At 74.4% G+C, this 57,671-nt stretch carries 45 protein-coding genes and 2 pseudogenes (2 of these 47 running past the window's edge); 32 read left to right on the plus strand and 15 right to left on the minus strand.

Annotated features, from left to right (window positions below; translation table 11 throughout):
• From O2W20_RS11510 to O2W20_RS11535, 6 genes are all read left to right on the plus strand, one after another.
• Window positions 1-589, plus strand: the 3' portion of a protein-coding gene (locus O2W20_RS11510) for a carbohydrate ABC transporter permease (RefSeq protein ID WP_269172486.1). The gene continues 398 nt to the left of window position 1, outside the view; only the last 589 of its 987 coding nucleotides appear in the window; its start codon lies off the left edge, out of view; the stop codon is at window positions 587-589.
• Entirely contained in the window at window positions 586-1,494 is a 909-nt protein-coding gene (locus tag O2W20_RS11515) for a carbohydrate ABC transporter permease (protein WP_269172485.1), read from the plus strand. The genes O2W20_RS11510 and O2W20_RS11515 overlap by 4 nt, the downstream gene beginning before the upstream one ends.
• On the plus strand, window positions 1,491-2,498 hold the full coding sequence (locus O2W20_RS11520) for an ROK family protein (protein ID WP_269172484.1): 1,008 nt from the start codon (window positions 1,491-1,493) through the stop codon (window positions 2,496-2,498). Before O2W20_RS11515 ends, O2W20_RS11520 begins: the two co-directional genes overlap by 4 nt.
• 44 nt (window positions 2,499-2,542) lie before the next feature.
• The gene (locus tag O2W20_RS11525; RefSeq protein WP_269172483.1) at window positions 2,543-4,030 is read left to right on the plus strand and encodes a glycoside hydrolase family 3 protein; all 1,488 of its coding nucleotides are present in this window, start codon (window positions 2,543-2,545) and stop codon (window positions 4,028-4,030) included.
• Window positions 4,031-4,207: 177 nt separating this feature from the next.
• A complete protein-coding gene (locus tag O2W20_RS11530; protein ID WP_269172482.1) occupies window positions 4,208-8,452 on the plus strand; it encodes an ExeM/NucH family extracellular endonuclease in 4,245 nt (1,414 codons plus the stop codon).
• A gap of 205 nt (window positions 8,453-8,657) precedes the next feature.
• A complete protein-coding gene (locus tag O2W20_RS11535) occupies window positions 8,658-9,683 on the plus strand; it encodes a GGDEF domain-containing protein (protein WP_269172481.1) in 1,026 nt (341 codons plus the stop codon).
• Here the strand turns inward: O2W20_RS11535 and O2W20_RS11540 are convergent.
• Window positions 9,676-10,998: a Wzz/FepE/Etk N-terminal domain-containing protein gene (locus tag O2W20_RS11540; protein ID WP_269172480.1), complete on the minus strand. Its 1,323-nt coding sequence runs from the start codon at window positions 10,996-10,998 to the stop codon at window positions 9,676-9,678. The two genes, O2W20_RS11535 and O2W20_RS11540, sit on opposite strands and share 8 nt — an antisense overlap.
• A gap of 143 nt (window positions 10,999-11,141) precedes the next feature.
• On the opposite strand from O2W20_RS11540, the gene O2W20_RS11545 reads away from it, so the two are divergent.
• From O2W20_RS11545 to O2W20_RS11570, 6 genes are all read left to right on the plus strand, one after another.
• A complete protein-coding gene (locus O2W20_RS11545; RefSeq protein WP_269172479.1) occupies window positions 11,142-12,050 on the plus strand; it encodes a glycosyltransferase family 2 protein in 909 nt (302 codons plus the stop codon).
• Window positions 12,047-13,330 (plus strand): O-antigen ligase family protein, encoded by a 1,284-nt coding sequence (locus tag O2W20_RS11550; RefSeq protein ID WP_269172478.1) that lies wholly within the window; start codon window positions 12,047-12,049, stop codon window positions 13,328-13,330. Before O2W20_RS11545 ends, O2W20_RS11550 begins: the two co-directional genes overlap by 4 nt.
• Entirely contained in the window at window positions 13,320-14,579 is a 1,260-nt protein-coding gene (locus tag O2W20_RS11555; RefSeq protein WP_269172477.1) for a hypothetical protein, read from the plus strand. Before O2W20_RS11550 ends, O2W20_RS11555 begins: the two co-directional genes overlap by 11 nt.
• A gap of 267 nt (window positions 14,580-14,846) precedes the next feature.
• Window positions 14,847-20,621, plus strand: coding sequence for a pectinesterase family protein (locus tag O2W20_RS11560; protein WP_269172476.1), 5,775 nt, complete (start codon window positions 14,847-14,849; stop codon window positions 20,619-20,621).
• A gap of 149 nt (window positions 20,622-20,770) precedes the next feature.
• Window positions 20,771-21,640, plus strand: a complete 870-nt coding sequence (locus O2W20_RS11565; protein WP_269172475.1) for a WecB/TagA/CpsF family glycosyltransferase — start codon at window positions 20,771-20,773, stop codon at window positions 21,638-21,640.
• 107 nt (window positions 21,641-21,747) lie between these two features.
• Window positions 21,748-22,506 (plus strand): sulfite exporter TauE/SafE family protein, encoded by a 759-nt coding sequence (locus O2W20_RS11570; protein ID WP_269172474.1) that lies wholly within the window; start codon window positions 21,748-21,750, stop codon window positions 22,504-22,506.
• Between the two features lie 9 nt (window positions 22,507-22,515).
• Here O2W20_RS11570 and O2W20_RS11575 read toward each other — a convergent pair whose 3' ends face one another.
• From O2W20_RS11575 to O2W20_RS11605, 7 genes are all read right to left on the minus strand, one after another.
• The gene (locus tag O2W20_RS11575) at window positions 22,516-23,631 is read right to left on the minus strand and encodes an NAD(P)/FAD-dependent oxidoreductase (RefSeq protein WP_269172473.1); all 1,116 of its coding nucleotides are present in this window, start codon (window positions 23,629-23,631) and stop codon (window positions 22,516-22,518) included.
• Between the two features lie 10 nt (window positions 23,632-23,641).
• Window positions 23,642-24,214 carry a TIGR00730 family Rossman fold protein gene (locus O2W20_RS11580; protein WP_269172472.1) on the minus strand — a complete coding sequence of 191 codons (573 nt, stop codon included), beginning with the start codon at window positions 24,212-24,214 and terminating at the stop codon, window positions 23,642-23,644.
• Window positions 24,215-24,315: 101 nt separating this feature from the next.
• Window positions 24,316-24,774 (minus strand): MaoC family dehydratase, encoded by a 459-nt coding sequence (locus O2W20_RS11585; RefSeq protein WP_269172471.1) that lies wholly within the window; start codon window positions 24,772-24,774, stop codon window positions 24,316-24,318.
• Window positions 24,771-26,315: an acyl-CoA synthetase gene (locus O2W20_RS11590; RefSeq protein ID WP_269172470.1), complete on the minus strand. Its 1,545-nt coding sequence runs from the start codon at window positions 26,313-26,315 to the stop codon at window positions 24,771-24,773. The genes O2W20_RS11585 and O2W20_RS11590 overlap by 4 nt, the downstream gene beginning before the upstream one ends.
• The gene (locus O2W20_RS11595; protein ID WP_269172641.1) at window positions 26,312-27,175 is read right to left on the minus strand and encodes an amidohydrolase family protein; all 864 of its coding nucleotides are present in this window, start codon (window positions 27,173-27,175) and stop codon (window positions 26,312-26,314) included. Before O2W20_RS11595 ends, O2W20_RS11590 begins: the two co-directional genes overlap by 4 nt.
• Before the next feature lie 5 nt (window positions 27,176-27,180).
• Entirely contained in the window at window positions 27,181-28,089 is a 909-nt protein-coding gene (locus tag O2W20_RS11600) for an SDR family NAD(P)-dependent oxidoreductase (RefSeq protein WP_269172469.1), read from the minus strand.
• A gap of 61 nt (window positions 28,090-28,150) precedes the next feature.
• A complete protein-coding gene (locus O2W20_RS11605) occupies window positions 28,151-29,011 on the minus strand; it encodes a PaaX family transcriptional regulator (protein WP_269172468.1) in 861 nt (286 codons plus the stop codon).
• Window positions 29,012-29,237: 226 nt separating this feature from the next.
• Between O2W20_RS11605 and O2W20_RS22790 the strand changes: the two genes are divergently transcribed.
• The 12 genes and pseudogenes from O2W20_RS22790 to O2W20_RS11665 all read left to right on the plus strand — a co-directional run bounded on the left by O2W20_RS22790 (window position 29,238) and on the right by O2W20_RS11665 (window position 42,270).
• On the plus strand, window positions 29,238-30,800 hold the full coding sequence (locus O2W20_RS22790) for an ATP-binding cassette domain-containing protein (RefSeq protein WP_269172467.1): 1,563 nt from the start codon (window positions 29,238-29,240) through the stop codon (window positions 30,798-30,800).
• Between the two features lie 25 nt (window positions 30,801-30,825).
• The gene (locus O2W20_RS11615) at window positions 30,826-31,719 is read left to right on the plus strand and encodes a branched-chain amino acid ABC transporter permease (protein ID WP_269172466.1); all 894 of its coding nucleotides are present in this window, start codon (window positions 30,826-30,828) and stop codon (window positions 31,717-31,719) included.
• Window positions 31,712-32,923 carry a branched-chain amino acid ABC transporter permease gene (locus O2W20_RS11620; protein WP_269172465.1) on the plus strand — a complete coding sequence of 404 codons (1,212 nt, stop codon included), beginning with the start codon at window positions 31,712-31,714 and terminating at the stop codon, window positions 32,921-32,923. Before O2W20_RS11615 ends, O2W20_RS11620 begins: the two co-directional genes overlap by 8 nt.
• A complete protein-coding gene (locus tag O2W20_RS11625) occupies window positions 32,920-34,185 on the plus strand; it encodes an ABC transporter substrate-binding protein (protein ID WP_269172464.1) in 1,266 nt (421 codons plus the stop codon). The genes O2W20_RS11620 and O2W20_RS11625 overlap by 4 nt, the downstream gene beginning before the upstream one ends.
• A gap of 18 nt (window positions 34,186-34,203) precedes the next feature.
• On the plus strand, window positions 34,204-35,739 hold the full coding sequence (locus tag O2W20_RS11630) for a class I adenylate-forming enzyme family protein (protein ID WP_269172463.1): 1,536 nt from the start codon (window positions 34,204-34,206) through the stop codon (window positions 35,737-35,739).
• Window positions 35,736-36,506: a TIGR03084 family metal-binding protein gene (locus tag O2W20_RS11635; RefSeq protein ID WP_269172462.1), complete on the plus strand. Its 771-nt coding sequence runs from the start codon at window positions 35,736-35,738 to the stop codon at window positions 36,504-36,506. Before O2W20_RS11630 ends, O2W20_RS11635 begins: the two co-directional genes overlap by 4 nt.
• A 78-nt stretch (window positions 36,507-36,584) precedes the next feature.
• Window positions 36,585-37,676 carry an aromatic ring-hydroxylating dioxygenase subunit alpha gene (locus O2W20_RS11640; RefSeq protein ID WP_269172461.1) on the plus strand — a complete coding sequence of 364 codons (1,092 nt, stop codon included), beginning with the start codon at window positions 36,585-36,587 and terminating at the stop codon, window positions 37,674-37,676.
• Window positions 37,673-37,996: a hypothetical protein gene (locus O2W20_RS11645; RefSeq protein WP_269172460.1), complete on the plus strand. Its 324-nt coding sequence runs from the start codon at window positions 37,673-37,675 to the stop codon at window positions 37,994-37,996. The genes O2W20_RS11640 and O2W20_RS11645 overlap by 4 nt, the downstream gene beginning before the upstream one ends.
• 60 nt (window positions 37,997-38,056) lie before the next feature.
• A pseudogene (locus O2W20_RS11650) lies at window positions 38,057-39,091 on the plus strand (PDR/VanB family oxidoreductase); the annotation flags it as partial.
• Window positions 39,092-39,108: 17 nt separating this feature from the next.
• Entirely contained in the window at window positions 39,109-39,858 is a 750-nt protein-coding gene (locus O2W20_RS11655) for an IclR family transcriptional regulator (RefSeq protein ID WP_269172458.1), read from the plus strand.
• 124 nt (window positions 39,859-39,982) lie between these two features.
• Window positions 39,983-41,674 (plus strand): PHP domain-containing protein, encoded by a 1,692-nt coding sequence (locus O2W20_RS11660; protein WP_269172457.1) that lies wholly within the window; start codon window positions 39,983-39,985, stop codon window positions 41,672-41,674.
• A complete protein-coding gene (locus tag O2W20_RS11665; protein ID WP_269172456.1) occupies window positions 41,674-42,270 on the plus strand; it encodes a hypothetical protein in 597 nt (198 codons plus the stop codon). Before O2W20_RS11660 ends, O2W20_RS11665 begins: the two co-directional genes overlap by 1 nt.
• A 42-nt stretch (window positions 42,271-42,312) precedes the next feature.
• On the opposite strand, the gene O2W20_RS11670 is transcribed toward O2W20_RS11665, so the two are convergent.
• Window positions 42,313-42,609: a hypothetical protein gene (locus tag O2W20_RS11670; RefSeq protein WP_269172455.1), complete on the minus strand. Its 297-nt coding sequence runs from the start codon at window positions 42,607-42,609 to the stop codon at window positions 42,313-42,315.
• Between the two features lie 100 nt (window positions 42,610-42,709).
• On the opposite strand from O2W20_RS11670, the gene O2W20_RS11675 reads away from it, so the two are divergent.
• A complete protein-coding gene (locus O2W20_RS11675) occupies window positions 42,710-43,183 on the plus strand; it encodes an NUDIX domain-containing protein (RefSeq protein ID WP_269172454.1) in 474 nt (157 codons plus the stop codon).
• Window positions 43,180-43,854 carry a Pr6Pr family membrane protein gene (locus O2W20_RS11680; protein WP_269172453.1) on the plus strand — a complete coding sequence of 225 codons (675 nt, stop codon included), beginning with the start codon at window positions 43,180-43,182 and terminating at the stop codon, window positions 43,852-43,854. Before O2W20_RS11675 ends, O2W20_RS11680 begins: the two co-directional genes overlap by 4 nt.
• Window positions 43,855-43,892: 38 nt before the next feature.
• Here O2W20_RS11680 and O2W20_RS11685 read toward each other — a convergent pair whose 3' ends face one another.
• Window positions 43,893-44,687 carry an endonuclease/exonuclease/phosphatase family protein gene (locus O2W20_RS11685; protein WP_269172452.1) on the minus strand — a complete coding sequence of 265 codons (795 nt, stop codon included), beginning with the start codon at window positions 44,685-44,687 and terminating at the stop codon, window positions 43,893-43,895.
• Window positions 44,688-44,810: 123 nt separating this feature from the next.
• On the opposite strand from O2W20_RS11685, the gene O2W20_RS11690 reads away from it, so the two are divergent.
• The 3 genes from O2W20_RS11690 (at window position 44,811) to O2W20_RS11700 (ending at window position 46,758) form a co-directional block, all read left to right on the plus strand.
• Window positions 44,811-45,701: a 1,4-dihydroxy-2-naphthoyl-CoA synthase gene (locus O2W20_RS11690; RefSeq protein ID WP_269159499.1), complete on the plus strand. Its 891-nt coding sequence runs from the start codon at window positions 44,811-44,813 to the stop codon at window positions 45,699-45,701.
• Window positions 45,702-45,716: 15 nt separating this feature from the next.
• Window positions 45,717-46,049 carry a hypothetical protein gene (locus tag O2W20_RS11695; protein ID WP_269172451.1) on the plus strand — a complete coding sequence of 111 codons (333 nt, stop codon included), beginning with the start codon at window positions 45,717-45,719 and terminating at the stop codon, window positions 46,047-46,049.
• 82 nt (window positions 46,050-46,131) lie between these two features.
• A complete protein-coding gene (locus O2W20_RS11700; protein WP_269172450.1) occupies window positions 46,132-46,758 on the plus strand; it encodes a TetR-like C-terminal domain-containing protein in 627 nt (208 codons plus the stop codon).
• A gap of 4 nt (window positions 46,759-46,762) precedes the next feature.
• Here the strand turns inward: O2W20_RS11700 and O2W20_RS11705 are convergent, their stop codons facing one another.
• Window positions 46,763-47,434 (minus strand): TetR/AcrR family transcriptional regulator, encoded by a 672-nt coding sequence (locus O2W20_RS11705; protein WP_269172449.1) that lies wholly within the window; start codon window positions 47,432-47,434, stop codon window positions 46,763-46,765.
• A gap of 152 nt (window positions 47,435-47,586) precedes the next feature.
• Between O2W20_RS11705 and O2W20_RS11710 the strand changes: the two genes are divergently transcribed.
• On the plus strand, window positions 47,587-48,693 hold the full coding sequence (locus O2W20_RS11710; protein ID WP_269172448.1) for an NDMA-dependent alcohol dehydrogenase: 1,107 nt from the start codon (window positions 47,587-47,589) through the stop codon (window positions 48,691-48,693).
• A gap of 78 nt (window positions 48,694-48,771) precedes the next feature.
• Entirely contained in the window at window positions 48,772-49,437 is a 666-nt protein-coding gene (locus O2W20_RS11715) for an HAD family hydrolase (RefSeq protein ID WP_269172447.1), read from the plus strand.
• A gap of 67 nt (window positions 49,438-49,504) precedes the next feature.
• Here the strand turns inward: O2W20_RS11715 and O2W20_RS11720 are convergent, their stop codons facing one another.
• The 4 genes from O2W20_RS11720 to O2W20_RS11735 form a co-directional block, all read right to left on the minus strand.
• Window positions 49,505-50,497, minus strand: a complete 993-nt coding sequence (locus tag O2W20_RS11720; protein WP_269172446.1) for a glucosyl-3-phosphoglycerate synthase — start codon at window positions 50,495-50,497, stop codon at window positions 49,505-49,507.
• A gap of 133 nt (window positions 50,498-50,630) precedes the next feature.
• A complete protein-coding gene (locus O2W20_RS11725) occupies window positions 50,631-51,479 on the minus strand; it encodes an MBL fold metallo-hydrolase (RefSeq protein WP_269172445.1) in 849 nt (282 codons plus the stop codon).
• A gap of 34 nt (window positions 51,480-51,513) precedes the next feature.
• Window positions 51,514-54,141, minus strand: coding sequence for a diguanylate cyclase domain-containing protein (locus O2W20_RS11730; RefSeq protein WP_269172444.1), 2,628 nt, complete (start codon window positions 54,139-54,141; stop codon window positions 51,514-51,516).
• Window positions 54,138-56,786: a putative bifunctional diguanylate cyclase/phosphodiesterase gene (locus tag O2W20_RS11735; RefSeq protein WP_269172443.1), complete on the minus strand. Its 2,649-nt coding sequence runs from the start codon at window positions 56,784-56,786 to the stop codon at window positions 54,138-54,140. Before O2W20_RS11735 ends, O2W20_RS11730 begins: the two co-directional genes overlap by 4 nt.
• A gap of 522 nt (window positions 56,787-57,308) precedes the next feature.
• On the opposite strand from O2W20_RS11735, the pseudogene fdh reads away from it, so the two are divergent.
• A pseudogene (fdh, locus tag O2W20_RS11740) lies at window positions 57,309-57,671 on the plus strand (formate dehydrogenase); it runs 2,997 nt beyond the window's last position.

A 57,671-nucleotide genomic window follows, 5' to 3' on the forward strand; every position in this document is an offset into this window, starting at 1 on the left:
GGGCGCCCGGATCACCCTGCAGGTCGGCATGCTGCTGGCCTGGGGCACCCCGGTGCTGGCCACGATGACCGTCTGGCAGTGGCTGTTCGACTCCCAGTACGGCGTCGTCAACTGGGTGCTGGCCGGGCCGCTGGGGATGGAGGGGCAGCGCGGCCACTCGTGGCTGATCGAGCCGCTGTCCTTCTACGCGGTCGCCACGGTGATCGTGGTCTGGATGAGCGTGCCGTTCGTCGTCTTCACCGTCTACGCCGGGCTGCTGCAGGTGCCCGAGGAGTGCATGGAGGCCGCCCAGCTCGACGGGGCGAGCAGCTGGCAGCGGCTGTGGGGGCTGGCGCTGCCGATGATCAAGCCGGTGCTGTTCGTGGTGGCCCTGTTGCAGGTGATCTGGGACCTGCGGGTGTTCACCCAGATCCACGTGCTGCAGCGGGCCGGCGCGCCGACCCGGGAGACCCACCTGCTGGGCACCTACATCTACTCGCTGTCCAAGGAGTTCTCGATGGCCGGGGCGATGGCCACGATCATGCTGGTGATCACGCTGGTGCTGACCACCGCCTACATCCGCCGGATGCTGCGCGAGGAGGAGGCGTGACCTCCGTCGTCCCGCCGCCGGCCACCGCGGTGCCGGCCAGGGCCCGGGAGGTGCCCGCCCGGCGTCGTCCGCGTCGCCGGGGCACCACGACCCGCCGGCTGCTCGGCGTGCTGGCGGTCCTGACCGCGCTGGTCTGGGTCTTCCCGGTCTACTGGATGATCAACAGCGCGTTCCTGCCGACCAACCGGCTGCGCACCCCGGAGCCGTCGTTCCTGCCCTTCGGCGGCACCCTGTCGAACTTCCGCCGGGTGCTCACCGACCCGTCGTTCTACGACGCCTTCAGGGTCTCCCTGGCCGTCACCGGGCTGACCCTGGCCGCCGCGATCCTCTTCGCGTTCGTCGCGGCGCTGGCGATCAGCCGGTTCCGGTTCCGCGGCCGCAAGAGCTTCATCGTGACGGTGCTGGTCGTGCAGATGATCCCGGCCGAGGGGCTGTTCATCTCCCAGTACCAGATGCTGGACACCTGGCAGCTGGTCAACTCGGTGGTGGGCCTGTCGATCGTCTACGTCGCCGCCGTCCTGCCGTTCACGATCTGGATGCTGCGCGGCTTCGTCAGCGGCGTGCCGATCGAGCTGGAGGAGGCCGCGATGATGGACGGGCTGTCGCGGACCGGGGCCTTCTTCCGGATCACCTTCCCGCTGTTGGCCCCGGGGCTGGTCGCCTCCGGCGTCTACGGGTTCCTGCAGGCGTGGAACGAGTACACCCTCGCGCTGGTGGTGATGACCGACCCGGCCGAGCGGACCCTGCCGCTGTGGCTGCAGGGCCTGGTCGAGGCCAACCGGGCCACCGACTGGGGGGTGGTCATGGCCGGAGCGGCGGTGATCACCGTGCCGGTCATCCTGTTCTTCCTGTTCGTCCAGCGACGGATGAGCTCCGGTCTGGTGGCCGGGGCGGTGAAGGGGTGACCGCGCTGCGGGCAGGCGAGGAGGTGGCTCCCCTCCGGACAGGTGCGAGCGGGTGGAGCGTCGGGCTGGACATCGGCGGCACCAAGGTGCTCGGGGTGCTGCTGGACGACGCCGCGACGGTGCGGGCCAGCGTGCGGGTGCCCAGCCGACCGGGCACCGAGGGCGTGGTCGGTGCCGCGGCCGAGGTGGTGGGGCAGCTGTGCCACACCGCCGGGATCGCGCCGGCCGGGCTGGCCGGAGTCGGCGCCGGGGTGCCCGGCCTGGTCGCCCCGCTGACCGGCGAGGTCTCCCATGCGGTCAACCTCGGGATCTCAGAGCAGCCGGTCGCGCTGGCCCTGCTGCTGGCCGACCGGCTGGGGGGCGTGCCGGTGACCGTGGAGAACGACCTGAACGTCGCCGCGGTCGGCGCGGCCCGGGTGCTCGGCCTGGGCGGCGACCTCGCCTTCCTCTCCCTGGGCACCGGGGTGGCCGCCGGGCTGCTGCTCGGCGGGGAGCTGCGCCGCGGCCATCGCGGCGGCGCCGGGGAGATCGGGCACATCCCGCACGACCCGGCGGGCCCGCGCTGCCCGTGCGGCCAGCGTGGGTGCCTGGAGCTCTACGCCTCCGGGGCGGCGCTGGGCGCGGCCTGGCCGAGCCGCACCGGCCGGCCCGCCGCGGTGGAGCTGTTCGAGGCGGCCGCCGCCGGGGACCCGGCCGCCGTGCAGGTCCGGGACGCCTTCGCCGGGGCGGTCGCCGCTGCCGTCCGGCTGTTGGTGCTCACCTGCGACGTCGAGCACGTGGTGCTCGGTGGCGGGGTCGCCGAGGTGGGCGTCCCGCTGCTGGCTGCGGTGGCGCACCAGTCCCGGCGGCAGGCCTCGGGCTCGCCGTTCCTGGACAGCCTGCGGATCGCCGACCGGGTCCAGTTGGTGCCCGACGGGGTGCCGGTGGCCCCGATCGGGGCCGCGCTCGCCGTGCGGGACCGCGTCGCGGCGAACGGGCACCGCCGGGTGCCCACCCCGTCGTGACCGACACGGCCGCACACCTTTCCCCCGACGAGGAGCTCCGCAGGATGGCCACCGAGCCCCGCAGCACGCCCGACCTGGACCGGCTGGTCAACGCCTGCCTGATGCCGGGCTTCACCGGTCCGACGCTCCCGGCCTGGGTCGCCGACGCACTGGACGACGGCCTCGGCGGGGTCTGCCTGTACGGCCAGAACCTCACCGGCGAGGGCCCGCCGGTGACCGAGCGGATCGCGGCGATCACCGCGGCGGCCCGGGCGGTGCGGGGTGACGTGCTGGTGGCGCTGGACGAGGAGGGCGGGGACGTGACCCGCCTGGAGTACACCGTGGGCAGCAGCTGGCCGGGCAACGCCGCCCTCGGCGTGGTGGACGACGAGGCGCTGACCACCGCGGTGGCCACCGGGATCGGCGCGCAGCTGCGCCGGGTGGGGGTGGACGTCGACCTCGCGCCGTCGGTGGACGTCAACAGCGACGTGCGCAACCCGGTCATCGGCGTCCGCTCGTTCGGCGCCGACCCCGCGCTGGTCGCCCGGCACGGGGTGGCCTTCGTCCGGGGGCTGCAGGCCGCCGGCATCGCCGCTGCCGTCAAGCACTTCCCCGGGCACGGGTCGACCACGGTCGACTCGCACCTCGGCCTGCCGGTCATCGACGCCGACGAGGCCACCTTCCGGGCGCGGGAGCTGCCGCCCTTCGCCGCCGCCGTCCGCGCGGGGGTCGACCTGGTGATGACCGCGCACGTCGTCTTCCCGGCGCTGGACGCGGCGCCGGCGACGCTCAGCCGCCGGCTGCTGGTCGACCTGCTCCGGGACGAGCTCGGCTTCACCGGGGTCGTGGTCACCGACGCGCTCGACATGGCCGGGGTCCGGGCCGCGCACGGGCTGGCCGGGGCGGCCGTCCTCTCCCTGGCCGCCGGCGCCGACCTGCTGCTGCTGGGTGCCGAGGACGGCGAGGAGCACTGCGCGGCGATCCGGACGGCGGTGCGGGCGGCCGTCGCCGACGGCACGCTGGCCGAGGACCGGCTGCGCGAAGCCGCAGCCCGGGTGACCGCGCTGCGACGGCGGTTGGCCGATGTCGAGCGCCCCGAGCCCCCGGCGACCGACCCGGGCACCGGGCGGACCGCTGCCCGGGCCGCCCTCCAGCCGCACGACGTCGCGCCGCTCACCGGGCCGGCGGTCGTGGCCGAACTGCGCGCCGGGACCAACCTGGCGGTCGGGGACGCCGCCTGGAGCCTGGCCGGGCCGCTGGCCGAGCACGGCCTGCTGGCCGGGCTGCAGACGGTGACCGAGGACGGCGTCTCGGCCGACGACGTGGTCACCGCAGCGGCCGGCCGGCCGGTGGTGGTCGCCGTGCGGGACGCCTACCGCAGCCCCTGGCAGACGGCGTGGCTCGACCGGCTCCACCGGGCCCGGCCCGACGCGGTCCTCGTCGCGCTGGGCATGTCGGTCGACGCTGAGCGGGCGCCGGGGCCGGCGGTCGCGGCGCACGGTGCCGCCCGGGCGGTCACCCAGGCGGTGGCCGACCTGCTCCACGGCGACTGAGACGTCGGTCCCCCCGGGGACGGGCGGTCCGGAGCAGACGGACGTGAACAGGACCTGTCCGTATCGACGACTGACTGCTTTCATGTCGACACGTCGCGTTCACACGAATGAGTGACAGTCCTCGGCGTCGTACCGACCCGTCGCACCCGGAGGCCACACGTGCCCTTTGCCCACTCGATGACAGCGCGCAGGGTCGCTGCCGTCACCGCCGTCGCCGTCGGGGGTGCGCTGCTCGGCGCATCGCCCGCACTGGCGCTCGAGCCGCCCGCGGGCAGCCCGTTCATCAGCGAGTTCCACTACGACAACAGCGGGGACGACGCCAACGAGCGCGTCGAGGTCACCGCCGCGCCGGGCACCGACCTCACCGGTTGGACCCTGGTCGGCGTCAACGGCAGCAACGGCTCGGTCTACGGCACCCAGACCCTCACTGGTGCGGTAGGCGACTCCGGCGTCCTGGTCGTGGACTTCACCGGGCTGCAGAACGGCGCTCCGGACGCCATCGCCCTGGTGGCTCCCGACGGCACCGTCGTGCAGTTCCTCTCCTACGAGGGCACCCTGACCGGCACGTTCGGCGCCCAGACGGTGGAGTCCACGGACGTCGGCGTCAGCGAGACGGGCAGCAGCTCCGCCGACGGCTCGATCCAGCTGATCGACGGCGTCTGGGTGGTCACCGACACCAACACCTTCGGTGCGGCGAACGCGGTCGTCGAGCCCACCGACCCCGATCCCACCGACCCCGAGCCGGCCGACTGCGCCACCGACGGCCTCACCGCCATCACCGACGTGCAGGGCACCGGGGACGAGAGCCCGCTGGTGGGCGACCCGGTCACCGTCGCCGGCGTGGTGACGAGCAGCCCCGAGGGCTTCGGCAGCGTCTACGTGCAGGACCCGACGGCGGCCCCGGGCGCGGCCTCGACCGCCGTCAACGTCTTCGGCGCCACCGACGGCCTGGAGATCGGTGACGCCGTCCAGGTCACCGGCGAGGTCGCCGAGTACCAGGGCCTCACCCAGATCACCGCGGACGCGGTCGCGGTCTGCGCCGAGGACGCCGCCCTGCCCGACCCGGTCGCCGTCGACTGGGCGGGCACCGACGCCGCCCAGCGCGAGGCGTTGGAGGGCGTGCGGATCTCCCTCAGCGGCCCCTTCACCGTCACCGAGGTCTACAACCTCAACCGGTTCGGCGAGATCATGCTGAACCCCGGCGACGAGCCGCTGCGCCAGGCCACCGACGTCGTCGAGCCGGGTGCGGACGCCATCGCCTACGAGGCGGCGAACGCAGCCCGGGTGCTCCTGCTCGACGACGGCCGCAGCACCAACCTCGCCAACGCCGGCCTCGAGCCGAGCTACGGCGCCCTGGAGAACGCCATCCGGGTCGGTGACCAGGTCGCCTCCTTCGGCGAGGTGCCCTACGTCCTGGACTACCGGTACGACGCCTGGCGCGCGCAGCCGGCCACCGTCGTCACCGCGGAGACCAGCGACAAGGCGTCCTTCGACGACGCCAACCCCCGCACCGACGCCCCCGAGGTCGTCGGCGGGGACGTCCAGGTGGCGTCGTTCAACGTCCTCAACTACTTCACCAGCTTCGGCGGCGACGCCCGCGGGGCCGAGAACGCCGCGGAGCTGGCCGAGCAGGAGGCCAAGATCGTCGCGGCGATCAACTCCCTCGGTGCCGAGGTCGTCGCCCTGGAGGAGATCGAGAACTCGGTCAAGTTCGGGGAGGACCGCGACGAGGCCCTGGCTGCCCTCACCGCCGCGCTGAACGCCGCGGCCGGCGAGGAGCGCTGGGCGTTCGTGCCGTCGCCGGCGGTGCTGCCGCCGGTCGAGGACCAGGACGTCATCCGCAACGCCTTCATCTACCAGCCGGCCGCGGTCGAGCTGGTGGGTGAGTCGGTGGTCGACACCGACGACGTCTGGGCCGGGCTGGCCCGCCAGCCGCTGGCGCAGACCTTCCGCGCCGCCGGTGAGGAGTTCACGGTCGTCGTGAACCACTTCAAGTCCAAGGGCTCGGCGCCGGAGGGCGACGAGGACACCGGCGACGGCCAGGGCAACGCCAACGCCACCCGCGTCGCCGAGGCGCAGCGGCTGGTCGCCTTCGTCGACTCGCTGGAGAGCGCGCCCGACGCCACCCTGCTGATCGGTGACTTCAACAGCTACACGATGGAGGACCCGCTCGACGTCCTCGTCGCGGCCGGCTACACCAACCTCGGGGCGGAGACCGGCGAGAGCACCTACGTCTTCAGCGGCCGGGTCGGCTCCCTGGACCACGCGTTCGGCTCGCCGGCGTTGGTCACCGACGTCACCGGCGTCGACATCTGGAACATCAACTCCGTCGAGTCCTACGGCTACCAGTACGACGGCTACCCGGGCTGGTACGACGACGACCCGTTCCGGTCCTCCGACCACGACCCGATCGTCGTCGGCCTGGACCTGGGCGAGGAGGGCGTCGGTGGCGGTGACGGTGGTGAGGACGACGGCACCACCGAGCTGCAGCTGCTGGGGATCAACGACTTCCACGGCCGGCTCGGCGACGCGGTGGCCCTCGCGGGCACCATCGAGCAGCAGCGGGCCCGGGACGACGTCGACGCGACCGTCCTGCTGTCGGCCGGGGACAACATCGGCGCCTCGCCGTTCGTCTCCTCCAGCCAGCAGGACCGGCCGACGATCGAGGTGCTCAACGAGATGGGGCTGGACGCCTCCGCCGTGGGCAACCACGAGTTCGACCGCGGCTTCGCCGACCTGACCGGCCGGGTGGGGGTCGACGGCGAGAGCGGTCTGGCCGACTTCGACTACCTGGGCGCCAACGTCTACGGCACCGACGGTGACCCGGTGCTGCCGGAGTACGAACTGGTGGAGGCCGCCGGCGTCACCGTCGGGGTCATCGGCGTCGTCACCCAGGAGACGAGCTCGCTGGTCTCCCCGGCGGGCATCGAGGGCATCACGTTCGGCGACCCGGTCGAGGCCGTGAACCGGGTGACCGACGAGCTCACCGACGGGGTCGGGGACGAGGCCGAGGTCATCGTCCTGGTCGCCCACGAGGGCGCGCCGCAGGGTGAGGCCACCAGCACGCTGGAGGCCGAGCTCGCCGCCGACACCGCGTTCGCCGCGATCGTCAACGGCGTGGACGCCGACGTGGACGCGATCTTCACCGGCCACACGCACCAGACCTACGCGTGGCAGGCGCCGGTCCCGGGCACCGACGAGACCCGTCCGGTGATCCAGACCGGTTCCTACGCCGCGGACCTCGGGCGGATCGTGCTCAGCTACGACGAGTCGACCGACGAGGTCACCGCCTCGACGGTGGAGAACCTGGCCCTGACCGAGGTGCCCGAGGACGAGCTGGTCGCCGCCTACCCGCGCGTGGCCGAGGTCGCCGAGACGGTCGCGGCCGCCGAGGCGATCGCCGAGGAGGTCGGCAGCCAGGTCGTCGGGTCGGTCACGGCCGACATCACCCGGGCCTTCACCACCGGCCCGGACGGTCAGCCGCTGGAGGACCGCGGTTCGTACTCGGCCCTCGGTGGCCTGGTCGCGGACAGCTACGTCGCCGGCGCCGCCGACAGTGCGATCGAGCCGGCCGACCTCGGCCTGGTCAACCCCGGCGGTCTGCGGGCCGACCTGCTCTACGGCGAGGACGGTGAGATCACGCTGGCCGAGGCCAACGAGGTCACCCCGTTCGCCAACGACCTGGTCGTCGTCTCGCTGACCGGGGCGCAGCTGGTGCAGGTGCTGGAGCAGCAGTGGCAGCCTGAGGGCAGCTCGCGGCCGTTCCTGGCGCTGGGCACCTCGGAGGAGCTGACCTGGTCCTACGACCCGGAGGCGGCCCCCGGTGAGCGGATCATCGTCGACAGCATCCGGATCTCGGGGGAGCCGATCGACCTCGACGGCACCTACCGGGTGGCGACCAACAGCTTCCTGGCCTCCGGCGGCGACAACTTCACCACCTTCGCCGAGGGCACCACGGAGCAGACCGGTCTGATCGACTTCGACTCCTTCCAGGCCTACCTGGAGGAGAACTCCCCGCTCAGCCCGGACGAGTTCACCGGGCGGGTCACCGTCGGGGACGCCTCCGAGCAGCCCCAGGAGCCGACGGCCGAGGTGGCGGTCTCGCCGTCGACCTTCAGCCGCGGCGACCTGGTGACCTTCTCGGTGAGCGGCTTCGGCCCCTCGGAGCGGGTCGAGGTGACCGTGGACGGCCGGCGGCTGGGTCAGGTCACGACGGACGCCGAGGGTGCTGCGACGGTCCGGGTGCGCGTCCCGGGCTCCGTGGACACCGGCACCGTCGCGGTCACGGCCACCGGGGTCACCTCCGGCTCGACCGCGACGGTCGAGGTGCAGGTCACCGAGAAGGCGCCGAGCACCGGTGGCAGCGTGGTGAAGAAGCTGACCTCGCTGCTGCGCCAGCTGCTGGGCACCTGGCTGCGCTGACCGCCGGTGCCTCAGCTCGGGTGCAGGGCCGGCCCGAGCTGAGGCACTGACCTCCGCACGATCGACGACGGCGGGCCCCCCACTGCGGTGGGGGGCCCGTCGTCGTCGGTGGCCTGCACTCACCCGTCCGGGGCGGCCGGCCCAGCCTGGCCAGCAGCAGACCTCCCTGGCTGCCGATCACCTGGGGGTGCAGATCAACGAGCGGATGAGGGCGCGAGCCCCTCGGGCGGCGGCGCGGACCGCCGTCCCGGTGCTGTTGGTCTGTGCGGTGACGTTGCTGGTCTTCTCGCTGTTCGGGCCCAACGCGGTGACGGCGCGGGGTGTGGCCGCCTCCTGGGTGTGCGCAGCGCTGCTCGCCGTCCTGGCCCTGGCCTTCCGGCGCACCGACCCGGCCCGGGTCGACGCCCGCGGCGGCTACGTGCTCATCGCCCTCCTCGGCGTCGTGCTGTGCTGCGGGATGAACTGGGTCACCCGCGACCCCTCCGCCGGGGGCCAGGCGTTCCTCGCCTTCCCGGTGCTCTGGGCCGGCGTCCAGCTCCGCCGCACCGCGGTGGCCCTGGTGACCGCAACCGCGCTGGCCGGGGACGCCGTGGTGCTGTTCCACCTCCAGCCGGCCGGCCACGCGGTCAGCGACCTCAGCTTCTTCGGCGCCGTGCTGGTGGTCATGGCGACGATGCTCGTGCGCGCCGGGGAGACCCAGGACCGGCTGGTGGCCCAGCTCCAGCAGCAGGCCGCCACCGACTCGCTCACCGGGCTGGCCAACCGGCGGGTGCTGAACGCGGCGCTGAGCACGGCGCTGGCCGCCCCGGTCGCACCGCGGGGCACCTCGCTGGTCCTGGTGGACGTCGACTCGTTCAAGGCGATCAACGACGAGCACGGCCACCCGGTCGGGGACGACGCCCTGGTGCACATCGCCGCGGTGCTGCGCTCGGTGGTCCGCGCCGGGGACGCCGTGCTCAGCCGGACCGGCGGTGACGAGCTCGCCGTCCTGCTGCCCGACTGCCCGGCGGACGTGGCCGCCGGCCGGGCCGCCGAGGTGCTCGACGCCGTCCGGGCCGCGCCCCTGGTGCTGCCCGACGGGACCCTGCTGGCGATCTCGGTGAGCCTGGGCGTGGCCCACGCCCCCACGCACGCCATCGGGCTGGAGGAGCTCTATGCGGCCGCCGACGCCGCCCTGTACGCGGCCAAGCGCGCCGGCCGCGGCCGGGTCGAGGTGGCCGCGGTCAGCTGACCCGGCGGGGGACCGCCCGGTCGGAGGACTCCAGGACGGCGCCGACCAGCGGCGCACCGAGCGTGTGCAGGAGGGAGGTGACGTCGTGCAGCTCGCGTCGTGTCGTCCCGCCGGCCCGGACGGCCAGGACAACCCCGTCGCTCAGCGTGGTCAGCGACGCGGCTCCCGAGCGCTGGTCCAGCGGCGGGGGCACGACGATGGTGACGTCTGCGTCGCCGGAGACCTCGGCCAGGACCTCGGCCATCCGGGGGCCGTCGAGGAGGTCCTCGCCCCCCGCGTCCGGCGCCCGCCCGGCCGGCAGCACCCGCAGGCCGTTCGGGCCCGGGCGCAGCGCCTCGGCGACGGCGAGGCGACCGGCCAGCACCTCGGCCAGGCCGGGGGTCTGCTCCGGCAGGCCCAGCAGCCCGGCGGCCCGGGGGGCCCACAGGTCGGCCTCGACGAGCACCGTGCGCAACCGCGCGGCGGCGAACACCCCGGCCAGGTCCCAGCCCAGCGCGGCGCCGTCGGCTCGCGCCGTCGGGCCGAGCACGGTGACGGTGCGCGGTGCCGCGGTGCGGCGCCCGGGGCGGTCCCCGAGGTGGGCACGGATCCGGCGCAGCGCCTCGCCACGTTCCGCGCCCAGCCCCTCACCCCGACGCCGACGGTCGCGCCGCGGGACGACCGCGAGGGCCGGGACGCCGGCGGCGGCGAGCTCGTCGACGTCCCGGACGGTGTCGTCCATCGACTCGCGCACGAACGCGACCGCGACGCCGACGGCCAGCCCGAGCAGCGCGCCGACGGCGAGCAGGACCCCCGTGGTGGGCGCGGTCGGGGTGGTCGGCAGCGCCGCCGGCCGGATGGTGCTGACCTGCACGGTGTCGACGGTGGAGCCCGGCGCGTCCTCCAGCTCCGCCAGCAGGTCGGAGAACGCGCCTCCGGCGGCGTTGGCGATCTCCTGGGCGCGCTCGGGCACGGGGTCCTGCACGCGCACGGTGAGCAGCACCGTCTCCGCCGGCACCTCGACCGTCATCTCCCCGGCCACCTCGGCGCCGGTCAGGTCCAGGTCGAGGCCCTCGGAGACCCGCTCGCCGAGCAGCGGGCTGCCCAGCACGGCCGCGTAGGACTGCATCCGCTGCTGCAGGTAGGCGGTGTCCTGCCGGGTCACCACGCCCTCGTCGGCCTCCTCCGACGCGCCGAGGAACAGCTGCGCCTCGGCGACGTACACCGGGGTGCGGAGCAGCGACCCGGCCAGGGCCAGGGTCATGCCGAGCACGATGCACAGCGCGATGGGCAGCGCACCGCGGCGGAGCGCGCGGGAGATCTCGCGGAAGGTCATGGGGGTGCCTCATCACATCGACGGTGTCCGGGTGGCGACGTCCGCACCTGTACCGTGCCCTCGGTGGCGCCGAGCCGACGTAGCGTAACGAGCCGCTTGCAGGAAGTCGTGGAAGGCGCACGTTCGTGGGCACGGAGGCGTCGGTGACGGGCACGGGGAGCACAGCTGCGCCGGCCGGCTCGGTCGGTGCCGTCTGCGTGCTGCACGGCGACCCGGAGGTGCCGGGGTGGCTGTTCCGGCTCGCCCGGGCGATGCCGCTCGTCCTGGTCGTGAACGACCCCGGTCCCGGCCGGTACGTCCGCCTCCCCCCGGCCGCGGTCACGCTGGTCAACGACGAGCCGGCGGGCTTCGCGGTGAACGTGGACCGGGGGGTCGACGCGCTGCTGGCGGCCGCGCCGGTCGACGTCCTGCTGAGCGTCAACTTCGACCTGGAGCTCGAGCTGGACGCCGTCGACTCGCTGGTGGCCGCGCTCGACCAGCACCCGGAGGTGGCCGCCGCCGGGCCGCTGCTCACCGGGCACGACGGTGAGCCGGTGTTCAGCTCCGGCCGGCTGCCCCGCCCGGTGCTGGAGTTCCTGCGGGCCGCCGGCCTGCGTCAGGGGCGGCTGCTGGAGTGGCAGCGGCTGCTGCTGCGCCGCTCGGCCACCTGGCGGGCGCGCAACGCCGGGGCCACCAGCGCGCCGCTCCGGCTGTTGCCGGACGGCGAGTACCTGCCGTGGACGTGCGTGGCGGTGCGCCGCGCGGCCTGGACGTCGGTGGGTCCGCTGGACCGCCGCTTCCGGCTGTACGCCGAGGACATCGACTGGTCGGTGCGGGCGGTCGCGGCGGGCTGGCAGCTGTGCCTGGTGACCCCCGGGTCCCCGGTGGTGCACGCCGAGCGCTGGACCCGCAGCCCGACCACCGACGCCTGGTACGAGGCCAGCCACACCCGGCTGCACCGCAAGCACGGCTGGACGGCGAGCGGTCGCGCGCAGCGGGCCGGGCTCGCACTGCGCCGGTGGACGCCGCTGCGCTGGGTCAGCCCGCTGGTCTGGGCGGAGACCCGCCGGTGACCTCCCCGGCGTTGTCCCGCCGGTTCGTGCTGGGCTACGCCGCCCTCTGGCTGGCCGGTGCGGGCTTCCTGTGGTGGCCGTGGCTGCTGGTCCGGCTGGTGCTGCGCGCCCGCGCCGAGCACCGGCCGCCGCTGCTGCTGACCGGGGTGGCGGGCTTCCTCGGGCTGAGCCTGCTGCTCGCGCTCGTCCAGGCCCCTCCGGCCGGACGGGTGCTGGGCGCCGCGCTCAACCTCCTCGTCTGGGTCTGCCTGGTGCTGCTGGTGGCCGCCCGGCCGTCCCGGCGGCAGCTCGCCGAGGCCGCTGCGGGCCTGGTGGGGCTGGCCCTGGTCCAGGCCGCGCTGACCCTGCTCGCCCTGCTGCTGTACCCGCAGGCGCAGGACCTCGTGCTGCCGCTGGGGCGGCTGCTGCCCGACTCGGTGCTGGCCGATCCCAGCATCACCGCCTTCGCGGTCACCCACCTGGCCTTCCCCGACTACTTCGCGATGCCCGTCGTCCGCAGCGGCGGGATCCTCGGCAACCCGACCTGGGGCGGTGCGCTCGCCGCGCTCGGGATCCTGCTGCTGCTGGTGGACCCGTTCGGCCGGCGGCGACCCGGGGTGCGGGGCTGGGCGCTCACCGGCGCGGGCGTCGTCGTCCTGCTGCCGTCGCTGGTGCTGTCGTACTCGCGCAACACCGTGCTCGCCCTGCTCGTCGCCCTGGTCGCGGCCGGGGCGGTGCTGCTGCGGCGCCGGCTGGGCGCCCCCGGCTTCGCCGCCCTGGTGTCGCTGTCGGTCGCCGGCGGCGTCGCGGTCCTGGCGGTCCTGCCGGTCCCCGCGCTGATCGCGTCGCTGAACGGCACCCGGGCCGGATCGGCCGAGACGCGCGGGGAGATCTACTGGATCACGCTGGACCGGGTGCTCGCCTCGCCCACCCCGCTGCTCGGCTCCGGGGTCAAGGAGCGGGTGCCCGGGCTGGTGGCCAGCCTGGGCAGCCACAGCAGCTACCTGGGGCTGCTGTACCGCGGCGGCGCGGTCGCCCTGCTGCTCTTCCTGGCCGCGCTGGTCGTGGCCGGCTGGGTGGCCTGGCGGCGCGGGGAGGCGGCGGCGCTGGCGCTGGTCGTCTTCACCGCGGTCTGGTCGGTGGCCGAGGACGTCGACGTGGGGCACTTCGTCCCGCTCGCCCTGGTGCTCGCGCTGGGGCTGCTCGGGCAGCCGGACGACGCCGGACCGCCGGAGCACCCGGTCGGTGCCGCCGACCGTCCGGCTCCGGTGGGCGCGGCGGCCGGTGCACGTGTCGGCTGAGCAGGCCCTCTCGGGCGAGGAGGTGCGCCCCGGACGTCAGCGGGTGTTCACCCTGCTCGACCAGGGGCTGTCCAGCGTCACCAACTTCGCCCTGTCCCTGGTGGCCGCCCGGGAGCTGGCCCCCACCGAGCTGGGCGCGTTCGCCGTCGCCGTGGCCACCTACCTGATCATGCTGGGGCTGGTGCGCGCGGCCTGCGGGGAGACGCTGCTGGTGCGTCATGCCGGGGCCCCGGCCGGCGACTGGCCGGTGCTGACCCGGGCGGTGACCGGGCTGGCCGCGGCAGGGGGGTGTCTGGCCGCGGTGCTGGTCGCGGCGGTCGGGCTGGTGATCGGCGGCCGCGTCGGGCCGGCGCTGGTGGTGCTCGCGCTGACCCTGCCCGGCCTGCTGGTGCAGGACGCCTGGCGGTACTGCCTCCTGGGTGCCGGGCGGGCCGGGGCGGCGTCGGCGCTGGACGGCGTCTGGGTGGTGCTGCTGGTGCCCGCGTTCGCCGTCCCGCTGGTCGCCGACCGGGTGAGCGCCCCCTCGCTGCTCCTGGCGTGGGGGGTCGCCGGGGCGGCGTCGCTGCCGCTGGCGGTGCTGCTGGACCGGGTGCGCCCGGACGTCGTCCTGGGCTGGCGGTTCCTGCGGGAGAACCAGCAGCTGATCCGGCGGTACTGCCTCGAGTCGCTCACCGGCTTCGGCGCCTACCAGGTGCTCGTCTACGGGCTCGCCGCGCAGTTCGGCCTCGCCCTCGCGGGCGCGCTCCGGCTGGCGCTGACCGCGCTCAGCCCGGTGAACGTGCTGTTCCAGGGGGCGTACACGATCGCCACCGTGCGCAGCGTGCAGCTGCGCGGTCAGGGTGCGGGCCGGCACCTGCGCTGGTCGGTCACGGTCGGCGCGACGCTGGCCGCCGTGGCGGTGCTCTGGACCGGCGTGCTGTTGTTGCTGCCCGCCGGTGTGGTCAGCGCGGTGCTCGGGCCGGAGTGGCCGGAGGTCCGGGGCGTCGTGGCCGTGCTGGGGCTCTGGCTGGTGGCCATCGGCGTCCAGTCGGGGGCGGCCACCGGGTTGCACGGGCTGGTCGACTCGCGCCGGAGCCTGGCCGCGCAGCTGATGTCCGCGCCCGCGCTGCTGGTCCTGGCCTGGGCCGGTGCCGCCGTGGCGGGCGTCCTCGGCGTCGCGGTCGGGTACGTGGCGGCCGGGCTGGTCTCCGGGGTCGTCTGGTGGAGCCTCTACCGCCGCTCGTTGCGGCTGGGCCCCACGGCGGCCTGACCGCTCAGCAGCGCAGACTCCGCCGTTCCATTGAACGGAAGCGTCCTCACGCTGGGTAGTCGAACACCAGCACCGCTGCGAGGTGCCGTGCACCCGAACAGGTGAAACGGACCGCACGGGCCCGAATGGTGTGACTCAGCGTTGCCTGGTGCACAACCGGCGACGTAGCGTCCCGATCCGAACGTCCGAGCGCCCACCGGTGTGCGGCTCGGCGTGTCGTCGTCCTCGGAGCCTGTCTCCTCGGCCCCTGCAGAGAAGAGCTCGTCTGTGTCTCGCGCTTCCCGTCCGCCCGCACTCGCCTCGCGTGCCGGCGCCGCCACCCTGGCGGCCGCCGCCCTGCTCGGCAGCCTCGTCGTCGGCGTGCCCAGCGCCGCCGCCGCCACCGGTCCGACCGCCGTGGCCGACTTCGACGGGGACGGCGCCAGCGACCTCGGCGTCTTCCGGCCTGCCGAGGGCCAGTTCCTGATCGAGGGCCAGGACGCCACCTGGTGGGGCGGTGAGGGCGACGTCGACGTCTCCGCCGACTACGACGGCGACGGCGCCACCGACATCGCGGTGTTCCGCCCGGCGACCGGGCAGTGGTTCGTCGAGGGTGGCGCCACGTCGTGGTGGGGCGAGGCCGGGGACGTGGCCGTGCCGGCGGACTACGACGGTGACGGCAGCGCTGACATCGCGGTGTTCCGCCCGGCGACCGGGCAGTGGTTCGTCGAGGGCGGCGCCAGCACGTACTGGGGCGAGGCCGGGGACGTGGCCGTGCCGGCGGACTACGACGGTGACGGTGCGGCCGAGGTCGCGGTGTTCCGCCCGGCGACCGGGCAGTGGTTCGTCGAGGGTGGCGCCACTTCGTGGTGGGGCGAGGCCGGGGACGTGGCCGTGCCGGCGGACTACGACGGTGACGGCAGCGCTGACATCGCGGTGTTCCGCCCGGCGACCGGGCAGTGGTTCGTCGAGGGTGGGGCGACCTCCTGGTGGGGTGGTCCCGGTGACGTGGCGGTGCCGGCTGACTACGACGGTGACGGTGCGGCCGAGGTCGCGGTGTTCCGCCCCGAGACCGGGGAGTGGTTCGTCGAGGGCGGCGCCAGCACGTACTGGGGTGGCGCGGGCGACCTCGCACTGACCCGCGGCCTGGGCGAGCGGCAGGCGGCCGAGGCCGCGCCGGTCGACCCCACACCGGTCGACACCACCGCGCCGGCCGTACCGGCCGACGTGACCACCGTGCTGGGCGACAGCTCGGTGACGGTCAGCTGGGCGGCAGTGGCCGAGGGCGACCTCGCCGGGTACGACGTCCAGCGCGCCGAGGCCGGGGGTGAGCCGGTCGAGCTGACCGCCGAGCTGGTCGAGGGCACCTCCTTCACCGACTCCACCGCCACGGTCGGGACCCGGTACTCCTACACGGTCACCGCGACCGACACCGCGGGCAACGCCTCGGCCCCCTCGGCTGCCGCCGTCGCCACCCCGGTGGACGCCGACGTGGTCGTCGCCGCCGACGGTTCCGCGGACGCCACGACCGTGCAGGCGGGCGTCGACCTGGTGCCTAACAACGCCGACCACCGGGCCGACCCGCAGCTGGTCCTGGTCCAGCCGGGCACCTACGAGGGCCTGGTCACCTCGGGCAACCGGTACGGCGTCACGGTCATGGGTGCCACCACCGACCCCGCCGACACCGTGCTCACCGCCGCCGACGCGGTGAACCCGACCGTCTCGCTGTCCGGCCACGAGTGGTCACTGCTGAACCTGACCGTGGCGAACACCAACGGCACCGGCGTCGCCGGCGCTCAGGCCACCGCGCTGAAGGTCAACTCCGGTGACCGCGACGTCTTCGACAACGTCGCCTTCCTCGGCAACAAGCAGACCCTGCAGCTGCAGACGTCGAACACCACGACCTACAGCCGGCTCTTCTTCTCGAACGCCTACGTCGAGGGCGGGCAGGACATCGTCCTGGGCCGCGCGGTCGCCGTCTTCGAGGACAGCACGATCCACGTGCTCGACCAGCCCAACGCGGCGATCACCGACTCGTCGATCAGCTCCGCGCACCCCTACGGCTTCCTGGTCACCGACAGCGAGATCGTCACCGACGGGGCAGCCGGCTCGATCTACCTGGGCCGCCCCTACCCGGCCAGCGCCACCTCGCAGGCCCAGGTGACGATCCGCGGCACCGAGCTGGGTTCGGCGATCAACACCGCACAGCCGTGGAAGGACTGGAACGCCACCACGCCCTGGACCTCGGGTCGCTTCTCCGAGTACCAGAACACCGGCCCGGGCGCGACGGTCAACGCCAACCGCCCGCAGCTGACCGACGAGCAGGCCGCGCAGTACACCAAGGCCGCCTACCTCGCCGGCACCGACGGCTGGGCCCCGGTCGGGCAGCAGCTGCCCACCGAGCCGGCCGACACCACCGCCCCGGCAGCCCCGGCCGGCCTCACGGCCACCGCCGGGAACGCCCAGGTCGAGCTGACCTGGACGGCGAACGCCGACAGCGACCTCGCCGGCTACGACCTCTACCGGGCCGCAGGCACCACGGTCGAGGTGACGGCGGAGAACAAGGTGAACACCGAGCTGCTCACCGGCTCCTCCTACACCGACCGCGCCGTGGTCAGCGGCACCGGGTACGCCTACGTGCTCACCGCCGTCGACGGTGCGGGCAACGCGTCGGCCGCCTCGGCGACCGTCTCGGCCACCCCGACCGGTGAGGTGCTGCCGGTGCACGACCTGCTGGTCGCGCAGGACGGCTCGGGTGACTTCACCTCCGTGCAGGCCGCCGTCGACGCCGCCGGCGCCGGCACGGCCGGCGACCCGGTCGTCATCGCGATCAAGCCGGGCACCTACCGCGAGCTGGTCAGCATCACCAAGAACAACGTCTCGCTGCTCGGCACCACCGGGACGGCCACCGACGTCGTGCTCAGCTACGACAACGCCGCCGGCACCATCAACCCGGCGACCGGCTCGGCGTACGGCACCGGCAACAGCCAGAGCGTGCTGGTCAAGGGCAACGACGTCACGGTCAGCGACCTGACGATCGAGAACGCCTTCGACGAGGCGGCGGCGACGTTCAACGACAAGCAGGCGGTCGCGCTGAACACCACCGGTGACCGGCTGGTCTTCGACAACGTGCGCCTGCTGGGCAACCAGGACACCCTGCTGGTCAACTCCGGTGACGCCAACCGGGTCGCCCGGTCCTACTTCGTGGACAGCTACGTCGAGGGCGACGTCGACTTCGTCTTCGGCCGGGGCACCGCGGTGTTCGACCGGAGCACGATCCACGCGCTGAGCCGGGGCAGCAGCTCCAACAACGGCTACCTCACCGCCGCGAGCACCGCGGACGACAACCGGTACGGGATCCTGATCACCAACAGCACGGTGACCAGCGACGCCCCGGCGGAGACGTTCTCGCTCGGCCGCCCGTGGCGCGGCTGGAGCGACGACTACACGAAGAACGGCGTCGAGATGCCGAACTCGCGTGGTCAGGTCACCATCCGCGAGACCGAGCTGCCCGCCGCGATCCGGACCAGCCAGCCGTGGGCCGACATGTCCCCGAACCTGTGGACCGACGGCCGCGTCGCCGAGTACGAGAACACCGGTGCCGGCGCCACGGTGAACGCCAACCGGCCGCAGCTGACCGCCGCCGAGGCCACCGAGTACACGAAGTGGGACTACCTGGCCGGCAGCGACAGCTGGAACCCGATCGGCTCCGAGGAGCCGGCCGCCGGCGACATCACCGCCCCGGCGGCGCCGGCCGGGCTCACCGCATCGGCGGACGACGCCGGTGTGACCGTGACCTGGACGGCGAACGGCGAGGCCGACCTGGCCGGCTACCACGTCTACCGGGCCACCGGCAGCACGGTCGAGGCCACCGCGGCCAACCAGCTGACCACCGAGCTGCTCACGGAGGCCGGCTACCGCGACACCGCCGTCTCCCCGGGCGTCGAGTACAGCTACCTGGTGACCGCGGTGGACGCCATCGGCAACGTGTCGGGCGCCTCGGCGCCGGCCACGCTGACCACCGCGGGTGCACCGCTGCCCGACCACGACCTGCTGGTCGCCCAGGACGGTTCCGGTGACTTCACCACCGTGCAGGCGGCGGTCGACGCCGCCGGCGCGGGCACCGCGGCCGACCCGGTCGTCATCGCGGTCACCCCGGGTGAGTACCGCGGCGTCGTCGCGATGCCGCGGGACCACGTGACGCTGATCGGGACCACCGGCGACGCCGCCGACGTGGTCATCGTGGAGGACCACGCGGCCGGGACGCAGAAGCCCGACGGCTCCGGCACCTACGGCTCCTCCGGCAGCGCCACGGTGCTGATCAAGGGCAGCGACATCACGGTCCGGGACCTCACCTTCGCCAACGACTTCGACGAGGAGTCGTCCGACCTCTCGGCGAAGCAGGCGCTGGCGCTGAAGACCCAGGGTGACCGGCTGGTCTTCGACAACGTCCGGTTCCTGGGCGACCAGGACACGCTGATGGTCGACTCGCCCGGCACCGGCGTGCAGGCGCGGTCGTACTTCGTGGACAGCTACGTCGAGGGCGACGTGGACTTCATCTTCGGCCGGGGCACCGCGGTGTTCGACCGGAGCACGATCTTCGCGTCCAGCCGGGGCAGCAGCTCCAACAACGGCTACATCACGGCCGGCAGCATCGACATCAGCCTCCCGTACGGGATCCTGATCACCGACAGCACCGTGCAGAGCGACGCCCCGGCCGGCACCTTCCACCTGGGCCGCCCGTGGCACCCCAGCGGTGACGTGAACGCCATCGCCCAGGTCGTCATCCGCGACACCGAGCTGCCCGCGGCGATCAAGTCCGCGCCGTGGACGGACATGAGCGGGTTCTCCTGGACCGAGGCCCGGTTCGCCGAGTTCCAGAACACCGGCCCGGGTGCCGGGGTCAACGAGAACCGTCCGCAGCTGAGCGCCGCCGAGGCCGAGCAGTACACCAAGTGGGACTACCTGGCCGGCAAGGACGGCTGGAACCCCACCGGTGAGGTCGAGCCGCCGCCGTCGGACACCACCGCGCCGGCCGCGCCGGCCGGGCTCGCCGCCACGGTGGCGCCGGGTGCGGTGACGCTGGACTGGGCCGACAACGCCGAGCCCGACGCCGCCGGGTACGTGGTCTACCGCGCGCTGACCGAGACCGGCAGCTACGCCCGGCTCACCAGCGCCCCGATCGCCACCTCGACCTACCTGGACAACACCGTCCCGGTCGGCTCGACCGGTTGGTACCGGGTCACCGCGGTCGACGTCACGGGCAACGAGTCCGCGGCGGCGACGGCGAGCGCGACGGTGACCGAGGGCAACGGGGAGACCCGCCCGCTCAGCGTCTTCGTGATCGGTGACTCGACCGCGTCGGTCTACCAGGCCAACGAGGGCCCGCGGACCGGCTGGGGCCAGGCGCTGGGGCTGTTCACCACCGAGAACGCCACGGTGGTCGACTACGCCAAGTCCGGGGCCAGCTCCAAGGACTACTACGACAGCGGCCTGTTCGACCGGACGCTGGCGGAGATCCAGCCGGGCGACTTCCTGCTCATCTCCTTCGGGCACAACGACCAGAAGGCCGACGACCCGAGCCGGTACACCGACCCGTACGGCACGTACCAGGAGTACCTGCAGCGCTACATCGACGGTGCCCGGGCCGCCGGGGCCACCCCGGTGCTGGTGACCTCGGTGGAGCGTCGCCGGTTCACCGAGGACGGGGTCGCCAAGAGCACCCACGGTGAGTACCCGGCCGCGATGCGGGCGCTGGCCGCCGAGCAGGGCGTCGCGGTGGTCGACCTGACCGCCATGAGCACCGACCTGTGGAACGAGCTGGGGGCGGAGGGGACGAAGGACTACTTCCTCCACGTCGAGCCGGGTGAGTACCCGAACTACCCGGACGGCCGCGCGGACGACACCCACTTCCAGGCGCGGGGGGCGATCGAGCTGGCTCGCATCGTCGCCACGTCCCTGGCCGAGCAGGGGGTCCTGCCGGCGGGTGGCGACTACTTCCAGCGGCTGGACGGCGCGGTCGCCGACGACGAGGTCGTCTGGCCGGCCAAGCGCCCGATCTGACCCGACCGGGTCCTCGTCACCCGGGCGGGTGGGCCGGCACGCGCCCACCCACCCGCCCGGGTGACGCACCTGCCCGTGGACGAGCACCGGGGCTCCACCACGGGATCGAATGGCCGTGCACAACAGGATCGACGAGGCAAGGACGGCACGTGCGCACCCCGGACACCCCACCGCTCGGCTCCGTCGTCGACTTCACCACCGAACGGGCCCTCCGCCGGGCCGAGCCGGTCACCCGGCCCGCTCCGGATCCCCAGGCCGACGCCGTCGCCGAGGTGGCCGGCCACCTCGCCCGGCTGCACGACACCGGCCAGTCGGTGGCCACCGTCTCCTGGGTCAACCACCACAGCGCCCTGGAGCTGCTGCACTCCGACCCCGAGCTGCTGCGGCGCCTCACCTACCTCGGCGTCGACGGTCTGTTCCTGCGCAGCCTGCTGGGCGGCGGACTGGTGCCGAGGACCAGCGCGGACCTCGTGCTCCCGGAGCTGCTCGGTCGGCTCCGGGCGCCGCGGGTCGCCGTCGTCGGCGGGCGGCCGGAGGACGTGGCGAGCCTGCGGCGCGCGGTGGCCGCGCTGCTCCCGCCGGACGGCGAGATCGTCTCCGTCCGGGACGGCTACGCCGGCCGCCCGACCCCGGGCGAGCTGGACGTCTGGCTGGCCCGCACCCGGCCGACCGTGGTGCTGGCCGGGCTCGGCGCACCGCTGCAGGAGCAGTTCGTGCTGGACGTCGCCCGGCACCTGCCGCAGGGGCTGGCGCTCACCTGTGGGGGCTTCCTGGACCAGGTGCAGCAGGAGGGCTACTACCCGGCCTGGGCCTACCCGCTGAAGCTGAACTGGCTGGTGCGGCTGGCCCGCGAGCCGCGGCGGATGTGGCGGCGGTACTCGGTCGAGGCGGTGGCGGCCCTCCGCGCTCGTGCCGCGCTGCGCGCCGAGGTGCTGGGGGCCCCGGGGTTCCGGCGGCTGCGGTGGTACGCCTGGCCCGAGGTCGACGACCGGTGGACCGCGGAGGCCACCAGCTCCTGAGCCCGGCCGGTCGGTCCTGCCGGCGTCCCGGTCCTGCCCACCAGGCGTCCGCCCTGCCCACGTGCATGATCGGCCGGTAGCGCGGCCGACGCAGGGGAGGGGGGACGGTGGAGGGGATCCTGCTGGTGGCCGGCGGCGTCGTCGTCTTCCTCGCCAGCGTCCTGGCCGGCGGGACTGGCTTCGGCTACTCCCTGGTGTGCGCGCCGCTCCTGCTGCTGGCCGGCATCCCGCTGGCCGACGTCGTCGTCATCAACCTCACGGTCGGCGTGGTCACCCGGATCGGAGCCGTCCTCCGGCTCCGGCACTCGGTCGACCGGCAACGGTCCACGTACCTGGTGGCGGGCTGCGTCCCCGGACTGCTGCTCGGCCACCTCGTGCTCGACCGGGTCGACGCCGACGCGCTCAAGGTGACGGCCGGGGTCGTGGCGGTCGTCGCCGCGGGCTTCCTCCTGCTCCGGCGGCCGGCCGTCCCACCCGGTGAGCCGGGGGCGCCGTCCCGCCTCGCGCCGGGTGTCGCCGGGGTGCTGGGCGGGTTCCTCGGCATCACGACCTCGATGAACGGCCCCCCGCCGGTGATCCTGCTCTCCCACCGGAACGTGGCGCCGCGGGCGTTCATCGCCGACATGGCGGTGTACCTGCTCGCCTGCAACACCATGGCCCTCGCCGTGATCGGGCTGACGGGTGGGCTGTCGCTGGACCGGGTGGGGCTGCTGCTGGCGTGCTGGCTCCCGGGCGCGGTGCTGGGCAACCTGCTGGGCGTGGCCTACGGCTCCCGGTTGCCCCTCGCCCCGTTCCGGCTGCTGACCCTGGGGCTGGTCATGGTCACGGGGCTGGCGACCGTGGCCACGTCGATCGGTGGGCTGTGACGGGGCGGGTCAGCGCAGCCGGCGTGCGGTGGCCGCCAGGGTCCGGGCGGTGAGCCGCCCGTCGGCCAGCCCGAGGGCGACGACGTCGTCGAAGACCCGCTGGTCGGCCTGCGCCGCCCGCACGGCGGCGTCCATCAGCACCGGCCACCGGCTCAGCTGGGAGGTCACCGCGGAGGCCCGGAGGTGCCCACCGAGCCGGCGGCGCAGCAGCCGCCGGTGCACCTCACCGGCGCGCGGACCGTGGCCGGCCGCCGTGCCCGCCAGGGCGCCGGAGAGGACGGCGTAGAAGATCCCCTCCCCGGTCAGCGGGTTGATCAGCGACTGCGCGTCCCCGGCCAGCAGCACCCGGCCGCCGGGCAGCCGGGGCCGGCCGGTCGACAGCGGCAGCCGGTGCGCCCGCAGCCCCTCGGGCTGCACGCCCGGCAGCATCCGGTACAGCCCGGCGACCAGCTCGGTGCGGGTCACGCCCCCGGAGACCAGCTCGCCGTAGCCGACGTTGGCCCGCCCGTCGCCGAGCGGGAAGGACCAGGCGTAGGCCGGCCACCGCTGGTCGGTGGTGGTCACCACCTGGACGCCGTCCATGCCGGGGAGCACGGGGGCGTAGCCGCGGATCGCCACGGCCAGCCGGTCCGGCGGGTTGGGGGCCACCCCGAGCGCCCGGCGCACCACCGACTCGGCGCCGTCGGCGCCCACCAGCACCCCGGCCCGGACGGCGCCGTCGACCTCGACGTGCGTGAGGTGCACGGTGACCTGGCGGACGGTGTGCCGGCGGAACCGGACGCCGGTGGCCAGCACCTGGGCGAGCAGCCGCCCGTCCAGCACCGCGCGCGGGACGACGAGCGAGGGCCGGTGCATCGCCCGCTCGACCGTCGTCCCGTCCGGGCCCTGCAGGCGCAGCCGGGGGACCGGCGGGAAGCCCGCGGTCAGCGCCGGGACGTCGATCCCCAGCCCGGCCAGCACGTCCAGCGCCTCGGGCGCGATCCCGTCCCCGCAGACCTTGTCCCGGGGGAAGTCGGCTCGGTCGAGCACCAGCACGTCGGCGTCCGGCCGGGCCCGGCGGACGGCGGCCGCGCACGCCGCACCGGCCGGCCCGCCCCCGACGACGACGACGTCCGCGTGCTCCATGGCCAGCAGGCTAGGCGGCCGGCGGCGGGGTCCACTTGCGCGCCGGGTGCTCGTAGCCCGCGACGAAGGCCAGCAGCTCCGCGGCGTCGTGCACCACCCCGAGCGCGTCGAGCCGGTTGGCGGCCAGGTAGCCGTCGTCGACCATCCGGCGCAGCTGGTCCAGCAGCGGCTGCCAGAACCCGTCGACGTCCAGGAGCGCGGTCGGCTTGGCGTGCAGCCCGAGCATCCCCCAGGTCCAGGCCTCGAACAGCTCCTCGAGGGTGCCGGCGGCTCCGGGCAGCGCGACGAAGGCGTCGGACAGGTCGGCCATCACCGCCTTGCGCTCGTGCATCGTCTGCACGACCTCCAGCCGGGGCAGCCCGGGGTGGGCGACCTCGTCGTCGACCAGGTGCTGCGGGATCACCCCGACCACCTCGCCGCCGGCGGCCAGCGCCGCGTCGGCGACGACGCCCATCAGGCCCACGTTCCCCCCGCCGTACACGATGCCGACGCCGGCCCGGGCCAGCTCGGTGGCGAAGGTGGCGGCGGCCCGCTGGTGAGACGGCGGCCCGACCTGGGACCCGGTGAAGACGGCGATGCGCACCCCGCCACCGTATGCACCACCCCGCCCGGTGAGCGGCACAGGTACCTCTTCACCCAGTTCAGCCCCGCGGACCGGGTGAAGAGGTACCTGTGCCTGGGGGATCAGCCGGCGTAGGCGCGGGTGACCCACTCGGCGATGCAGACCGGCTTGTCGCCGCCCTCGCGCTCGATGGTGACGGCGAAGGTGTTCTGCAGCCCGCCGGCGACCTCCTCCACGTCCTTGAGCGTCACGTGGGCCCGGACCTTGGAGCCGACCGGCACCGGCGCGGGGAACCGGACCTTGTTCAGCCCGTAGTTCACGCCCATCTTCGCGTCGGTGATCGTGTAGGTCTGGGTGACCAGCGGCACGAGCAGCGACAGGGTCAGGTAGCCGTGGGCGATCGGGCCGCCGAACGGGCTCTCGGCCTTGGCCCGCTCCACGTCGACGTGGATCCACTGGTGGTCACCGGTGGCGTCGGCGAACAGGTTGACCGCTTCCTGGGTCACCTCGTGCCAGTCGCTGGTGCCCAGCTCCTGGCCCTTCAGCGCGGGCAGTTCGGCGATCGTGGTGGTGGTGGTCATGCGTCCTCCTCGGTTGGCACGTACGTACGTCGCAGGTCCGGCTTGCGGATCTTGCCGGTCGCGGTCTTGGGCAGCTCGTCCACGTAGCGGACCTCCTTGGGCACCTTGAACCCGGCGAGCCGTTCCCGCAGCGCGGCGCGGAGCGCGTCCGCGTCGCGGGGGGCCCCGGGCGCGGGGACGACGACGGCCAGGCCGACCTCGCCCCAGTGCGGGTCGGGCTTGCCGATCACCGCGACCTCCTGCACCTCGGGGAGCTCCAGCATCACCGACTCGACCTCGGCCGGGTACACGTTCTCCCCGCCCGAGATGATCATGTCCTTGTACCGGTCGCGGATGTAGAGGTAGCCGTCCTCGTCGGTGGAACCGGCGTCCCCGGAGTGGTACCAGCCGTCGACGATCGCGGCCGCGGTGGCCTCGGGCGCGTTCCAGTACCCGGCCATGACGTTCGGCCCGGACACCACGATCTCGCCGACCTCCCCCGGCGGGCACTCGGTCCCGTCCGGCCGGACCACCCGCACGTCGGTGAAGAACTGCGACTTCCCGGCCGACCCGACCTTGGCCACCGCGTCCGCGCTGTCCAGGGCCGTGCCGGCGGGTGCGGACTCGGTCATCCCGTAGGCCTGCTGCACGGTCACCCCGCGCTCCAGCCAGGTGCGCAGCAGCGGCAGGGGCAGTGGCGCCCCGGCGGCGCCGATGGTGCGCAGCGCCGACAGGTCGAGGGTGCCGAAGTCGGGCTGGCGGCTGAGTGCGTCGAGCATTGTGGGGACGGCGAAGAACGACGTCACCCGTTGCTCGGCGATGACCGCGAGCGTCGACGGCGGGTCGAACCCCCGCACCAGCACGACGCACCCGCCGCGCAGCAGGGTCGGGTTGAGCGTCCCGTTCAGCCCGCCGATGTGGAACAGCGGGGCCAGGGCCAGGGTCCGTTCGTCCGGCGTGAAGTCGAAGCCCAGCACCTGGCTCATGCACGACCAGGTCATGTTCCCGTGGGTCAGCACCGCGCCCTTGGGCCGCCCGGTGGTCCCGGAGGTGTACATGATCAGACAGATGTCGTCGAGGGTGACCGGCTCGTCCCGCTGCACCGGCTCGGCCTCCGCCAGCAGCCCCGCCCAGTCCAGCGAGTCGGCGCCGCCGGCCAGCGGCGGTTCGGCGGCCACCCAGTGCCGGACGGCGGGCAGGGCCGCGCGCAGGGTGTCCGCCGTCGTCCCGTGCTCCCGGCCGTGCACGACCAAGGACGCACCGGAGTGCTCGAGCACGTACTGCGCCTCGGGCGGGGTGAGCCGGGCGTTCACCGGCACCCAGATCGCGCCCAGCTGGCCGCAGGCGTACAGCATCTCCAGCCCGGCGGGGTGGTTCGCGCCGAACCAGGCCACCCGGTCGCCGCGCTGCACCCCGAGCCCGGCCAGTGCGCTCGCGGCCCGCCGGACCCGCACCGCGAACTCGCCGTGCGTCGTCGTCGTCCCCTCGAACCAGAGCGCCGGCTTGTGCGGGGAGCTCCGCAGCCGGCGCTCGGGCCAGGAGCCCAGTCCGGCGTTCCTCACCGCAACCCCAGGGCCACGATCGCGTTCTCCTTCATGATCAGCGGCCGGACCTCGTCCTTGATCTCCAGGGCCTCGAAGTCGCGGATCCAGCGCTCGGGGCGCAGCAGCGGGTAGTCCGAGCCGAAGAGCACCTTGCGCTTCAACATCGTGTTCGCGGCGCGGACCAGCTGCGGCGGGAAGTACTTCGGTGACCAGCCGGAGAGGTCGATGTAGACGTTGGCCTTGTGGGTGGCCACCGAGATCGCGGCGTCCTGCCAGGGCACCGACGGATGCGCCATGATGATCGTCAGGCCCGGGAAGTCGGCCGCGACGTCGTCCAGCAGCATCGGGTCGGAGTAGCGCAGCTTGATCCCGCGGCCGCCGGGCAGCCCGGCGCCGATCCCGGTCTGCCCGGTGTGGAACAGCGCGGGGACGCCGAGGCTCTGCAGCTCCTCGTACAGCGGGTACACCGCGCGGTCGTTGGGCAGGAAGTCCTGCAGGCTGGGGTGGAACTTGAACCCCCGCACGCCGTGGGACTCCACCAGCCGGCGGGCGGCGCGGATGCCGGCCACCCCGCGCGCCGGGTCGATCGAGCCGAACGGGATCAGCACGTCGGGGTGCTGCGCGGCGAGGTCGGCGATCTCCTCGTTGGACAGTGTCATCTGCCCGGTGGCCGCCTCGGCGTCGACGGTGAAGACGACCGCGGCCATCTTCTTGTCCCGGTAGTCCGCGGCGATGTCGGGGACCGTCGGGTCGTACGGGTCGCCCTTGAAGTACTTGCTGGCGGCGGCGTTGAGCTCGTCGTCCAGCGCCAGGTGCCCGTGCTGGTCGGCGTGCACGTGGGTGTGCACGTCGATGGCGACCAGGGAGTCGAGGTCCAGCCCCGTCACTTCGGGGGCTCCGGCAGCTGCTGGCCCACCGTCTGCTGGGACGACGCGAACTTCTCCGGCCACGCCTCGGCGATGGCGTCCGGCGACCAGCCGGTGCCGTCGGCGAACTCCACGACCACCTCGGTCGGGTGGGTCCACAGGGCGAGCCGGTCACCGCCGATCCCCACGGCCTGCCCGGTGATGCCGCTGGCGGCGTCGGAGGCGAGGAAGGCGACCAGGCCGGCGGCGTCCTGGGGGCTGCCGAAGCCCAGCTCCTGGCGGGCGAAGGCCGGCAGCGGGTCGCCGGCGGCAAGCGCGTCGACGTAGGGCTTGAGGAAGGGCACCGTCTCGGTCATCGCGGTGGCGGCGACCGGGACGACGGCGTTGACGGTGATCTCGGCCCGGGCCAGCTCCATCGCCCAGGTGCGGACCATGCCGACGATCCCGGCCTTGGCGGCGGCGTAGTTGGTCTGGCCGAAGTTGCCGACCTGGCCGGTGGGGGAGCCGATGCAGATGATCCGGCCGCCCTCGCCCTGCTCGCGCATCCGCACCGCGGCAGCCCGGGTGCAGGTGAAGGTGCCGCGCAGGTGCGTGGTCAGGACGGCGTCGAACTGCTCGTCGGTCATCTTCCACACGGTGGTGTCGCGCAGGATGCCGGCGTTGTTGACCAGCACGTCCAGCCGGCCGAACTCGTCCACCGCCCGGTCGACCAGGGCCTGGGCGGCCTCGCTGCTGCCGACGGCGACGACCTCGGCGACGGCGGTGCCCCCGGCGTCGGTGATCGACTGCACGGCGGCCTCGGCGACGTCGGGGTCGACGTCGTTGACGACGACGGCGGCCCCGCAGCGGGCGAGTTCGGTGGCGTAGGCGAGGCCGAGGCCCCGCCCGGATCCGGTGACGACGGCGACCTTGCCGGTCAGGTCCATGAGTGCTCCTTCGTTCGACGCCGTGCTGGCGACGGTTGGGGGGATCGGTGGGTGGGTGGGGTCACGGGCCGGGAGCGGCGCGGACCGCCCGGGTCAGGGCGGCCTCGGCCCCGGGCCGGAGGCCGGCGAACGTCCGCCGGTAGAGGTCGGTGCTGCGGGCGGCCGGCCAGTCCGGGCCGAGGTGGCGCGCGGGGAGCCCGGGGTCGGTGCCCAGCAGCCGGAGCCAGTCGGCGATGAGCAGGGTGGCCCGCCCCAGCTCGCTGAGGTCCTCCGGCGGTGCGGCCCACGCCTGGAGGAAGAGCTGGTGCGCGGCGAGCACGGCCGGGACGTCCCAGGCCCGGTGCACCAGCCCGTCGACGTCGGTGCCCGGCAGCGGCTGGGCCGCGAACCAGTCGGCCAGCCCGGTGGCGTCCTCGAGGCCGGCCTCGGCGAACACCTCGGCGACGTCGACCGTGCCCGGGGCGATCCACAGCCCGTCGCGCAGCCCGCCGAAGCCCGCCCACGCCAACCGGGAGCGCACCCGGTGCCGGAGGTCGCGGAGGCTCTCCGGCATCGAGTAGCTCAGCAGCGTCCAGCTGCCCTCCGAGTGCTCGAACGGGGTCGGGGAGTCGACCCGCCGGCCGGCCCGGCTCAGCACTCCCTCGCTCAGGGCAGTCAGCTGGTAGCGCGCGGTCCGCCCCACCTGCGACCGCTCCAGCAGGCCGCGGTGGGTCATCCGCTTGAGCGTGGCGCGGGCCGCGGCCTCGGTGACGCCGAGCTCCCCGAGCAGGTCGAGCAACACCACCGCCGGCAGCGGGGGCGTCTCCCGGCCCTGCACGAAACCGCCGAGGAAGCCCAGCAGCAACGACTGGGGCCGGTGCGGCCCGTCCGCCCCGCGGTCGGCCGGGGCCGGAGCCGCCTGGGGGCTCCCCGCTGCGTCCACGTCCGCAGGCGCCTCCACAGGTCCCACGTCCGCAGTCGCCTCCACTGTGCCCACGTCGGCAGTCGCCTCCACAGGTACCCCCCGTCCGAGCCACCGGACGGCGACTCGGGGACAAAGCTAGACAACTCCTTGACGCGCGTCGAGACCCTCTCTAGCTTTCGTGTGACACCGACCACGTCGGGCGAGCGCAGCTCGTCCCTCTCGGGAGCGACCAGGAAGGACTTCGATGGCCGAACCGCTGCTGAGCGTCGAGCACCTCGACGTCGCCTACGACGGCGCAGTCCAGGCATTGCGCGACGTGTCGCTGGAGGTCGCGGCCGGGTCGGTCGTCGCCGTCCTGGGCTCCAACGGTGCGGGGAAGACGTCGCTGCTGCGAGCGGTCTCCCGGGCCCTGGGCTCCTACGGCGGCGCGGTCACCGGCGGGACGATCCGCTACCAGGGCGTGGACCTCGCCGGGCTGGACACCTCCACGGTGGTCCGGCGCGGGTTGGTCCAGGTGCCCGAGGGGCGCCGCGTCTTCCGGGACCTCACCGTGGAGGAGAACCTGCGCGCCGGCGGGTTCACCGTCCGCGACGCCAAGGCCCGGGACGAGGCCCGGGACCGGGTCTTCGACCTCTTCCCGGTGCTCGCCGAGCGCCGCACCCAGCTCGGCGGGCTGCTGTCCGGCGGCCAGCAGCAGATGCTGGCGATGGGCCGGGCGCTGATGACCTCCCCGCAGCTGCTGCTGCTGGACGAGCCCTCGCTCGGCCTCGCCCCGCTGCTGGTCGACCAGATCGGCGAGATCGTCACCACGATCAACGCCCAGGGCACCGCCGTCCTCCTCATCGAGCAGAACGCGGTGATGGGCCTGCGGGTCGCCGACCGGGCCTACGTGCTCGAGGTGGGGCACGTGACCGCGTCCGGCAGCGCCGACGAGCTCGCGGCCAGCGACGACGTCCGGCAGCGCTACCTGGGGGCCACCGCGCCGGAGCGTCCCGCGGCCGTCGTCGTCACCGAGCCGGGGATCCCGACTGCCGAGGCGCCCAAACGGCTCGCCGTCGAAGGGCTGACCGTGCGGTTCGGCGGCATCGCCGCGCTGTCCGAGGTCTCCTTCGCCATCGAGCCCGGCACCGTCCACGCGCTGATCGGGCCGAACGGGGCGGGCAAGTCCACCTGCATCAACGTGCTCGGCGGCGCCTACCGGGCCACCGAGGGGCGGGTGACCTACGGCGAGGACGAGCTGACCGCGCTGCCCTCCCACCGGACCGCCGGGCTGGGCGTCGCGCGGACCTTCCAGAACATCTCGTTGGCCCTCGAGGACACCGTCGAGGACAACCTGCTGGTCGGCCGGCACCGGTTGATGCGCTCCGGCGTCCTGGCCAGTGCCCTGCGCACGCCCGGGGCCCGCCGCGAGGAGCGCGCCCACCGGTCGACCGTGCGCGACATCGCCGACCTCCTCGGCCTGGGCCCGCTGCTGCAGGTGCCCGTGCACAGCCTGTCCTACGGCAACCGCAAGCGCGTCGAGATGGGCCGGGCCCTGGCCGCCCGCCCGTCCCTGCTGCTGCTGGACGAGCCGGTCGCCGGCATGACCCACGGGGAGTCGCAGGAGATGGCCGAGACCATCCGCCAGGTGCGCCGGGACCTGGGGCTGTCGGTCCTGCTCGTCGAGCACGACATGCCCTTCGTGATGGGGCTGGCCGAGCAGGTCACCGTCCTCGACTTCGGCAAGAAGATCGCCGAGGGCACCCCGGCCGAGGTCCAGCGCGACCCCGAGGTGCTCCGGGCCTACCTCGGGGCGTCGGCAGCGTGAACGGCAGCGGAGCGGAGACCCCGAGATGAGCTACTTCCTCACCCAGGTCCTCAACGGCCTGTCCTACGGGCTGGTGCTGAGCCTGATCGCCGCCGGGTTCGCCATCGTCTTCACCTCGACCGGGGTGCTGAACTTCGCGCACGGCTCGATCGTGCTGCTGGGCGCCTACCTGGTCGCGGTCCTGCACCCGACGATCGGCTTCTGGCCCGCGATGCTGGTGGCGCTGTTCGGTGCGGCGCTGGTCGGGGTGCTGATCAACGCACTCCTGGTGCGCAACCTGGCCGATCCCACCCCCGGGGCCGCGGCCATCCTCATGCTCGGGGTGGACATCGTGCTGCTCACCGAGCTGACCCGGCGGATCGGCAACCAGGTGCTCCCGGTCGGCGCGCCGTGGGGGGCCTCGGTGGTCCGCTTCGGCGAGATCGCGCTGCCCACCGGACGGGTGGTGGCGGCCGGGGTGACGGTGGTCGCGTTCGCCGCCCTCTGGTACCTCTTCTCCCGCACCGACCTCGGTGTGGGCATGCGCGCCGCCGCCGCCGACGGCCCGACCGCCTCGCTGATGGGCATCCGGCTGTCCCGCACCGCGGCCACCGGCTGGGCGCTGGCCGGGGTGCTCGCCGCGGTCGCCGGCGTCTTCCTCACCTCCTTCCCCTCGCCAGGCGTCGCCCCGACGGTCGCGCTCAGCGCCTTCGCGGCGATCCCGGCGTGGGTGCTCGGCGGGTTCGACTCGGTGCCCGGCGCCGTCGTCGGCGGCCTGCTCATCGGGCTCACCAGTGCCCTGGTCACCGGCTACGAGGGCGACCTCGAGCACTTCCTGGGCACCGGATTCGGCGAGGTCGCGCCGTACGTGGTCATGATCGTCGTCCTGCTCGTGCGGCCCTCGGGCCTGCTGGGCAGCAAGGAGGCCGTCCGTGTCTGATCTCCTCCGTCGGCTCGGCGGTCTCGCGCTCCTCGTCGTCGCCCTCGCGCTGCCCCTGGTGCTGAACGACTTCTGGCTGCAGACCGGGCTGTTCGTGATGGCCGCGGCCATCGGCGCGGTCGGGCTCACCCTGCTGGTCGGCGTCGCCGGTCAGCTGTCACTGGGGCACGCGGCCTTCGCCGCGATCGGCGCCTACGTGTACGCCTGGTCCACCGGGGAGACGACGACGTCGGTCACCGGCGCCGGCCTGCCGCCGGCGGTGGGCTTGGCGCTGGCCGCGCTCGTCGCCGCGGGGGTGGGGGCGGCCTTCTCGCCGGTGGCCGGCCGGCTGCGGGGCATCTACCTGGGGCTGGCCACCCTGGGGCTGGTCTTCATCGTCCGGCACCTGCTGCTCAACCTCACCGACTGGACCGGTGGGTTCACCGGCCGGTCGGTCGAGTCCTTCGCGCTCGGCGGGTTCAGCTTCAGCAACTCCGACCCCGACTACCTCGCCGTGGGCGGCGTGGAGTTCGAGGGGCTGCACCGGCTCTGGTACCTCTTCCTCCTGCTCGCGGTCGTGGCCTGCTGGCTGGCCGGGAACCTGCGCGCGAGCCGCACCGGCCGGGCCTGGGCCAACGTCCGTGACTCCGAGACGGCGGCAGCCGCCATGGGCATCGGGGTGGCCCGGGCGAAGGCGGCGGCCTTCGTCGTCTCCTCCGCCTACGCCGGGACCGCCGGCGCGATGCTGGCACTCGCCTACGGGCGGGTCGCGCCGGACGTCTTCTCCCTGACCGCGTCGGTCGACTTCCTGGTGATGATCGTCCTGGGCGGGCTGGGCTCGGTGGCCGGCGCGGTCGTCGGCGCGCTGTTCGTGACCGCGCTGCCGCTCGTGCTGGCCGAGTACAGCTCGGCGCTGCCCTTCCTCGCCGCCCCCGGTTCGGGCGGCCTGGACCCCTCGACGGCCTCCCGGATCGTCTACGGGCTGGCGATCATCGCCGTCCTGGTCTTCCTCCGCGGCGGCCTCGCCGGCGCCGGTCGTCGACTCCGGCACCGGCTCGGGGGCGGCGGTCCCTCCGGCGACGCCGGCACCACCGACCCGGACACCTCCGGTCCCGGACCCACCGGCCGCACCGCCCCAGCCTCCGGCACCACCGACCCCAGCACCCCAGACGGCAGCCACCCGGCCGCGGTCACCCACCCCCGGTCGAAGGAGACCACCCGATGAAGCACCTGCCCCGCACCTGTGCGCTGACCGCCGCGGCCGTCACGATGCTCTCGCTGGCCGCCTGCAGCACCACGGACCCGAACGCGTCGGGCGAGGGCGGCGGTGGGGAGGGTGACGTGACCACCGGCAGCGGGGTCACCGACTCCGAGATCACCGTCGGCATGCTCACCGACCTGTCGGGGCCGTTCGCCGCCGGCGCCGCGGTGCAGGTCACCCAGACCAACGCCTACTGGGACCAGGTCAACGCCGACGGCGGGGTCTGCGACCGGGACGTCGTGGTCGACGTGCAGGACCACGGCTACGACCCCCAGCGCGCGGTCACCCTCTACCGGAGCATGGCGCCGGACGTCATCGCCCTGCAGCAGGTCCTCGGCGGCCCGACCAGCGCGGCCGTGCTGCCGCTCGCCGAGCAGGACGACGTGTACGTCGGCGGCGTCGGGTGGACCGGCTCCGCGCTGCAGTACGAGAACAACCAGCTCCCCGGTGCCAGCTATGCCGTCGAGGCCGCCAACGCCGTCGACTACCTGGTCGACGAGCTCGGGGTGCCCGAGGGCGGCCGCATCGGCGTCGTCTACTTCGCCGGGGACTACGGCGGGGACGCCCTGGCGGGGGCCGAGCACGCCGCGGAGGAGCGGGGTGTGGAGATCGTCGCCCAGGAGATCACCTCGCAGACCACCGACCTGTCCGCGCAGGCCTCGGCGCTGGTCCAGGCCGACGTGGCCGGCGTCGTGCTCGCCGCCGCGCCCACCCAGCTCGCCTCGCTGGCCGGGGTGCTGGCCACCCAGGGGGCCGACATCCCGATCGTCGGGATGAACCCGACGTTCAACCCCTCGCTGCTGGGCAGCCCGGTCGCGGACGCGCTGCTGGCCAACGCCTACAGCATCACCAGCGTGGCGCCGTACGCCTCGGACGCCCCGGGTGTCCAGGCCGCCAACGAGCTCTATGCCTCCGTCGCCCCCGACGGTGACGTGGGCTGGGAGGTCCCGCTGGCCTACGTCCAGGGCGAGCTGCTCCGGCAGGCGCTCGAGGGCGCCTGCGAGTCCGGGGAGCTGACCCCGGAGGGCGTCGTCGCCGCGCTGCAGGAGAGCTCGTCGGTGGACACCGACGGTCTGCTGCCCGACGGGCTGGACTACTCCCAGCCCGGGCAGTCGCCCACCACGACCGTCTACGTCTCCAAGGTGGACGCCGACGCCGAGGCCGGCCTGGCGCTGCTGGAGGAGTTCAGCGGCCCCAGCGCGGAGTCCTTCTCCTACGGGGGCTGAGCGGTGCCGGCGCTGGCGGTGAGCGAGCTGCGGTCGCCGGGCGTCGACCCGGGGGAGGGCGTGCTCGGCGACGTCCTCTCCCGGGCGGTCCGGGAGGGACCCGAGGACCTGCTGCTGAGCACGCCGGCCACCGGCGAGACCTGGACGGCGGCACAGCTGCTGGCCGACGCCCGGGCGGTGGCCGCCGGGCTGCTCCGCGACCGGGCCCCCGGTGCCCGGATCGCCACGTGCCTGGGCAACGGGCCGGCGCCGGTGCTGCTGCAACTGGGCGTCGCCCTGGCCGGGATGACCCTTGTGCCGGTCAACCCCCGGTCCCGGCCCGCCGAGCTCGAACACGCGCTCCGGCTCTCCGGCGCGGCCTGCGTCTTCGCCGCCGAGGACGTCGCCGGCAACCCGGTGGCGGACCTCTGTGCGGCCGTCGCCGGCGTCGAGGTCGTCCGGGTCGGCGCCGACTGGCGGGCCGCCCTGCCGGAGGCCGTGCCGGGGGAGCTGCCGGTCGTCGACCCCGAGAGCCTCGCCCAGGTGCAGTTCACCTCCGGCACCACCGGCCGGGCCAAGGGCGTGCGGATCACCCACCGCGCCATGGTCGTCACCGGGCACGCCTTCGCCGAGCGGCTGGGGCCCACCGCCGGCCGGACCTGGTGCAACCCGATGCCGCTGTTCCACACCGCGGGCAACGTGCTCGGGGTGGTCGGGGCGTTGTGGGCCCGGGCCGAGCACGTCGTCCTGCCGTTCGCGCCGGGACCGGTGCTGCAGGCGCTGGCCGATCGCCGGGTGACCATGCTGTCGGCCGCCCCCACCCTGCTGGACCTGCTGGCCGCCCAGGGCCCGCCCGGGCTGCCCGACCTGCGGGTGCTGTTCACCGGCGGGATGACGGTGACGCCGGCCTTCGTCGACCGGGTGGAGCAGGTGTTCGACGCGCGGCTGTCGATCACCTTCGGCATGACCGAGACCTGCGGTGCGGTGCTGCAGACCGCGCCGACCGACCCCGATCCGGTGCGCCGGGAGACCGTCGGGGCGCCCCTGGCCGGCACTGACGTGCGGATCGCCGGTCCGGACGGCGACGCCGTGCCGCCCGGGACGCCGGGGGAGCTGTGGGTGCGCGGCGAGCGGATCACCCGCGGCTACCTGGACGACCCGGCCGCGACCGCCGCGGCCATCGACGCCGACGGCTGGCTGCACACCGGCGACCTGGCCGAGATGGACGCCGGTGGTGCCTGCCGGGTCGTCGGCCGGCTCAAGGACATGATCAAGACCGGCGGGGAGAACGTGTCCCCGGTCGAGGTCGAGGAGGTGCTGGCCGAGCACTCGGACGTCGCCCGGGCCGCCGTGGTCGGGGTGCCGGACGAACGGTGGGGAGAGCTGGTGGTGGCCTTCGTCGTCCCGGCGGGCGGCCGCGACCCGCACCCGGACGAGCTGACCGCGCACTGCCGGGAGCGGCTGTCGCCGTTCAAGGTGCCGCGCTCGTGGCGGGTCGTGGACGAGCTGCCGATGACCGCCTCGGCCAAGGTGCAGCGCGCCGAGCTCCGGCGGCTCGCCGCCGAGCCGTCGTGAGGAGCGGCTTGCTGGCCGACCTGGCCGCCGAGGGCGCCGCGCTGGAGGAGCTCCTCGGCACGCTCGCGCTCGCGGACTGGGCCCGCCCCACCCCGGCGGCCGGGTGGACCGTCGCCCACCAGGTCGCCCACCTGGCCTGGACCGACGAGGTCGCCCTGCTGGCCGCCGCGGACCCCGCCGCGTTCGCCGTCCGGGCGGCCGGGGAGCCGGCCGACGCCGTGCTGCGCGGGGCCGAGGAGGGGGCGGCCGACCCGCCCGCGGTCCTGCTGGCCCGGTGGCGGACCGGCCGGGTGGCCCTCGCCCAGGCCCTCGCGGCCGTGCCCGACGGCACCCGGCTGCCCTGGTTCGGCCCGCCGATGAGCGCGGCGTCGATGGCCACGGCCCGGCTGATGGAGACCTGGGCGCACGGCGTGGACGTCGGGGACGCCCTCGGCCGCACGCCCTGCCCCTCCGCCCGGCTCGACCACGTCGCCCACCTCGGCGTGCGCACCCGGGCGTTCGCCTTCGCCGCGCACGGCCGCCCGGCGCCGACGGCCCCAATCCGGGTGGAGCTGACCCGTGCGGACGGCTCGCGCTGGACCGAGGGCCCGCCGGACGCCGCGCAGTCGGTCACCGGGCCACTGCTGGACTTCTGCCTGCGGGTGGTCCAGCGCCGTCCCCGGGCCGCCCTGTCCCTCGTCGCCGTCGGGCCGGACGCCGACGCGTGGCTCGACGTGGCGCAGGCGTTCGCCGGCCCGCCGGGACGGGGCAGCGACGGGCTTCCGTGAGGCGGAAGGAGTGCTGCTCTCCACCGTGACTGCCGTCACGCTGGGGGAGTCGAAGAGGACACCAGCGGGAGGAAGACCATGACGTCGATCGTCCGGAACCAGTGGTACGTGGCCGCCTACGGCCGCGAGGTGGGCCGCGAGCTGTTCAGCCGCACGATCTGCGGGGAGTCGATCCTCTTCTGGCGGACAGAGGCCGGCGAGGTCACCGCGATGAGCGACCGCTGCGTGCACCGCCGGTTCCCGCTCTCCCAGGAGCCCAGCCACCTGGTCGGCGACACCGTCGTCTGCGGGTACCACGGCTTCACCTACGGCGCCGACGGCGGCTGTGTGGCCGTGCCCGGCCAGACCCGGGTGCCGCGCACCGCCCGGCTGAAGAGCTACCCGGTGGTGGAGCAGGACAGCTTCGTCTGGGTGTTCATCGGCGACGCCGAGAAGGCGGAGGGCGCCACGATCCCGCGGGCACCGTGGCTGGCCCAGGACGGCTGGACGACGGTCAGCGGCATGGAGCCGCTCGCCGCGCGGGCCAGCCTGCTGGTGGACAACCTGATGGACCTCTCGCACGAGACCTACCTGCACGGCGGGTACATCGGGACGCCGGAGGTGGCGAACACCCCGATCACCACCGAGGTCGACGACGCCGCCGGGGTCGTCTACGTCAGCCGGCACATGGCCGACGCGGAGTGCCCGCCGTTCTACGCCAAGAGCACCGGCATCACCGGCCGGATCACCCGCTGGCAGGACATCGAGTTCACCCCGCCCTGCCTGTACAAGCTGCACAGCCGGATCGCCCCGGTCGGGGTGCTGCCGAACGACGACGGCACCGACCCGGACGCCTTCCACGTCGAGGTGGTCTACGCGATCACCCCGGAGACGGAGTCGACCACGCACGACTTCTGGGCCGTTGCCCGCGACTTCGCCCTGGACGACGAGGGGGTGTCGGAGTTCCTGCGGGAGAGCAACCGCACCGTCGTCCTGCAGGACGTCGTCGCGCTCGACGTGCTGGAGAAGGTGCTGACCGGCGAGCCGGACGGCTACCAGGAGCTCTCCATCAACATCGACACCGGTGGCCTGGCCGCCCGGCGGATCATTGCCCGGCTCGCGGCCGAGGGCGCCGGCGAGCAGGCACCGGCCACCCCGCCGGCCCGCACCCCCGCGGCGGCCACCCGGTGACCGGCGTCCCCACGCCGCGCGATGGGTCGGTCACCCGGCAACAGCCGGAGCTGCCCGCGCCGCGCCAGGTGCTCGAGGGGGAGCGGGTGCTGCGGGTGAACTGGCTGCCCGGCTCCGACCGCCTGCGCGGCCTGTGCCACTGCGGCGCGGAGGCCGAGGCGTCGGACCCGGTGGAGATGTGGGAGTGGCTGCTGGCCCACCCCGACCACCCGGCGGACGGCCCGACCGAGCCCCCGGCAACGGGCCCGCTGCCAGTACCCCCGGCCCACCTGGTGACCGACCCGTTGACGATCACCCGCCGGACCCCCGTCCCCGCCTGACGCCCCTTCCGCGACAGCCCCCTTCCGCGACAGGCACAGGAAGCCATCCACCCAGTTTCTCGGCCGAGAGTGGGTGAAGAGCCTCCTGTGCCTCGCCGTGCCACGACGAGGAGAGCAGTGCACAGCACCCATGACGAGGTCGACCTGCGGCTGCAGGTGGCCCGGCGGACGACGGGCGCCGAGGGCGTCGTCGTGCTCGAACTGCGCGACCCGACCGGGGCCGACCTGCCGGCCTGGTCGCCCGGCGCGCACATCGACCTGCTGCTGCCCGGCGGGCTGACCCGGCAGTACTCGCTGTGCGGCGACCCGCACGACCGGGCGGTCTGGCAGATCGGGGTGCTCCGGGAGCCCGCCGGCCGGGGTGGCTCGGCGCTGGTGCACGACCAGGTGCAGGAGGGCGCGGAGGTCGACGTCCGGGGGCCGCGGAACCACTTCGAGCTGGTGCCCGCCCCGCGGTACGTGTTCCTCGCCGGGGGCATCGGCATCACCCCGATCCTGCCGATGGCCGCCGCCGCCGAGGAGGCCGGCGCCACCTGGGAGTTCCACTACGGCGGGCGCACCCGGACGTCGATGGCCTTCCTCGAGGCGCTGCAGGCGCTGGAGGCGAAGACCGGGCACGGCCTGCGGGTCACGCTGCACCCGCAGGACGAGGTGGGGCTGATCGACCTCGACCGCATCCTGGGCACCCCGCAGCCGGACACGAAGGTGTACTGCTGCGGCCCCGAGCCGCTGCTGGCCGCGGTGGAACAGCGCTGCGCCGACTGGCCGCCCGGGGCGCTGCACGTGGAACGATTCGCCCCGAAGGAGCAGGGCGAGCGGGTGCTCAGCGGCGACTTCGACGTCGAGCTGACGCTGTCGGGCGCGACGCTGACCGTCCCGCCGGACAAGTCGATCCTGCAGGTCGTGGAGGAGGCGGGCATCCCGGTCCTCTCCTCGTGCCAGGAGGGGACGTGCGGCACGTGCGAGACCGGAGTGCTGGAGGGGACCGTCGACCACCGCGACTCGCTGCTGACCCCGGAGGAGCAGGCGGCGAACGACACGATGTTCATCTGCGTCTCCCGAGCCGCGTGTCCCAAGCTGGTCCTGGAGCTCTGAGCCCGGCCGGGCCGGCGGTGCGGCGGACGGCGGGCAGCAAGCTGCTCGCCGTCCTCGACGCGTTCACCCGGGACCGGCGCGCGCTGACCCTCTCCGAGATCGCCCGCGCCACCGACGTCCCGTTGTCGACCGCGCACCGGCTGATCGCCGAGCTCTGCAGCTGGGGTGGGCTCGAGCGCGACCCGGACGGCCGGTACCGGGTGGGGTTGCGGCTGTGGGAGCTCGGCGCGCTGGCGCCGCGCGGTCTGGGCCTGCGGGAGGCGGCCCTGCCGTTCATGGAGGACCTCTACGAGGTGACCCACGAGAACGTCCAGCTGGCGGTCCGGGACGGCGTCGAGGTGGTCTTCGTCGAGCGGTTCGCCGCCCGGGACGCGGTCGCGGTCTACACCGAGGTCGGGGGTCGCTTCGCGCTGCCGCCGACCGGCGTCGGGCTGGTGCTGCTCGCGCACGCACCGGCCGAGGTGCAGGAGCAGGTGCTGGCCGCGCCGCTGCGCCGGTACACCGCGCAGACGATCACCGACCCGGTGCAGCTGCGCCGGGTCCTGGCCGAGGTCCGTCGTGCCGGGGTGGCGGTCAGCGACCGGCAGGTGACCGACGACGCGGTCTCGGTGGCTGCGCCGATCTCCGCCCGCGGCGAGGTGGTCGCGGCGCTGTCGATCGTGGTGCGGGGCAGCTCTCCGGCCGCCGTCCGGCCGATGGCGCCCGGCGTCCGGGCCGCCGCCCGAGCGATCAGCCGCACCCTGGCCGAAGGCCCGGCCGAGGGCTGAGGTACGGCGCGCTACCGGACTCCCGGAGTTCTCCCGATGATCGTCTTGGTGTCACCCGTTGGTCTGCACCGGCGACGGAGAGTTCCCGCGACAGATGCAGCACGGACTATGCGGGAGCGCCTCGATGAGCCACGACCACGACCACCCCCACCACCACGACCACGACCACGGCCACTCGCACGGTGCGGTCTCCGGCGTGGAGGGCACCTGGGCCGACCCGCAGGCCGACGACCCGTTGTCGGTGTCGCGTCGCGCCTTCCTGGCGACCACCGCGGTCGTGGCCGGTGCCGCTGCCGGGCTGGGCAGCGCCGTCACCGGCGTGGGCCAGGGGGTCGCAGCTGCCGCCGGCGCCGGGACGACGGCGAACGCCTGGACCGGGCGCACCCGGTACTACGCCGGCGACCACCACATCCACACCAAGTACTCGCCGGACGCGCAGTACGACGTGGCGACGCAGGTCATCAAGGGCCGGCAGTACGGCCTGGACTGGATGGTCATCACCGACCACGGTGGCGTCGCGCACCAGAAGCTCTCGATCGACAAGATCACCCCGGAGATCGAGAAGGTCCGCCGGCAGTACGCGGGCACGATGATCTACCAGGGCCTGGAGTGGAACATCCCGGGCGCCGAGCACGCCACGGTCATGCTGCCCCCGGGCAGCGCGACCGTCGACATCCTGAAGGCCTTCGAGGCCGGCTACGACGGCAGCGCGCTGGCGGCCAAGGGCGTGACCGGCGACGTGGAGCCCTACGCCATCGACGCGCTGAAGTACCTGGACAACCAGGTGCGCAACCGGCGCACCGAGATCGCGCTGATGTTCGCCAACCACCCGAGCCGGCAGGGCATCGACAGCCCGCACGAGCTGCGCAACTGGCGGGACGCCGCCCCGCAGGTCGCCGTGGGCATGGAGGGCGCGCCCGGTCACCAGGCCGCCGGCATCCCGACGTCGCAGGGCGGTCCCGGCAGCGGCCGCGGCTACTACGACAACGCCGGCACCAACCCCACCCGCTTCCTGGCGTACCCGCCGGAGTCCTACCGCACCTTCGGTGGCTTCGACTGGATGACCGCCACCGTCGGTGGCCTCTGGGACTCGCTGCTGGCCGAGGGCAAGCCCTGGTGGGTCACCGCGACGTCGGACTCGCACCGGGTCTTCCGGGACACCCGCATCCAGGGGCCGCTGGACTTCAACGCCAACGGCACCAAGGGCGACGCGGTCGACACCGGCCGCCCGATCACCCAGTACGGCGACTTCTGGCCGGGCCAGTACAGCAGCACCCTGGTGGGGTCGGACTCCCGCTCCTACGTCGGGATCATGCAGGGCCTGCAGGCCGGCAAGGTCGTGGCCGTGCACGGCCGGATCATCGAGGCCCTCGACGTGCGGGTCCGCTCGGCGAAGGACGGCGACCCGCAGGGCGCCACGCTCGGCGGCCGCACCTGGGTGCGCCGCGGTGGTGACGTCACGGTGACCATCACGGTCAAGGTGGCCGGTGGCGCCAACGCCAACGGCGACGTGCCCAAGCTGGCCAAGGTCGACCTGATCAGCGGCCCGGTCACCGGCGAGGCGAGCGACCGGGACCGGTTCACCGCCCCGGAGACCGCCGTGGCCAAGACCTTCGAGGTCGGTCGCGGCCGGGCGCAGTGGACGTTCGAGCACACGTTCACGAACGTGGAGCGGTCCTTCTACGTGCGCCTGCGGGGCAGCGATGGCAACCAGCTGGACGCCAACGGCAACCCGCCCATGGACGTCGTCGGGGACGCGAACCCGTGGGAGGACCTCTGGTTCTACGCCAACCCGGTCTTCGTCGACGCCGTCTGATGACCACCTCGCTGACGGCGGTCTGGTGGGGCGGGGCGCCGGTGGACGACCAGATCGCCGACGCCCACCTCCTGGCGGCGGTCGACGAGGCGCTGTCCGGCTCGGGAGCCGAGGCGGAGCTGGTCTGCACCCATGTGGGCAGCTCCGCCCCGGCGGCCCGGATCGGCGTCTCGGTCCGGCTGACCGGGGAGCCCGCCGACCCGGCGGCGACCCGGTCGGCGCTGGCCCGGGCGCTGGCCGGCCCGGTGGTGGCCGCGGACACCGACGAGGCCGAGATCGTCGGCCCGGCCCGGACGGCGCTGCTCGAGGCCGGGGCCGGTGACGCCGGTCGGGCGATCCGCTTCCCGGGCTCGGCCTCGGTCACCGGGCGGCTCTCCGTGGCCGACCTGATCGCTGCCACCGCAATCGACCAGGTCGTCGGGATCGGCGTGGAGCCCACCGGCACCGACGTCGTGGACACCGGGCCGAACGGGTTCCTGCGGCCGCAGTTCTCCGGCGGTCGGCTGGCTCTGCTGGTCGAGCGAGCGGCCGGGGGCGTGCTCCAGCCGTTCGAGATCGAGAGCCCGCACCAGTGCTGCGAGGGCGGCGGCCACTGAACACCCCGGGCGACAGAGACGGCCATCTCTGTCGCCCGGGACTCAGATCGCGGAGGTGGCGAAGCCGATCTCCTTGTCGGTGACGCACGCCGGGAACGTCTCGAACACCTGGGCCCGCTCGGGGGAGTGGTGGTAGACGTCCTCCACCCGGCGGAACTCGTCCTGGTCGCCGTCGTGTGCGACGGCCCAGGTGAACGTCTGGTGCTCCTCGTCGGCCAGGGCGAACAGCACCCGGAAGCCGTACTGTTCGCGCACCGGCAGCAGGGTCGGGAACCAGGCCAGGAAGTCGGCCATCCGGCCCGGTTCCAGCACGTATCGGCGCAGTTGCACGGTCTCCATGGCGTCATCCTGCCCGCCGCGCCGGCGCCGAGCGGGCGGGGAGGTCCTCGTCGGCGGGCTGCCGGAGCGGCGCGGTCGCGCCCCACGGCACACTGTCGGTGTGCGCTCCCCGACGGATGGCTGGACGACCTGCGCCCTGGGCCACCGGCACTGGGGGCTGGCCGGCGCGGCCGGCCTGCTGCTGCACCGGCCGGGCGCCGCCGGGATCGAGCTGCTCCTGCAGTTGCGGGTCGAGTGGTCGCACCACGGCGGCACCTGGGGCACCCCGGGCGGTGCGCTGCACCCGCAGGAGTCCCCGGCCGACGGCGCGCTGCGCGAGGCCGGCGAGGAGCTCGGGTTGCGCCCGGCGGACGTCGTCCTGGGCGTGGAGTCCGTCGACGACCACGGCGGCTGGGTCTACACCACCGTCCTGGCCACGCCCGCCGCCGCCCTCGAGCCCGACGACCTCGCACTGAACGAGGAGAGCGCGGGCGTCGGCTGGTTCCCGCTGGACGCGTTGCCGGTGCTCCACCCGGGGCTCGCCGCTGCCCTGCCGGTGCTCGTGCGCACGTTGACCGGCTCCGACGCCCCATGACCGGACGGCAGACCGCGGCCCGGGTCCACTGGACGGTGCTGGCCCTCGTCGTCGGGGCGTGCCTCGCGACGTCCCTGACGCGCACCCTGATCGAGACGGCGGGCGGCCGCACCACCGTGGTGACGGAGCTGATCCGGTGGCTGAGCCTGTTCACCGTCGTGAGCAACGTGCTCGTGCTGGCCGCGGCGACGTCCTTGGCGATCGACCCGGTGCGTTCCGGCCGGCTCTGGCGGGTGCTGCTGCTCGACGCCCTGCTGGCCATCACGGTCACCGGGTTGGTCTTCTCGGTCCTGCTCTCGCCGACCGTCGACCCCACCGGCGTGACCGTGTGGACGAACCTGGTGCTGCACTACCTGTCACCGCTGGCCATGGTGGTCGGCTGGCTGGTCTTCGGGCCGCGGCCGCGGATCACCGGTGGCACGGTCGCCTGGGCGATGGTCTTCCCGGTGGCTTGGATCGGCTGGACGATGTGGCACGGCGCGCAGAGCCGCTGGTACCCCTACTTCTTCCTCGACGCCCGCGACCTGGGTCTCACGATCGCGCTGCGGAACACCGCCTTCGTCGTGCTCCTGGCGCTGATGTTCCTGCTGCTCTACTGGGCGGCCGACCGGTGGCTGCCGGCGACCCCCGACCGCCCCCGCGAGCCACAGAAAGCCGCCATGAGGGGCTGACGACGGGCGGGGTCGTCGGCCATCCGTGCGGCGGGCGCTCAGCCGACGGTGACGGTGACGGTGACCAGCCGGTGGTCGCCGAGCGGCAGCTGTCGGACCTCGGGGCGCTGCGGGTCCAGGCCGGCCGGGCCGAGGACGTGGTCGAACTGCACCCGGGGGGCCGGCGCGGGGTAGCTGAGCTCGCGGACCAGCCGCGGCGCGCCGAACACCCGGGCCGGCAGCGGACCGACGAGGTTCAGGTCGCCGGCCAGCACGACCGGGCCGGGCAGCTGGGCGCACCACCGGCGCAGCCGGGTCAGCTGGCGCAACGCGGTGTGCGGCGCGAACGAGAGGTGGGTGCAGACGACGGTGCAGTGCTCCAGCTCGGCCGCGATCGCCAGCCGCGGCTCGTCCGGGAACCACCACCGGCGCAGCTGCCCGGTGTGCGGATCGGTGGCCCGCAGCGGGAGCCTCGCCCGCCCGGCGCCCAGCGCGAGCACCGACCAGCGCTGCACGGGCAGTCGGCTGACCAACGCGATCCCGTAGTGCGGACCGGTCAACGTCTCCCACGATCCGCGCAGCACCGGCGGGTCGACCGGCGTCCAGCTGCGGAAGGGGTCGGGAGTGCCGGCGACGGCCGCGGCGAACCGCCAGTCGGCGGCGCCCAGCCCGGCGGCCACCTCGGCCGGCTGGTCGACACCGTGCGAGCGCGGCTGGCCGACGTCCACCTCCTGGACGGCGAGGACGTCGGCGTCCACCCCGGCGACCGCGGCCCGCAGCCCGGCGGCGTCGAGCGAGCGCCCGGCGCCGTCCCGGCCGGAGGCGAGGTTCAGCGTCCCGACCCGGAGTTCCATGCCGCCATCAGACCAGTCCGGTGGCACTTGTGCTCTGCTCACTCGTGGTGAGCAGAGCACCAGGCGCCGGGGGGCACCTGGTCGGCGAGGCGGGGGCAGGGCCGGGCAGCTAGGTTCGGGCTCGTGAGTGCCCGCGCCGACGTCTCCGAGATCTTCGACCCCACCGCCTGGCGGCCGGTCGAGGGCTTCGAGCAGCTGACCGACGTCACCTACCACCGTGCCGTCGACGCCGGGGTCGTGCGGATCGCGCTCGACCGGCCCGAGGTGCGCAACGCCTTCCGCCCGCAGACGGTCGACCAGTTGCTCGCCGTCTTCGAGCACGCCCGGCTGGCCACCGACGTCGGCTGCGTGCTGCTGACCGGCAACGGCCCGAGCGAGAAGGACGGCGGCTGGGCGTTCTGCTCCGGCGGTGACCAGCGGGTGCGCGGCAAGTACGGCTACGAGGCCGGCGACGGCGCGAACGGGCGGCTGCACATCCTGGAGGTGCAGCGGCTCATCCGGTTCATGCCGAAGGTCGTCGTCTGCGTCGTCCCGGGCTGGGCGGCCGGTGGTGGGCACAGCCTGCACGTGGTCGCCGACCTCACCCTGGCCAGCGCCGAGCACGCCCGGTTCAAGCAGACCGACGCCGACGTCGGCAGCTTCGACGGCGGGTTCGGCTCGGCCTACCTGGCCCGCCAGGTCGGGCAGAAGTTCGCCCGGGAGGTCTTCTTCCTCGGCGAGGAGTACTCGGCCGAGGAGGCCCACCGGATGGGCATGGTCAACCGGGTCGTGCCGCACGCCGAGCTGGAGGCCACCGCACTCGACTGGGGACGCCGGATCGTGGCCAAGAGCCCGACCGCCCAGCGGATGCTCAAGTACTCGTTCAACCTGATCGACGACGGGCTGGTCGGTCAGCAGCTGTTCGCCGGGGAGACCACCCGGCTGGCCTACATGGCCGAGGAGGCCGTGGAGGGCCGGGACTCGTTCCTGGAGAAGCGCCCGGCCGACTTCTCCCGCTTCCCATGGCACGCCTGACAGAGGAGGACACGGATGATCGTCGAGGTGATCGGTGGCGCCGACGAGGTGCCCGAGGTGCGGGTGGCCGACGTCGACGACCTGGCCCGGCTGCACCTGGCCGTGGGTGCGCTGACCGACGAGGACGTCGACCGGGCGTTGCGCGACGCGGGCATGGGCCGGCTGACCGACGGCGACACCGCGCTGCTGGACGTCTCGGCCCTGCGCGCCGCGGCCGGTGCCCGGGCGACCGCCGACGACTGGGCGCAGGGCTTCGACCGGATGGTGGAGCAGGCCGTCGAGAAGGGCTGGACCGCGGACGACGGAGCCAGCCTGCAGGTGCACGTGGAGCCCGCCGCGTCGGCCTGAGACCGGTGCGCCGCCAGTGTGATCTCGATGTGGAATGCCTCGGTTGTTGTGGTCACTCCACTTTTGTGGGCACGATTGCACGGTGACGACGACCGAACGGCCTCCGCGACCCGCCGGCGCACGCCCTCCGGGCCGTCCGCTGTCCTCGGAGCTGTCCGACCAACTGGTGGCCGTGGCGGTGGAGATCCTCGCCGACGAGGGCTGGGGCAGGCTCAACAGCGACCGCGTCGCCGCGCGTGCCCGAGCCGGCAAGGCCGGCATCTACCGGCGGTGGCCGACGATGGCCGCGCTCGCGCGGCACGCCCTGAGCACCGCACCGCTGGTGGAGCTGCCCGCCGACTCCGGGTCGCTGCGCGGCGACCTCTGCGAGCTGCTGGTCCGCTGGACCCGGCCGCTGGACCGGGCAGAGCGCGCGGCGGCGAGCCTGATGGGGGCGGCGCGGCACGACGACGACCTGCGCGCCGGTCTGGAGGAGGCGCTGGTGCGCCCGCTGGCCGGTGTGGTGCGGGAGATCTCGGCGCGGGAGGCCACCCGCGGGCGTGAGCTGTCGCAGCAACAGGTCGCGCTGCTCGGCTCGGTGGTGCAGGCGCTCTGGTGGCAGCGCTACACGGCGTTCGCTTCCGTGGTGATGAGCACCCCGCAGGTCGAGCAGCTGGTCACCGACGTGCTGCTGCCGATCCTCGGCCCCGAGCAGCTGCCGGGGGGCTGAGCCCTCAGTCGATCCGCACGTCCAGCTGGCGGGCGAGCCGGCGCACCCCGTCCTCCAGCATGGCCAGCGTGGCGACCGTGGTCGCGTGCTCCGGTCCGTGCGCCTCGCCGGCCTCCGCGCCGAGCACCTGCCGGCGGTGTGCGAGCACCAGCACCCGGCCGGCCACGAGGAACAGACCGGCCGCCAGGCGACTCAGCACGTCGACCGCTGCGCCGTCCGGCTGTCCCGATGCCGACAGAGCCGTCGCGAGGGCCGAGGCCACCCGACCGCCGGCTTGCTCGACCAGCGTGCGCTCGCGTTCCTGCAGGCTGGGTGTCCGCGCCAGGGCCTCCAGGTAGTGGCGGCTCTCCGGCCGGGCCTCCTGCTCCAGCAGCTGGTGGAGGTCCCGCTCCAGGTAGCTGCGCAGGGCGGCGAGCGGACCGGTGCCGTCCGGTCGGGCTGCGACGGCGGCGGCGACCCCCTCGACCCACGGCGTCCGGCCGTCGAAGAACAGTGCTTCCTTGCTCTCGAAGTGGTTGAAGACGGTCTGCACCGCGACGTCGGCGGCGGTGGCGACGTCGGCGATGGTCACCGCGCAGAAGTCGCGCTCGGCGAACAGGCGCTGCGCCGCCGCGCGGATCTCCGCCCGGGTCTGCGCCTTCCGGCGTTCCCGGCGCCCCCCTGCCGCCGTGTCCACGGTGGCCAATGTAGAGCGCAACTCGCCGTGTCCATGCCCGTGTGCGCCGGTCAGTGCCTTGCCGCGTCGGCTCTGGGTGGTGGCACTGGGTGCCACTCGGTGCCGGACCCCTTAGCGTGGGCCCCGTCACGAACGAGGCGGGGAGACGGTGGATGAAGACGCACGGTGCGGTGCTGCGGGGTCCCGGCGACTGGGAGGTCGCGGAGCTGGAGCTGGTCGACCCCGGCCCGGGGCAGGTGCTGGTGGAGATGGCCTACGCGGGCCTGTGCCACTCCGACGAGCACCTGCGGTTCGAGAGCCAGCGCTACCCGATCGTCGGCGGGCACGAGGGCGCCGGCGTCGTCCAGGCCGTCGGGGCCGGCGTCACCAGCGTGCGGCCCGGTGACCACGTGGTCACCTCGTTCCTCCCGGCCTGCGGCCACTGCCGCTGGTGCGCCACCGGCCGGTCGAACCTCTGCGACCTCGGCGCGACCATCGGCACCGGTCAGCTGCCCGGCGGGACGTGGCCGTTCCGGCTGGACGGCGAGGAGCTCGGCGGCTTCTGCATGGTCGGCGCCTTCGCCCAGCACTCGGTGCTCTCGGAGTTCTCCTGCGTCAAGATCGAGCCGCACCTGCCGCTGGACGTCGCCGCGCTGATGGCCTGCAGCGTCCCGACCGGCTGGGGGTCCGCGGTGAACGCCGGGCCGGTGCGCCAGGGGGACGTCGTGGTGGTCGTCGGCACCGGTGGGGTCGGCTGCAACGCGGTGCAGGGTGCGGCGATGGCCGGCGCGGGGGCCGTCGTCGCCGTCGACCCGGTGGCCTTCCGCCGCGAGTTCGCCCAGACCCTGGGGGCCACTCACGCGGTCGCCAGCACCGAGGAGGCGGCGGGCCTGGCGAAGCAGCTGTCCCGCGGCACCGGGGCGGACGTCGTCATCCTGGCCACCGGCACGACCAGCCCGGAGATCACCGGCGGCGCCTACCGCTGCCTGGGCAAGGGCGGCACGCTGGTGCTCACCGGCCTGGCCGACCACACGATGGAGACGACGGTCGCGCTGCCCGGCAACATCACCACCGTCTACGAGCAGCGGGTCCAGGGCGCGCTGTACGGGATGTGCAACGCCTACCAGGACATCCCGCGGCTGCTGCGGCTCTACGAGGACGGCGCGCTCGAGGTCGAGTCGCTGATCACGAAGCGCTACTCGCTCGACGAGGTCAACCAGGGCTACCAGGACCAGCGCGACGGCACGGTCATCCGCGGCGTCCTCCAGCACCAGCACTGACCCACCCGTGAGCCACCAAAATGGCCATTTTGGTGGCTCAGGGGGTGATCGTCCGGGCGGCTGGGCAGGGCATCGGGCATGGCTGAACCCACGATCGCCGTCATGGACGTCGACGGCACCCTCGTCGACTCGAACTACCAGCACGCCCTGGCCTGGTACCGGGCGCTCCGCTCGCTGGGGGAGACCTTCCCCGTCTGGCGCATCCACCGCCTGATCGGCATGGGCGGGGACCAGCTGGTCGCGGCCCTCGGCGGGGAGGAGGTCGAGCGGCGGATCGGCGACGAGGCCCGGGACAGGTGGGTGGCCGAGGTCGACCCGCTCATCGACGAGATCGCCCCGCTGCCCGGCGCCCGTGACCTGCTGGTGGCCATCAAGGAGCGTGGGCACCGGCTGGTGCTGGCCAGCTCGGGGAAGCCGAAGCACGTGGAGGTGTTCCTCGACCTCCTCGACGCCCGGGACCTGGCCGACGCGGTCACCTCCAGCGGCGACGTGGAGTCGTCCAAGCCGGAGCCGGACCTGCTGAAGGTGGCCCGGCAGATGCTGGGGGCCGCCGACGAGACCAGCAGCGTGATGGTCGGCGACTCCGTGTGGGACGTCGTGGCGGCGAAGAACGCCGGGATGCCGGCGATCGTCGTCCGCTCCGGTGGCTTCGGGGACGACGAGCTGCGCGACGCCGGTGCCGTCGGGATCTACGACACCCCCGGCGACCTCGCGGCAGCACTCGACGACACCCCGCTCGCCTAGCTCTTCCGGCCCCGCTGCAGGGGCCCGCCGCGAGCGTGCGAGCGGTGGGGGGCAGCGGGGTCCTTCATCAGCCGACGACGCCGGCCCGGAGCGAGGCGTACTCGTCGACGGCGCACATCGACGGCCGCTCGTCGACGGCGACGGTGTGGCTCTTCGGCACGAAGCCGCGGCCGTCGTGGGCGAACTGGGTGAGCAGCCCGCCGGGCTCCAGGCGGCGCCGGTCCGGCCGGCCCCGCTCGGCGCGGGACAGCACGGTGGAGACGATCTGGCCGGCCATCGTGCCCAGCGCCTCGTCGGTCTGGTGGGAGTGGGTGCGGGTGCCGAGGTCGACCTGGGCCAGCCCGTTGAGGCCGCAGACCTGTAGCAGGTCGACCAGCAGCCCGACCTCCACGCCGTAGCCGGAGACGAACGGCACCTGCTCCAGCGCCGAGCGCCGGCCGGCGTACTCGCCGCCCAGTGGCTGCACGAACCCGGCCAGCTCGGGCCAGAGCGCGTTCAGCAGCGGCCGGGCGGTGAGCTCGGTGACCCGGCCGCCGCCGGCCGGGCGGTGCTCGCCGTCCACGGACAGCGGGCGGGTGTAGCAGCCCTTGACGTACTCGACGCGCGGGTCGGTGAGCAGCGGCACGAGCAGCCCGGGCACGTAGTGGCTGACGTCGCCCAGCAGGTCGGAGTCGATGAAGACGATGAGGTCGCCGGTGGTGGCCGCCAGCGACTTCCACAGCGCCTCGCCCTTGCCCGGGCGGTCGCCCTGCATCGGCAGGACGTCACCCGCCGCGACGACCTCGGCGCCGGCCGCCCGGGCGACCTCGGCGGTCGCGTCGGTGGAGTGGGAGTCGATGACGAGGAGCTCGTCGATGAGGGGCACGCCCTCGACCCAGCGCTCGACCAGGTCGCGGACCAGGACCCCGACGGTGGCCTCTTCGTTCCGCGCCGGCAGGACGACGCTGATCCGGTGTCCGCCGCGGCGCTTGGCCAGCAGCAGGGCGTCGACGTCGATCTCGGCCAGCGAGGTGGCCGACGTGGTGCGGTGCTCGAACCAGGCGCGGGCGTCAGGTCGCATCGGCCCACTGTCGAGCACCACACCCACCTCCGGCACGTCGGCGGGGCGTCGTTCACATGAACTTCACGTTCCCCCTGGATCCCAGCCTGACTGCTGCCCGGGGACCCGGCAACTCACACAGGAGTGGCGGGTCTCACGGGCCGAGCGGCTGCGATCGGTCGTCCGCGCCGGCGGGGTCGGTGCCCAGGGCGGGCAGCGCGACCGTGGCCCCGGGGGCGGTCAGGGCCACCGCCGTGGCCGAGCCGGCGGCGGCCACCGCGGCCGCGAAGTCGCGGGGTGGTTCGACGAGCAGCGCCCGCATCCGGGCCCGCCAGGGGGTGGGCAGCGAGGTCAGGCCGACGACGGCGAAGGTGCCCCAGTGCACCGGGACGGCGACCCGCGGGCGGAGCAGCGCCACGGCCCGGGCCGCACCCGCCGGGTCCAGGTGGCCGGGGCCGAGCGAGGGGCCCCAGCCCCACACCGGCAGGAGGGCGACGTCCACGCCGTCCTGGCCGAGCTCGGCCATCCCGGGGAAGAGGTCGGTGTCGCCGGCGGCGTAGACGGTGACGCCGTCCCCGGAGAGCAGGTGCCCGACCGCCGGGGCGTGCGGGCCGTGGGTGAGGAGCGGGCCCCAACGGTGGGCGGCGTGGTCGGCGGGGGTGGCGGTGACGGTGAGGCCGCCGTCGGTGAGGCTCGCGCCGGCGCCGAGCTCGGTGACGTCGGTGAAGCCGTGCCGGGTGAGCCACCGGCCGGCACCGCGGGGCACCACGATCGGCGTGCTGCGGCCCAGCCGGCGCAGTGAGGGCAGGTGCAGGTGGTCGCTGTGCAGGTGCGAGACGACCACGAGGTCGACGCCGGCCCAGGCCTCCGGCGCCAGCCGCGGGACCACCCGCCGCAGCGGGCCCAGCCGGTGGGTGAGCAGCGGGTCGGTGAGCACCGTGCGGCCCGCCAGCTCGAGCCGGACGGTGGAGTGGCCCAGGAAGCGCAGGGACGGCGCGGTCACCGGGTCAGTGTCGCGCCGACCACCCGCCCGGGCATCACACCCCGGCGCGTGGTCGCGGCAGCGGCACGGGGGCGGGCAGGGGTGCGACCACCGCGGGACCGGGGTGGTGCAGCAGGGCGGCCACCTCTGCGGCCGTCAGGCCGCTCGGCAGCACCGGGCCGGAGACGGCGACCACGCCCTGCACGCGCAGCTCGTGGAGCAGCTCCCGGGAGGTGATGTCCTTGACCACGGTGGACACCTCGAAGTCGCGGGCGCTGCGGCCGATCGCGCCCAGCAGCTCCAGCGTCCGGTCCTGGTTGCCGCCGGCCGACAGGTTCCGGACGTCGACCATGACCATCTCCAGGGGCAGGCGGGCGAGCTGCGACCACAGGGTGGAGCCCATGCCGTAGTCGTCCAGCCCGAGCCGGACGCCGGTCCGGTGGACCGCGTGCAGCGCCGGGATGAGCGCGGCGGAGGAGGTCTGCAGCACCTCCTCGGTGACGACGAGGGTGAGCCGGGGCGGCGTCAGGTCGGCCGCGGCCAGCGCCACGGCGACCTCGCCGGGCAGCTCGTCGGCGTGCACGAGCCCCGCGGGCAGATCGACGGCGACGAGCAGCTGGTCGTCGAGGGCGGCCACGTCGCCGCAGGCCCGGGTGAGGAGCCACTGCTGCAGGGCGGCGGTGCAGCCCTGCCGCTCGGCTGCGGCCCACAGCTCGGCGGCGGGGAGCGTGCCGAGCTCGGGGTGCACCCAGACCGGCTGGGCGTGCAGCGCGGCGAGGATGCCGGTGTCGCCGTTGGCGATGGTGTCGAAGCGGAGCTGGACCTCCCCGTCGGCCAGGGCGGTGGCGAGCGAGCTGCTGGCCGCGGCCTGCGCCACCCGGTCCTCGGTGTGCAGCCGCCAGCAGCCCTTGCCGGCCTTCTTGGCGGCGCCGAGGGCGGCGTCGGCCTGGCGGAAGGCGAGCTGGCCGCCCCCGGGGTGCACCCGGCAGAGGCCCACGCTGGCGCCGACGGTGAAGGTGCGGTCGCCGATCCGGCAGGGCCGGGCGAGCACGTCGACCACCCGCTGGGCGGCCTCGACGGCCGCCTCCTCGTCGCCGGCCAGCAGCACGGCGAACTCGTCGCCGCCCAGGCGGGCGACCAGGTCGTCGGCGCGCAGCAGGCCCTGCAGCCGCCGGGCCACCTCGACCAGCAGCAGGTCGCCGGCCTCGTGGCCGGCGGAGTCGTTGACCGCCTTGAACCCGTCGAGGTCCAGCACCAGCAGCGAGCGCTCGCCGGTGGTCGCCGACGCGGCGGCCATCTCCTGGAACAGCAGCGCGCGGTTGGGCAGCCGGGTGAGGTGGTCGGTGAACGCCATCCGCTCCAGCTCCCGCTCGCGGCGTCGCCGGGTGGTCACGTCCCGCAGGTGGAGCACCCGCCGGCCGCTGCCGGGGCGCTCGTGGTGGCTGACCTCCAGCTCCCGTCGCTCGCCCTCGGCGCCGTGCAGCCGCAGGTGCACCACGGGGGCGGCGCCATCGGTCGCTGCGGTCAGCTCGCGGCGGACCCGGGCGCGGTCCTCCTCGTGCAGCAGGTCCAGCAGCGGCGGGTGCGGGTCGGCCGCGGCGGCGATCCCGAGCAGGGTCCGGGCCGCAGGGGAGGTGAACTCGAGGCGGAGGTCGGCGTCGACGATCGCCACGCCGTCCGAGCTGGCCTCGACCAGGCCGCGGAAGTCCTCCTCGCTGCGGAGCAGGTCCTCCTCGATGCGGTCGCTGTCCCGGATCCGCATGAACAGCCGCACCAGCAGGAGCAGGACAACGACGGCGGTGCAGGCGAGCGCGCCGTCGGGGACGCGCAGGTCCAGCAGCAGGGCGGTCACCAGGGTGACCGGCACCCCGACCAGCGCCAGGACGTCGATGACCACGCCCGCGGAGTTCACGGTCGGGGCGGAGCCGGCGGGCGTGAGTCGGGCCGGGACGGCAGCAGCCAGCTGGACGGCGTGCACGCCGGTGACCAGCGCGCCGGCGATCGCGACGTCGGCCCCCGCGGACCACGGTCCGGTCGGCTGCACGAGGTGCACGGCCAGCAACGCCGAGGCCAGCCCCAGCAGAGCGGTCATCAGGATCATCGCGGTCGCCGGACGCCGGAGGGCTGCGGCCGACACCGTGCACAGGGCTCCGACGACGCCCACGGTCACCGCCGGGTAGACGCCGTAGGCGACCACGAGCGGCTGCAGGGCGGGGGCGACCGCCCCCGGGGTCAGCGCCGGGGCCAGAACCAGGACGTCGGCGACGACGACGAGGGCGAAGCTCACCATCACGCCGTCGATCACCAGGACCGGCCAGCGGGTGCCGCGGACCCGCCCGCCGATCAGCGCGGAGCTCAGCATCGGGCCCAGCCCGGCGACGAGGACCAGCACCCCCACGCCGAACCGGCCCTGCGGGCCGCCGATGCCCAGCCCGGTCACCAGGCTGGCACCGGCGAAGAGCAGGGAGCTGACGCCCAGCAGCTGCCAGGGCCGCCGGTCGCGGCGGGTCATCCGCCGGGTGAGCCGGGCGCAGCGCCAGGCCGCCCAGGCCCCGACCGCGGTCAGCACCAGGTTGTCCCACTGCGGCAGTGCACCGGGCGGGCTGGCCGGCACCGTGAGGCCCAGCGCGACCAGCGCGCCGAGCAGCACCAGTGCCAGGTGCGGACGCCGGGCCCCGGTCACGTCGCCGGCCCGTCGTTCCCGGCCCGGAGCAGGCTGGGCAGGCCCGCTGCCGAGGTGGGCACGGGCACCCCGCCGAGCCCGGGGAGCTGGGTGGTCAGCACGGAGCGGTCCAGCGGGCGGGCCAGCAGGTAGCCCTGGATGAACCGGTGGCCCATGTCGCGGAGCAGCTGCAGCTCGATCGCCGTCTCGACGCCCTCCACCACCACGACCAGGCCCAGGCTGGTGCCCAGGTGCAGCACGGAGCTGCACAGCGCCCGGCGCTGCGGGTCGGTCTCGACGTCGGCGAGGAACTGCCGGTCCATCTTCAGCACGTCGATCGGCAGGCCGACGAGGTAGGCCAGCGAGGACCAGCCGGTGCCGAAGTCGTCGACGGCGATCCGGACGCCCAGCCGCCGCAGGGCCGCCAGGTCGTCGGTCACGTGCTCGTCGTCCAGCAGCACCGACTCGGTGATCTCCAGGACCAGCCGGGAGGCGGCCAGCCCGCTGGTCTCCAGTGCGTGCAGCACGTCGGCGACCAGCTCGCCGCTGCGCACGTGCCGCGCCGAGACGTTGACCGCCACCCCGAGGTCCGGATGGGGGAGCGCGGCGACGGTGGCGGTGGCCTCGGCCAGCACCCACCGGCCCAGTTCGGTGATCAGGGCGGACTCCTCGGCCAGCGGCACGAACTCCGCCGGGGACACCTCGCCGTAGGTGGGGTGCCGCCAGCGCAGCAGCGCCTCGACCGAGACGGTCCGGTGCAGCGCCAGGTCGACGACGGGCTGGTACACCAGCCGCAGCTGGCCCTCGGCGAGGGCCCGGTGCAGGTCGGTGCGGAGCGTCTCCTCACGCTGCTGGGTGATCCGGAGCGCGTCGGAGTGCCGGCGGACCCGGCCGGGGCCGGCGGCGCGGGCGCTGCGCAGCGCCAGGTCGCCCCAGCGCAACGCCTCCCCGGCGTCCGCGTCGGCGTCCAGGGACGTGACGCCGGCGGCGGCGGTCAGCCGCAGCGTGCCGCTGCCGGTGGCCACCGGCTCGACGGCGGCGACCAGCCGGCCGGCGATGACCTCGGCGTCGGCCACCGTGCCGGAGACGAGGACGGCGAACTCGCTCGCCCCGGAGCGGGCCAGCCAGTCGTCGCCGCGCAGCGCCCGGGCGAACCGGGTGGTCAGTTCACGGAGCACCGGGACGTCGTCGCCCGCGGGCAGCCCGTCGACGCCCAGCACGACCAGCGAGGCGCTGCCGGCCGAGGGCGTGCGGAAGGCGGCGGCGAGCCGCTGGGTCAGCGCCGAGCGGTTGGGCAGACCGGTCGTCGGGTCGCTCGTGCTGAAGGTCGGCAGGGGGTCGGCCGGCTGCCGGGCGCTCGCGCTGACGTCGCGGCAGTAGAGGACCAGGGCGCCCACGTCGGGGTCGCCGCGCAGGTCGCGGACCTGGGACTGGATCAGCAGCCAGCGGCCGTCCAGGTGCCGCACCCGCGCCGTCCGGGTCTTGGTCTCCGAGGGGTCGACGGAGGTGGCGCTCAGCGCGGCGACCAGGCCGGGGGCGTCGTCGGGGTGGACGGCGGCGGCGATCGAGTGACCGACGATGCGCTGCGGGTCCAGGCCGAGCAGTGCGGTGATGGCTGGGGAGACCCACTGCACCTGCAGCTGGTCGTCGAGGATCAGCACCGGGTCGGCGCTGCCGCGGACCAGCGTGCGGAAGTAGGCCTCGCTGCGCTGTAGGTCGCTGGTGAGCCGCTGCTGGGTGCGCCAGGACACCACCTGGTGGGCCAGCAGGGCGCCCAGCCCGAGCGCGCCGAGCGTCGTCCCGAAGATGGTCAGGGTGCCGGTGACGGGGACGCTGAGCAGCAGCAGCAGGCCGCCGGCCAGCGCGGTGGCGTGCGGCAGCAGCGCACCGAGGGTGGAGCCGGCCGCGTTCCCGCGGTCGGCGGTGGGCCGCGGCCGGTCGGCGCGGCAGGCGACCACGAGGAGGCCCATGCCCAGGACGCTCAGGGCGCAGGCCAGGTACTGGACCGGGCCCGGCCCGGAGGCGATCGAGGAGCAGGCGCCGGCCAGTGCGGTGGCGACCTGCGAGGCGAAGAGCAGCCAGCCGACGGGGCGCTGGGCGGCCGGGCAGATCGCGATGAACACCAGGGAGAAGCCGGTGCCGACGGCGATGCTGGACAGCAGGGCGAACAGCGCGACCGTCTGGGACAGGGAGAGGAGCCCCTCCCGGCCGATGGTCAGGTGGTACAGCGTGTGCACGGTCAGCAGGTCGGCGAGCACGAAGAGGACCAGCATCGTGGCGACCTGGGCCCGTGCGGCCCGCAGTGAGGCACGGTCGAGCATCCGGAGGATCGCGACGACCACCAGCAGGTGACCGGGGAGGCTGCCCAGGGCGGTCTGCCCCCAGGGCAGCACCGCCCCCGCGGCCAGCGCACCGAGGGCGCTGACGCCCACCGAGACGGCGTACCAACGCCAGCCGGCCGGGTGGGCGCTGTGCCGCCCGGCGTGGGCGAGCAGGACCAGGACACCGGCGACGGCCAGGAAGTTCACCGTCACGGCGACGGTGACCGAGGCCGGGGCGGGCAGCAGGCCGGCGGACAGGGTCGCGAGGGCGGCGAGGACGGCGAGGACCAGTGGCCGGGTCAGCGTGCGGACGGCGGCCGGGCCACCCCGCGTCGGAGCGGCCATGGCCCGCGTGGGTGCGGTGAGGGCTCCGGAGGTCACGGGTCAGTTGTCGGGACCCGGACCTCCGGACTGCAGAGGTGGCGGGGGCCACTCACCCGAAGGGGCGGGGGACCTCCTGCTCAGTGGCGCGGGTTCACCAGCGCAGGGGCTGGGTCGCCCGGGAGTCCGCGGTGCGGCAGACCCGGCAGTGACCCCAGGTGACGATCCGCAGCGGGCTGCTGGGCTCGCCGCACTCGGGGCACTCGACCATCGCCTCGGCGCCGGCGGGAGCCCCGGCGAGCTGCTGGGCGCCGCCCGGGTGGACGGCCGGGTCGCCGGCGCAGGGGCAGCTGAGGTCAGCTTCTGGGCAGCGTGCGTGGTCGGTTGCGATGGGGCGCCTCCTGGTGTCACCGATCACGCTACTCAGCTGCACCAGCCCCTGCCCCCGTGCGCCGGGTCGTCCGTCCGGGCGCGGGGGGCGGGGAGCCGCCGCAGCGGCCCGGCCGGGCGCGACCCGCCGGAGGGCTGAACGCGCGGCAGGCGGATCTGGGTGGCAAGCTCGACGGGGTGAAGACGTGGCTGGATGCATGGCCGGTGTTCCGGCAGCTGACGGGTCCTGACCCGCTGGGGCGCGGCAAGGCCGCCCGCAGCAAGGCGACCGAGCAGGTGGTGAGCCGCACGGCCACCGCAGATCGCGTGGTGCAGTCGGTCTGCCCCTACTGCGCGGTGGGCTGCGGCCAGCGCGTGTTCGTCAAGGACGAGCAGGTCGTGCAGATCGAGGGCGACCCCGACTCGCCGATCAGCCGCGGCCGGCTCTGCCCCAAGGGCAGCGCGAGCAAGCAGCTGGTGACCAGCCCGAGCCGGGTGACCACGGTCAAGTACCGCCGTCCGCACGGGACGGAGTGGGAG

Source organism: Modestobacter sp. VKM Ac-2982, assembly GCF_026967935.1.
Lineage (GTDB): Bacteria > Actinomycetota > Actinomycetes > Mycobacteriales > Geodermatophilaceae > Modestobacter.

Coding starts and splice junctions, on each gene's coding strand:
- O2W20_RS11525 (WP_269172483.1), top strand. CDS start 2,543: ATGGCCACCGAGCCCCGCAGCACGCCCGACCTGGACCGGCTGGTCAAC.
- O2W20_RS11530 (WP_269172482.1), top strand. CDS start 4,208: ATGACAGCGCGCAGGGTCGCTGCCGTCACCGCCGTCGCCGTCGGGGGT.
- O2W20_RS11535 (WP_269172481.1), top strand. CDS start 8,658: ATGAGGGCGCGAGCCCCTCGGGCGGCGGCGCGGACCGCCGTCCCGGTG.
- O2W20_RS11540 (WP_269172480.1), bottom strand. CDS start 10,998: ATGACCTTCCGCGAGATCTCCCGCGCGCTCCGCCGCGGTGCGCTGCCC.
- O2W20_RS11575 (WP_269172473.1), bottom strand. CDS start 23,631: ATGGAGCACGCGGACGTCGTCGTCGTCGGGGGCGGGCCGGCCGGTGCG.
- O2W20_RS11585 (WP_269172471.1), bottom strand. CDS start 24,774: ATGACCACCACCACCACGATCGCCGAACTGCCCGCGCTGAAGGGCCAG.
- O2W20_RS11600 (WP_269172469.1), bottom strand. CDS start 28,089: ATGGACCTGACCGGCAAGGTCGCCGTCGTCACCGGATCCGGGCGGGGC.
- O2W20_RS22790 (WP_269172467.1), top strand. CDS start 29,238: ATGGCCGAACCGCTGCTGAGCGTCGAGCACCTCGACGTCGCCTACGAC.
- O2W20_RS11615 (WP_269172466.1), top strand. CDS start 30,826: ATGAGCTACTTCCTCACCCAGGTCCTCAACGGCCTGTCCTACGGGCTG.
- O2W20_RS11625 (WP_269172464.1), top strand. CDS start 32,920: ATGAAGCACCTGCCCCGCACCTGTGCGCTGACCGCCGCGGCCGTCACG.
- O2W20_RS11640 (WP_269172461.1), top strand. CDS start 36,585: ATGACGTCGATCGTCCGGAACCAGTGGTACGTGGCCGCCTACGGCCGC.
- O2W20_RS11660 (WP_269172457.1), top strand. CDS start 39,983: ATGAGCCACGACCACGACCACCCCCACCACCACGACCACGACCACGGC.
- O2W20_RS11665 (WP_269172456.1), top strand. CDS start 41,674: ATGACCACCTCGCTGACGGCGGTCTGGTGGGGCGGGGCGCCGGTGGAC.
- O2W20_RS11670 (WP_269172455.1), bottom strand. CDS start 42,609: ATGGAGACCGTGCAACTGCGCCGATACGTGCTGGAACCGGGCCGGATG.
- O2W20_RS11680 (WP_269172453.1), top strand. CDS start 43,180: ATGACCGGACGGCAGACCGCGGCCCGGGTCCACTGGACGGTGCTGGCC.
- O2W20_RS11685 (WP_269172452.1), bottom strand. CDS start 44,687: ATGGAACTCCGGGTCGGGACGCTGAACCTCGCCTCCGGCCGGGACGGC.
- O2W20_RS11695 (WP_269172451.1), top strand. CDS start 45,717: ATGATCGTCGAGGTGATCGGTGGCGCCGACGAGGTGCCCGAGGTGCGG.
- O2W20_RS11710 (WP_269172448.1), top strand. CDS start 47,587: ATGAAGACGCACGGTGCGGTGCTGCGGGGTCCCGGCGACTGGGAGGTC.
- O2W20_RS11715 (WP_269172447.1), top strand. CDS start 48,772: ATGGCTGAACCCACGATCGCCGTCATGGACGTCGACGGCACCCTCGTC.
- O2W20_RS11720 (WP_269172446.1), bottom strand. CDS start 50,497: ATGCGACCTGACGCCCGCGCCTGGTTCGAGCACCGCACCACGTCGGCC.
- O2W20_RS11735 (WP_269172443.1), bottom strand. CDS start 56,786: ATGGCCGCTCCGACGCGGGGTGGCCCGGCCGCCGTCCGCACGCTGACC.